Below are 56472 nucleotides of genomic sequence, written 5' to 3'. Positions count from 1 at the left end.
GGACTGGTGGGCGGCCTGCGCCATTGGGACGACGAGGGCACGCAAGGCACGCTGGCGCGCATCATCGTACTGGACCAGTTCACCCGCAACGTCTATCGCGGCACGCCGAAGGCCTTCGCCGGCGACGAGCTGGCGCTGGAGGCGGCCAAAGCCCTGGACGATTCGGGCGCCAACCAGACCTTGCCCCCAGCGCAGCGCGCCTTCTCGTATATGCCGCTTGAGCATTCGGAAAACTTGTCGATGCAGATGCGCTGCGTGGACCTGTTCGAAATGCTGGCGGCGGATGCGCCGGGCTATGCCGGCATGCTCGATTTCGCGAAGAAGCATTTCGAGGTGATCCGCCGGTTCGGGCGTTTCCCGCACCGGAACGCCATCCTGGGCCGGGAATCGACGCCGGAAGAAGTTGAATTCCTCAAGCAGCCGGGGTCGAGTTTCTGATGCTGAAGCTTTCCGTCGTTGGCGGCGGCCAGGTGGGCCGCGTGCTCGGGCGCCTGTTCTCGCGTGCCGGCGTGTTCGCCGTTCAGGACGTCGTGGCCCGTTCCATGGACAGCGCAGTGCAAGCGCAGGCCTTCATCGGCGCTGGTACGCCTGCAGTCGCCGGAGGCGCCTTGCGCCGGGCCGACGTCTACATGCTCACCGTCTCCGATGACCAGATCGTGCCGGCTGGCGAGGCATTGGCGGCGGCCGTCCCCTTGCAAGGCGCCGTGATATTCCATTGCAGCGGCGCGCTGGCTTCGGACAAGTTGGCAGCAGCGCGCGCAGCCGGCGCGCATGTCGCCAGCCTGCACCCTATCCGCAGCTTTGCCGACACGGAGGCCGTGGCGGCCGGCTTTGCGGGTACTTTCTGTGGGGTGGAAGGCGACCAGCAGGCGCTCGATGTGCTCCTGCCTGCACTGGCGGCAATCGGAGGCCGGGCCGTGCAGATCGATCCATCCGCCAAGACCGTGTACCACGCCGCGGCCGTCTTCGCGAGCAATTACCTGGTGACCGTGATCGACGCGGCGCTGCGGGCGTACCAGGCGGCGGGCGTTCCGGAAGCCGTGGCGCGCGAACTGGCGCGTCCCCTGGCGCTGGAATCGATGGAAAACGCCTTCCGCCTTGGCGCCGCGCCGGCACTCACCGGGCCGGTGGCGCGCGGCGATATGGCAACCGTGCAGCGTCAACATGGAGCAGTGGCAAAATGGGATGAGGCCACCGGCAAGCTGTACGAGGCCCTGGTTCCGCCTACCGTAGCGCTGGCTGCGCGCAAACGTGCTGGGCTGCCCTGATAACAGGCCTTGCAATCGAGCAGTGTAAAAGTATAGTTGAAAGGCAGGACGTGCTTTTTGCTCTCTCTTGTGTTGTGGTAGAGCAAAAAGATGGCCCCGGCGGGTGACAAAATTGGCCGTTCGCAATAAGCTGGTTTACTTCGGAAAAGCCACACACAGTTCTAGGGGAAAGCCATGTTATTTTTGAAATCCACGTCGGTCACCAAGGCGCCTGGCATCTATGAAGTTGATATTGCCGCCAAACCGCCTGGCAAGACTTTCGGGGTCTACATGGCAACCGACCCGGACAATCCACCGACCTCCGTACTGGAAGCCCTGGCTGCCGGCGGCTTCAAGCAGGTGCACAGCTCCGGCTACACCCACAAAGACCGTGGCAAGGTGCTGGACCTGCATTTCCAGAAAGATGGCACCGACCTCTTCAATGGCTGGAAGGCGGACGAAGCCGAAGTCAATATGGCCATCATCAACAAGATTTTCGGTGACATCGGCGTCGCCATCGCTCCGCGCGTGATGTCGCTGGCCGAAGCTTACGCCTGAACCTCGATGTGATAGAGGGCCCAAGGGCAGGTGGTGAAGCGCTCGCCCACTGGCCTGCCTGCCATTTCGGGCACGCGGTCCGCATCGTAAATTGCCCATAAAGGCCCCAGGCCGCCCAGCGCCATCGGCGCGCCATCCATATGCGTAGCAACGATGAAGCGCTGCGCCCTGGCGCGCGCCAGCGCTACCGCCACCGCATAGCCATCCACCGCACGCAGCACCAGGTTGCTGTTGTCGCCGGTTTTCGCGCCGGCAGCTTTCAGCACGTCCACCAGCAATGGGCCGGACAGGGTGTGCACCCTGCTATCGTATTCCAGTGTCGGACTGATGGTGACAGCCGGCAGCGCCGCCAGGGCTGCAAAATCGAAGGTGAACGCCTTCTCGAAGCTCAGCCGTTGGCGATGCATCATCTGGTCGGCGACGCGGTCGAAGCCGCCGCGGTTCGCTTTGGCAATCGCGCCGGTTACGGTCAGCAAGGTTGGGCCGCGCTCGGCTTTGGGAGCAGCGGTGCCCAGGGACGGGAGGGCGCCGGCCGCTGCCACGGCGCCAAGGAATTGACGTTTCTTCATTGCTATATCATACCCTCTATGGACCAGTTTTCCGCCGAAGCCGAGTTATTACCCATCCCGATCGACGACGGCGAGCTGTATTTCATGCAGCAGTTGCCGCTCGCTGTGGATAACGCGCAAGTTATGCAGGGGTTGCTGGACGGCACGGCCTGGAAAGCGGAAACCATTTTCCTGTTCGGCCGCGAAGTGGCGCAGCCGCGGCTGAGCGCCTGGTATGGGGAGAAGAGCTACACGTATTCGGGCCGCACCTTCAATCCCCTGCCATTCACGCCGCTGCAGCTGGAAATCAAGCGGGCGGTCGAGGCTGCCACCGGCAAGCGCTTCAATAGCGTCCTGCTGAACTATTACCGCAACGAACAGGACAGCATGGGTTTCCACAGCGATGATGAGGTCGAACTGGGACCGGAACCGACCATCGCTTCGGTCAGCTTCGGCGCTACCCGCACCTTCATCTTGAAGCACAAGAAGCTGCCGAAAACCGTGAAAATCGACCTGACGGATGGCAGCTTGCTGCTCATGGCAGGCAAACTCCAGCATGGTTGGCGGCATGGCATCAACAAGGAGCGAAAACCCTGTGGTGCCCGCGTAAATCTCACATTTCGGCTCATCTGATGCCAAGTTCGGCTATCTTGGGCTGAACATTGGTAATTCAAGGTCACTTACAAAATCACACAATTCTTACCAGTTCGTCTCCCCCTTGAACTTTTGGCAGTGTTATCGTGCTTTCCATCGCACTTCCAGAGACGAAGAGCGATCCCAAGCAAGCCCAATCAATTTTGCTGAAAGATCACGAACATGAAAAAAATCGCACTCGCCCTCATTACTTCCGCCGTTGCCCTGGGCGCGGCATCCGTCCAGGCCCAAGAGCTGAAACCTTATGTCGGCGCTGGGGTCGTGGGCACCAGCAACAAGTACAACCTGCCTAACGACACCAGCGGCGGCGACACCAAGAGCACCGAATACGGTGGCAAGATCTTCGGTGGCGTGCAGATCGACAAGACCTGGGGTGTGGAAGCCGGTTATGTCGACTTCGGCAAACAGTCTTACGACTACACCACTAACGCCGGCACTGGCAGCATCGAGAGCAAATCCAAGTCCTATTACCTGGCAGGCAAGGGCACCTTCCCGATCAACCAGCAGTTCGCGGTGACCGGCAAGCTGGGTGTGGCCCACAACACCAACAAGGTGAATGCCACCGGCCTGGCCTTGGCGTACGACAGCGATAACAGCCGTAACGCGCTGTACGCTTCGGTTGGCGCCGAATACGCCTTCACCGACAAGCTGTCGGGCGTGCTGGAGTACGAACACTTCGGCAAGAACGAAGTCGACCAGGGCCGTCGCAAAGGCGCGATCAACCTGGGCGTCAAGGCTAGCTTCTGAGTCGAGGGGGAGGGCAGTTCAGCTGCTTCCCCCCGCAAAGTACCGATCGAGGCCGGGTACGACAATGGCAGCTTTGCGCTGTCATTGTCCTTGTGCCCGCCTCACCCTCCAGTCGGACATTGCGTCCGCTGCATAGGGTAATCGAAAGCTTTTTCCTTGCCTTTCGATATGCCTTCAATTCGCGCTTTCAGGCCGTCCTGGCCGTCGCGCTTGTATATGATCCGCTGCGGGAAGTCATGCTGCGGGTTTTCAAACAGCACTTCTCCATCGCCGATCGACTTGACCGGGAAGGCCGCTTCAGGCTGTCCGCCTGGCTTGGCCACGTAGGACCAGATGCCTGGCGCGGTTTCGCGGATCATGGTGTGTTCCCATTCCACGGTTTTGCCGTTCTTGACCGTGCGGGCGATGCCGAGCATGGTGCCGCCGGCAGGGAGGGTCCACATTTCGACCGAACCTGCGTCGGCCCCGGTTTGCGACCAGCAGCCGGCCAGCCAGGAGAGCTTTTCGAGAGGGGCTTCGTGCGCGATGGCGCCGGCGCTGGCTAACAGCAGGCCGCATAGGAATTGTTTGCGCATTTTGAAGTCGCTTCTAAACCCGGTAAACCGGTGTCAGACCCAAGGGTCAGACACCGAATGATCTTATGGCCAGCGGCTCAGGCATACCTGGGTCAGACCCTTGGGTCTGACCCAGCCCTACCGGGTTTAGCCGTGCAGCGGCTTGTAACGAATACGCTTCGGCTTGGCGCCTTCCTCACCCAGACGTTTCTTCTTGTCCGCTTCGTATTCCTGGTAGTTACCAGCGAAGAAGGTCACCTGGGAATCGCCTTCGAAGGCCAGGATGTGGGTCGCAATACGGTCCAGGAACCAGCGGTCGTGGGAAATCACCATCACCGAGCCGGCGAATTCCAGCAGCGCATCTTCCAGCGCGCGCAAGGTTTCCACGTCCAGGTCGTTGGACGGTTCGTCCAGCAGCAGCACGTTGCCGCCCATCAGCAGGGTCTTGGCCAGGTGCAGTCGGCCACGCTCACCACCGGACAGGTTGCCAACGATCTTCTGCTGGTCCGAGCCCTTGAAGTTGAAGCGGCCAACATAGGCGCGCGACGGCATCTCGAAACGGCCCACGTTGAGGATGTCGGCGCCGCCGGACACCGCTTCGAACACGGTTTTCTCGTTGTCCAGCTTGTCGCGGCTCTGGTCTACCAAAGAAATCTTGGCGGTCTTACCGATTGCCACTTCGCCGCTGTCCGGCTGCTCGATACCGGCGATCATCTTGAACAGGGTCGACTTACCGGCGCCGTTCGGGCCGATGATGCCGACGATTGCGCCCGGCGGGATGATGAAGGACAGGTTGTCGATCAGCAGGCGGTCGCCAAAGGATTTGGAGACGTTCTTGAACTCGATCACATCGTTACCGAGGCGTTCGGCCACAGGGATGAAGATCTCCTGGGTCTCGTTGCGCTTCTGGTATTCGTATTCGCTCAGCTCATTGAAGCGTGCCATACGGGCCTTGGATTTGGCCTGGCGCGCCTTCGGATTCTGGCGCGACCATTCCAATTCCTTCTGCAGCGCTTTCTGGCGCGCGGATTCGGTAGCTTCTTCCTGCTTCAGGCGGGCCTGCTTCTGGTCCAGCCAGGAAGAGTAGTTGCCTTTCCACGGGATGCCGTGGCCGCGGTCCAGTTCCAGGATCCATTCGGCGGCATTGTCGAGGAAGTAGCGGTCGTGGGTAATGCCGACCACGGTGCCAGGGAAGCGCACCAGGAATTGTTCCAGCCATTCCACCGATTCAGCATCCAGGTGGTTGGTCGGTTCGTCGAGCAGCAGCATGTCCGGCTTGGACAGCAGCAGTTTGCACAGTGCCACGCGGCGCTTTTCACCGCCGGACAGCACGCCGATCTTCTGGTCCCAAGGCGGCAGGCGCAGCGCGTCGGCGGCCATTTCCAGCTGCAGGTTCAGGTTGCCGCCGTCGGCAGCGGCGATGATGGACTCCAGCCGCTCCTGCTCCTTGGCCAGCGCGTCGAAGTCGGCATCCGGTTCGGCATAAGCTGCGTACACGGCTTCCAGCAGGGCTTGCGCGTTGAAGGCTTCGCCCAGGCCGGATTCCACTTCCTGGCGCACGGTTTTTTCAGGGTCCAATTGCGGTTCCTGCGGCAGGTAGCCGATGTTCAGGCCCGGCATCGGGCGCGCTTCGCCCTGGATGTCGGTATCGATGCCTGCCATGATTTTCAGCAGGGAGGATTTGCCGGAGCCGTTCAGTCCCAGCACGCCGATCTTGGCGCCCGGGAAGAAGGACAGCGAAATGTCCTTCAGAATCTGACGTTTCGGTGGGACGATTTTGCCCACGCGGTTCATGGTATAGACGTAATTGGCCACGGTATGTGTTCTTGTCGGTTCGTAAAGGCGCTAGTTTAGCGCATTTGGAGGGACGAAAAAAAACCCGGCGATGCCGGGTTTCTTGAAATGCGGTGCGCTGCCTGTTCAGGCTTGGCGGCGGCGCATGGTGGCCAGTGCAGCCAGGCCCAGGCCGGTCAGCAGCAGGCTGGTTGGCACGGGAATCTGGGCGTCGGCCGGCGGAATCGGCAGGTCGACGGCCAGCAGGTGCAGGCGCATGCTGTCGATGTTGAACTGGCCATTGCTGCTCCAGATCGACAGGCTGAGGATGCCGTCGGCAATCAGGTCGCTCAGTGCTTTGTTGTCCAGGTTCAGGGTGACGCTCAGGTCGCCGCTGAAGGAACCGTTGTTCAGGGTATTCGCGGTCTGGTAAGTGGTGCGGCCGAAACGATCGCTGCCCGATTGGCTGTCCAGGGTAGTCCAATTGGAAGCGCTCTGCTGCCATTCGGAAGTATCGCTGCCGGTGCTATCGCCCACCTTGACCTTCATCGTGTCGGTGACAAAGTCATAGCCGTAGCTGCTGTGGTTACGGGTGTAGGTGTAATCGGTCACGTTGCAGTTGCCATGGTTGCAGGCGCCGGCATTGTAATGGGTCGAAGTGGTCAGCGTGTAGCCGCTGTAAGAGTCACCGGTCACGTTGTACGCAGCGTCCGAATGGCCGAAGACGGTCAGTTGGCCGAAGGAAATCGCATTGCTGCCCAGGCTATTGCTGGCCAGCAGGTCGTTGATGTTGATTGCGTACGATTTTGCGGCGCCGAAGCCCAAGTGGTCGCCTGCCGTGACATTCGCGGTCAGCGAGACCGGAAGGGCTTGCGCGCTAGCGGCGCAGATCAATGCAGCGATACCTGCCAGAAACTTATTGCGTACCATTAATGCTCTCCTGTGGTGGAACCGACAATAAAGCAAGCTTTATGCCTGGTCCACCAAGCTGCATCTTAGGTTATTGATTCATATGAGGAAATTTTTCTTGAACTGAAGGAAACGATTTGGCCCGCCGGTAACAATGTAAAGTTTTCCGACACTCAACTCGTCTTTCTGCTGACCAACCATCCTTCCAGCATATAAATGGCCAGCGCGCTCCAGATGAAGAGGAAGCCCACCAGGCGGGCCGAGGAAAATGCCTCATGAAAGACCCACACGCCCAACAGCATCTGCAAGGAAGGCGACATGTATTGCAGCATTCCCAGCACCGACATCGGGATGCGCCGCGCCCCGGCAGCAAACAGCAGCAGCGGGATGGCCGTGGTCGGGCCGGCCGCAGCCAGCAGCCAGCGCGTATTGTCCGACTCGGCATTCAGGAAGACGCTTTGGCCGTGGTAGACCAGCCAGCCGAGGTAGGCGACTGCCAGCGGGAACAGGATCAGGGTTTCGAACGACAGCCCCTCGAGCGCCGCCAGCGCCGCCGTTTTGCGCAGCAGGCCATAGGCGCCAAAGCTGACGGCCAGCACCAGCGCGATATACGGGATCTGGCCGCCCTGCCATGTCAGCCAGGCCACGCCGGTCGCGGCCACGCCTATGGCAATCCATTGGCCGCGGCGCAGTTTCTCCTTCAGCACCAGCATGCCAAGCAAGACATTGACCAGGGGATTGATGAAATAACCCAGGCTGGCATCGACCACATGGCCGTTATTCACCGCCCAGATATACACAAACCAGTTTGCGCTCAGCAGGAAAGCGCTGGCCAGGAAACTGCCCACGATTTTGGGCTGGCGTAACACTTGGGGCAGCCATTTCCACTGCCGGCGTACCGCCAGTACCACCGTTAAGAAGATGAGGGACCAGGCCATGCGGTGGGCCAGGATTTCGGACGCCGGTACGTCCTTAATTGCGTGAAAATAGAGTGGGAACAGGCCCCAGGACAGGAAAGCGCCTGCGGCGTACAGCATGCCGGTATTCATGAGAGCGGTGATTTTCTTTTCGTAAAGGTGGAAAATAGCACATCCGCCACTTTTTCACCGGCGCTCTAAAAAACTTGCAAAAGGCTTATAGTTGGCCTATTGTGCGATGCACCAAAACCAATTTTGGGTGAAATCTTGTCACAACATAAGAAAAGCAGCGTTGCCGCGCTGACGCTGGCCGCCGTAGGCATTGTTTACGGCGATATCGGTACCAGCCCCCTCTACACTCTCAAAACCATCTTCGACCCGGCCCACGGGCTTCCGCTGAACCAGGAAAACCTCCTGGGTATCGTCTCCCTGATCTTCTGGGGCCTGACGATGATTGTCACCGTCAAATATGTCACCTTGATGCTACGCGCCGATAACCGCGGCGAAGGCGGCATCATGGCCTTGATGGCCCTGGCCCTGAATTCCGTGCACAAAGCGGCGCCGAAGTGGCATTTCCCACTGCTGCTGATCGGTACCTTTGGCGCCACCATGTTCTATGGCGACAGCGTGATTACCCCAGCAATCTCGGTGCTGTCGGCGATTGAAGGTCTTGAGGTCGCAGCCCCCGGCCTGGAAAAATTCATCGTTCCACTCACCATTGTCGTGCTGGTGAGCCTGTACGCCGTGCAGCGCCACGGCACCGCTGGCATTGGCCGCTTCTTCGGTCCGATCATGGTGCTGTGGTTCGCCGCCCTGGCGGCAATGGGCGTCATCAACATCGCCAAGGAAACGGCGATCCTGCATGCGCTCAACCCGGCACACGCCTTTACCTTCCTGTTCTCGCATGGCATGGTGGCCTTCGTGGCGCTGGGCGCCGTGGTGCTGGCGTTTACCGGCGCCGAGGCCCTGTATGCCGACATGGGCCACTTCGGCAAGAAACCGATCCGCATCGCATGGTTCTTCATCTGCTTTCCTGCGCTGGCGCTGAACTACCTGGGCCAGGGCGCGCTGCTGATCCAGAACCCAGCTGCGCTGGCCAACCCTTTCTTCAACCAGCTCGGTAGCTGGAGCGTGATCCCGCTGGTGATCCTGTCGACCGCGGCCACTGTGATCGCGTCGCAAGCCACGATTTCCGGCACCTTCTCGATGACCAAGCAGGCCATCGCGCTGGGCATGCTGCCACGCATGCGCATCCAGCACACCTCGGAAAGTGAGATCGGCCAGATTTACATCCCGGTCGTGAACTGGATGCAGCTGAGCGTGGTGCTGATCGCCGTGATTGGCTTCCAGTCGTCGGATGCGCTGGCCGGCGCCTACGGCATCGCCGTGACCGCAACGATGCTGGCGACCACCATCCTGACCTTCTTCGTCACCCGCTACCGCTGGCACATGCCGCTGATCATGTGCTTCGGCGCGACCGGCTTCTTCATCATCATCGACATCACGCTGTTCTCGGCGACGTCGCTGAAGCTGTTCCATGGCGGCTGGTTCCCGCTGCTGCTCGGTACCGCGCTGTTTACTACCATGCTGACCTGGCGCACGGGCCGCGAACTGGTGTTCAAGAACCTGGAAAAGCATGCGATTCCGCTGGAGGATTTCCTGAACTCCCTGTTCATGGCGCCGCCAACCCGCGTGCCGGGTACTGCGGTGTTCCTGCGCGGCGAGAGCGATGGCGTGCCGCATGCGCTGCTGCATAACCTGTCGCACAACAAGGTGCTGCATGAACGCGTGGTGTTCTTCACCGTGCACATCGTGGAAGAACCGTACGTTCCGCCTTCGGAACAGGTGCGCGTCACCGCGCTCGGCCACGAGTGCTACCAGCTGAACATCCATTACGGCTTCAAGGACGAACCGGACGTGCCGGCCATCATGGCTCTGTGCGAACAATGCGGCCTGAAGTTCGAAATGATGGAGACCTCCTTCTTCATCGCCCGCCAGACCGTGATTTCCACCCCCGGCGAAGGCATGGCGCCTTGGCGCGAGCACCTGTTTGTGGCCATGTCGCGCAATGCGCGTGCCGCGGCGGACTATTACCAGATCCCGCCAAACCGCGTCATCGAACTGGGCACGCAGGTAGAGATTTAATTTGTAACGGAAGTCATCGCAAGTGGAGACAGGGTTAACGGTCTGCTAAACTGCTGCACCGTACCCCTGACTCATTTGACGAATAGGCAAGACTGAAATGAAGAACACGATGTTCAAGGTAATCGCCTCCCTGGCTTGCGCCGTGGTCCTGGCGGCTTGCGGTGGCGGCGCCAAGACCGACACCACTACCCCGCTGCCGCCGCAGCCTACCTTCACCAAGAGTGATGTCCAGGCAGGCACGGGCGATAAAACCGTCGCCGTCGGTGACCTGGTGGCCGTTCACTTTACAGGCTACCTCTACGACGAGACCAAGGCCGACAAGAAGGGGGCGCAGTTTGCTACCACCCGCACCACTGCTGACACGGCGCCGAGTATTTTTACCGTTGGCGTTGGCAACCTGATCGCCGGCCTCGACCAGGGTATCGTTGGCATGAAAGTGGGCGGCGTACGCAATTTGCTGATCCCGTCCAGCATGGCCTGGGGCCCTTATGACCATGCGGACGTTACTGGCAAAGTACTGGTGCCTGCCAATACCGCCGTGGTGTATGACGTCGAAGTGTTCACCATCACCACCTTGCCATTGGCCCTGTTCAGCAAAACTGATACCACGGTTGGAAGCGGCACCGAGGCGGCAGCCAACAACCTGGTGACGGTGAACTACACTGGCTATATCTACGACGCTTCCAAGGCCGACAAGAAAGGTGCGCAGTTCGACACCGGCTCTTCGTTCACCTTCCTGCTTGGCGTGAATAGCCGCATTGGCGGCTGGGAGCTGGGCATTCCTGGAATGAAGACCGGCGGTAAGCGTACCCTCTACGTCCCTAGCGGCCTGGCATATGCCCAGTGGGGACGTAAGGATAGCGCTGGCAATTACGTGGTGCCGCAGAATACCGCGGTGGTCTACGACATCGAGCTGACGGCCGTGAATACGACGCCGCCGGCTTCCACCGTACAGCCTGACTTCAAGAAGGTCGATGACCAGGTCGGTACTGGCGCCGCTGCTGTCACGGGCAATACCTTGCTGGTGCAATACACCGGCTACCTGTACAACGACAGCGTGACCGATAAGAAGGGCCTGCGATTCGACACCTCCCGCATCACCGGCACGCCTTTCAGCGTGAAGCTGGGCGAAGGCAAGGTAATCAAGGGTTGGGAAGACGGCCTGCTTGGCATGCAAGCAGGCGGCCGCCGGACCCTGTATATTCCGGCTAACCTGGCTTACGGGTCGAACGCCCAGACCAATATTCCAGCGAACTCCGCCCTGATCTTTGAAGTGGAAGTGATTTCCATCACCCCGTGATCGGGTAGTTGTTTTCCCCCAAAAAAAACGGCCTTTCGGGCCGTTTTTTTATTAACGCAGCATTTCCAGGTGGGGAATGCCGTCTTCGTCGTAGGGGTCGCCGACCGCCTTGAAGCCAAAGCTTCCGTAGAATTTTTCCAGGTGTGCCTGGGCGCCGATGCGGATGCGCTGGCCGGGATGCAGGGCTTCGGCGCAGCGGATGCCCTCGGCAATCAGCTGGCGCCCCGCGCCGCTGCCGCGCGCAGCCTGGGTGGTCAGTACCCGCCCCAGCGACATTTCAGGATATTTGATGCCGGGCGCGATACAGCGCAAGTAAGCGGCGAGCGTGCGCTTGCCGCCAATCTGCTGCCAGCCGAGCAGGTGGTAGGCGTCCTGGTCGCAACCGTCCAGGTCGGAGTAAAAACACTGCTGTTCAATCACGAAGACCTCTTGCCGCTGCCGCAGCATTTCATAGAGATCTGCGTTGGGAATGCTGTTGAAGTCCAGCCACTGCCATTCAATCATTGGTCGCCTCGCAGGATGGGAGGCGACCATTGTATGCCAGCTTATTGTTCAGTGCGGATCTCGCCGTTTTTGATGGCTAAAGCCAGCTCAGCCTTCACTTCAGCGCGCGTTTTGCCGCGCATTGGGGAGGCGAAGTCCAGTGGATACAGCTCGCCGGTGAGCAGCTCACCGCGGCGCAGCGCGGCAATGGTTTCGGCACGCACTTCGGCACGGGTTTTGGTCGAGACGAAGGTAGTGTCGGGTTGCGAGCCGTCGTAGGCTTCGCCCGATGGCGACGTGCGCGTGGTCGGTGGCGCTGCCTGGGCTGCGGTGGAGAGGGCCAGGACGCTGCCTGCGATGAGGATTGCGAATGCTTTCATGATATTTCTCCTTGAAGGTGGGCACGGCCGCCATGGCCGCCGCGCCCTTTCTTGCTTATACGATAGTCAGGGTGACGTCGATATTGCCGCGTGTCGCGTTCGAGTACGGGCACACGATGTGGGCGGCGTTCACCAGCTTTTCTGCGGTTTCACGGTCCAGGCCAGGCAGCGAAATCTTCAATTCCACTTCGATGCCGAAGCCGGTTTCGATCGGGCCAATGCCGACGGTGGCGTTGATCGAAGCATCTGCCGGAACCGCGATCTTGTCGCGGCCGCCAACGAACTTCATGGCGCCGATAAAGCAGGCCGAGTAGCCGGCTGCGAACAACTGCTCAGGATTGGTGCCGAAAGCGCCATTGCCGCCCAGTTCTTTTGGAGTGGTCAGCTTGACGTCCAGTGCGCCGTCGCTGGAGACGGATTTGCCTTCGCGGCCGCCGGTGGAAGTTGCGTTTGCGCGGTACAGGATGTTTGCGATCTTAGCCATGATGGGTTTCCTTTTCGTGAGTAGTGAGCGATTAACTAGCGTGCTATTTGTTTCCAGTTTCAGGGGCGATATCTGCTGCCCATGTGCACACTATAGATAGTGTGCGATTTAATTGCAAGCTATTTTTGAAGAATTTTTCGCTCATGAGGAAACTCACTCGGTTTGTGCCAGCAATTGCTGGATCCGCGCTTCGGTTTGCTCGTACTGGCCTTCACCAAAGTGTGTGTACACTACCTGGCCTTTTTTGTTGATTAAATAGAAAGCTGGCCAGTAGCGGTTGTTGTACGCATTCCAGGTGTCGTAGCGGTTGTCCTGGGCGACTGGATAGCGTATGTCAAATCGTTTCAGGGCGGCGCGCACATTCTCTGTCTTGCGCTCAAATGCATATTCCGGCGTGTGGACGCCGATCACGACCAGTCCCTTGTCTTTATAGGTGTCGTGCCACTTCACGACGTGGGACAGGGTGTTGATACAGTTTATGCAGTCATAGGTCCAGAAATCAACCAGAACAACTTTGCCGCGCAGCTGCTTCATGCTCAGCGGCTCGCTGTTCAGCCATTGGTTGATGCCCGTGAAGTCAGGCGCCGCGGCCGGTGCGGCGGCGCTGGCGCCGGCTGATGCGCCGAGCAGGGTCGCAGCAGCGGCCAGGAATTTCAGGGTCTTCATCATGATTACAGTCCTTTCAGGGTTGGGAAGTGTTGGGCGGCCCAGGAATAGGCCAGGGTGTCGTATTGCAGGTAAATCGCGACGGCGGTGGCAACCACCAGCACGCCGAATACTTGTTGCAGGCGCTGGGCATGGCGCGCCACGGTGCGCACGCGCTGGGTGGCGTACTGGCCGCCGTAAATAATGCCGAGCATGGGCACCGCGGCGCCGATGGCGTACAAGGTAAGCAGCAGGGCTGACCAGGCCGGATCCTGCGCCTTCACCACCAGCACCAGGATCGAAGCCAGCACCGGACCGGCGCATGGCGTCCACACGGCGCCGAGCGAAACGCCCAGCAGGAAGGCGCCGCCATTGCTGCCGTCATCGGCGCGCGGCGCGCCGCTGTGGCCGGGCAGGCGCGCCAGCAGCCATTCATAAGGCGCCGGCCAGACGCGGAACAGGCCGGAAAGACCAAGCAGGGCGATGGCCGTATTGCGCAGCACATCCTGCGCCACTTCGATGGCGCTGGACACGGCGCCCAGCAGCATGGCGACACTGGCAAAGCTCAGGATGAAGCCGGCCACGATGAACAGCGGGCGGCGGCGGTTGCGCTGGTTGACGCCGGAGCCCAGCAGGATAGGCAGCATGGGCAGTACGCAGGGTGAGGCGACGGTCAATAGGCCGGCCAGGAAAGCCAGCGGAGTATCGAGCGGGTTGGTCATGGTCAGCTCCGTGTTGTGGAATGGCTCCATTGGACCGCCCCCAGGTATCCGCCATATTTCGCGGCACCCCCATCTGTGCAATGTTTTGTGTCCTCGCGACGCCCGTACACACTGGGATACAAATCTCCCCGCCGCATTGGGTATGATGGCTCCATGGAAAACCAAGACCACATCCTGATCGTTGACGACGACCGCGATATCCGCGAGTTGATCGGCGCCTATTTGCAGAAAAACGGCCTGCGCGTCTCGCTCGCCGCAAACGGACGCCAGATGCGCGCCGTAGTGGAAGAGGACACCCCGGACCTGATCGTGCTGGACCTCATGCTGCCCGGCGAAGACGGCCTCACGCTGTGCCGCGACCTGCGGGCCGGCAAACACAAGGCCATCCCGGTGTTGATGCTCACTGCGCGCAATGACGAAACCGACCGCATCATCGGCCTCGAAATGGGCGCCGACGATTACCTGCCCAAGCCCTTCGCGGTGCGCGAACTGCTGGCGCGCATCAACGCCGTGCTGCGCCGCACGCGCATGCTGCCACCGAATATGCAGGTCAATGAAGCGGTGCCGATGCTGGCCTTCGGCGACTGGCGCCTGGACACCGTGGCGCGCCACCTGCTCGATGCCGACGGCACCCAGGTTGCGCTGAGCGGCGCCGAATACCGCCTGCTGCGCGTCTTCCTCGACCACCCGCAGCGCGTGCTGACGCGCGACCAGCTGCTCAACCTGACCCAGGGCCGCAACGCGGACCAGTTCGACCGCTCGATCGACTTGCTGGTGAGCCGTGTGCGCCAACGCCTGCGCGACACGGCGCGCGAACCGCGCTATATCAAGACGCTGCGCAGCGAAGGCTATGTATTCTCGGCAGCCGTGACGCTGGCGGCAGGCGAGCCATGATGCGCCTGCACTGGCCGCGCACGCTGTTCGCGCGCCTTGGTTTGCTGCTGTGCTTTGGCGTGGCGGTGGCGCAGGGCTTGTCGTTCTGGCTCACCGTGCGCGAACGCAACGAAGCCACCACCAATATGATGATGGGCTATATCGAGCGCGAGGTCACCACGTCGGTGGCCCTGCTTGATGCCTTGCCTGCCGCGGAGCGCGCCGCCTGGCTGCCGCGCCTGGCGCGCCGCAGCTACGAGTTCAGGCTGGAGGAGTGCGACGAATCGCTGCCGCACCTGGAAGTGCTGGAAGCAAATGCCGTGCGTTCGTTTGAAGAGGGCGTCGGCAAGCAATACAAACTGACGGTGCACCAGATCATCGGCGAGCATGAACGCTACCAGGTGCACCTGCGACTGAGCGACGGCATGCCGCTGACCATTGATTTCCGTCCGATGCGCAGCGTCCCGATGTCGCCCTGGTTCGGCGCCTTGATGGCAGCGCAGCTGGCCGTCTTCGCCCTGTGCTGCTGGCTGGCGGTGCGCCTGGCGACGCGGCCGCTTGAGCAGCTGGCGCTGGCTGCCGATGCGCTGGGGCCCGACATGCAGGGCGCGCACCTGCCGGAGAGCGGTCCGTCCGAAGTGGCGCGCGCCGCACGGGCCTTCAACGCCATGCAGCAGCGCATTGCAGGCTATATGGGGGAACGCATCCAGATCCTGGCTTCGATCTCCCACGACTTGCAGACCCCGATCACGCGCATGCGCTTGCGGGTCGACATGATGGATGACGAGACGCAGCAGGCCAAGCTGCGCCAGGATTTGCAGGCAATGGAACAGCTGGTGAAGGAAGGCGTGGCGTATGCGCGCACTCTGCATGGCACCAGCGAAGCGCCGACCCGCATCGATCCCGACGCGCTGCTCGACAGCATGGTGCACGACTACACCGACGCCGGCCAGCAAGTCACGCTGCATGGCACAGTCGGACATCCGATGGAGATGCGGCCGCAGGCACTGCGCCGCGTCCTGGGCAACCTGATCGACAACGCGCTTAAATTCGGCGGCAGCGCCGAGGTGCACGTCGCGCCGGACCAGCGTGCGCCAGATACCGGCGGCGGCATCGTGGTGCGCGTGCTTGATCGCGGCCCCGGCATCCCTGAGGAGTCGCTGCAAGCCGTGTTCGAGCCATTCGTGCGGCTCGAATCTTCACGCAGCCGCGAGACCGGCGGCACGGGATTGGGGCTGGCGATTGCGCGCCAGCTGGCGACGGCGATGGGCGGCACCCTGACGCTGCACCAGCGCGAAGGCGGCGGCCTGGAAGCGCGGCTGGCGCTGCCCGGCTAAGCTAGTCCACTGCGCAGTCGAAGCCTTCGAGCACGTTCACGATATTGGTGCCCAGCTCGCGCAGCGGGCTGCCGCCTTCCAGCACGAAGGCGGTGGGGAAGCCAAGCCAGGCCAGGCGCTCGCCAGCGCGCAGGAAGTCGGCGGCCTGCAGGCCAAAGCCGCCATGCGCTTCGCCTGCGAAAACATTCCCGCCCAGCGCGACCACCAGCGCCTCCGGGCGGAACATGTTCAAGCGCAGGCAGGCCGTTTCCAGCGCAGCGAACCAATCGGCGGAACCGGCGCCTGGCGCCAGCGGCAGGTTGATGTTGCAGCCAACTCCCGCGCCGCCGCCCGTTTCATCGGCATGGCCCGAGAACCAGGGCGAGGCGTGGCGTGGATCGGCATGGATAGAGACGCACAGCACGTCGGAACGCTGGTAGAAGATACCCTGCGCACCATTGCCATGGTGGTAGTCCAGGTCGAGGATGGCGACGCGCGACAGGCCGTCATCCAGCAGGTGCTGGGCCGCCAGCGCCGCGTTATTCAGGTAGCACCCGCCGCCGCAAAAGTCGGCGCCCGCGAGGTGGCCCGGCGGCTGCGTCAGCGCGAAGGTAGCGCGCTCGCCCACGCGCAGCGCATGGGCGGCGTTGACGGCGCAATCGGCGCCCGTCTTGGCCGCCGTCCAGGTGCCGGCCGTGATGGGCGTGGCGCTGTCCATCGAATACAAGCCGAGGCGCGCGGCGAACTGTTCGGGTTCAATATCGGTGCGGAATGTGCGCACCGGCCATTGCGTGGCAATGGCGGGAAGGGAAGCGTTGCCCGGTGCGGCGGCCGACCATTCGGCCCAGGCGGTGCGCAGGAAATGCAGGTAGCGCGGCGCATGCGTGCGCTCCAGTGCCATCAGCGGCACGCCATGCGGCGTAACGATCCGGCCCAGACCGCGCCGGCCCAGCTCGGACAGCACGCTTTCAACGCGCTGGGTGTGACCGGCGTGCTGTGCGTGCTGTTCGTTGAAGAAGGTGAGCAAGGGTCAGGTGCAGTGGTTCGGGCACAGGTTGCTGGCACGGTAGGCTTTGACGTAATCGTCGAAGCTGCCGGTCTGGCTGCGCTCCATCGCTTCCTGCTCGGCGATGGAGACGCGCGCCATTTCAGTGAAGCGCGCCACGTCTTCCGCGCTTGGCGGATGGCTGCGGAAAAACGCTGCATGCTTCTCGCTCTGGTGCAGTCCAAAAGCGGAGAACGACTTGCCGTTCTCGCGCAGCGCCTGCAGCACGCGTGCCGATGGCGTCGTCTCAGGATCGTGCAGCTTGGCTGCCTGCGCTTCGAGCGCCGCCATATGTTCGCGGCCGCCGTGTTCGCGGTCCAGCAACTCCGCCACAGGCTTGAAGCGCTCCAGTAAATCCAGGCCCCACTGCTTCAGCGTGACTTCCTCGCCGGCGCGGGTCAAGGTCAAGCCAGGACGGCGGCCTTCCTTCACCGTGCGTGCGAAATTACGCGCCAGCAGTTCGCCATGTTCCGGCGTGATCAGCGGGCTTTCCTCCAGGGCGCTGAACAGCAGGAACACATCGAGGAAGCGCCCGGTCTGCACATTGATGCCGACAGGTTCGAACGGATCGACGTCCATGCAGCGCACCTCGATGTACTGCACGCCGCGGTTGCACAGCGCCTGGATTGGGCGTTCGCCGGTGTTGATCACGCGCTTCGGGCGGATGGTGGAGTAATACTCGTTCTCGATCTGGATCACATTGGTCGACAGCTGCACCCACTCGCCATTCACCTTGGTGCCGATCTTTGCGTACGGCTCGTAAGGCTGGTTGACCGCCTTGGTCAGCGTAGCGACGTAGGAGTCCAGGCTGTTCTCATGCGGGTGCAGGCCGGACTGCGCCTCGTTCTGGTAACCCAGGTCGCTCATGCGCAGGCTGGTCGCATAGGGCAGGTAGAGCGTATCGCCCGACAGCTTTTCCAGCTTGTGCGGACGGCCGCGCAGGAAGCCTTCCGCCAGCGCAGGCGAAGCGCCGAACAAATACATCAGCAGCCAGCTGTAGCGGCGGAAGTTGCGGATCGTCGCCAGGTAGGCTTCCGACTGGTAGGCCTTGGGCGAGACGTGGGTCGCGCCTTCGTTCTCGGCCAGGATGCGCCACAGGCGCTCGTCCAGCGAATAGTTGTAGTGGATGCCGGCGATGCACTGCATTGCCTTGCCATAACGCAGGGCCAGGCCGCGGCGGTACACGTGTTTCAGCATGCCCAGGTTGGACTTGCCGTACCATGCGATCTCGATGTCTTCTTCGGGCGGCAGCTCGCAAGGCATGGACTGGCTCCAGATCAGTTCATTGCCCAGCTTCGTGTAGCTGAAGCGATGGATCGCATCCAGCTTTTCCAGCGTGGTGGCGATATCGCGCTCCGCCGGCGTGATGAACTCCAGCAGCGTCTCGGCGTAATCGGTGGTGATTTGCGGATGCGTCAGGGCCGAGCCCAGCGCCAGGGGATGGGGCGTACGCGCCAGGTGGCCATCCGGCTGCACCCGCAGGGTTTCTCGCTCAATGCCGCGCAGGCCGCCACCCAGCACCGCACGGTGCTTATCGTCGGCCAGCAAGGCCAGGCGGCGAGTCAATAGATTGGACAATTTGCTTCCTTTCCGATGCAGCAAATCAAATTGGTGCGAGATTAACCGAAAACCGAAAAGCGCGTACGATGCCCCCCAAAAACGGCCGGGAAGCGGCATGTTGCCGTATTTTACCCGGGTCAGGAGGCCGGACGCCTGCCGCCGCTGACCCGCTCGATGCCGGCCAGATCCTGCCAGCTTTGCACCTCAGTGTAACCGGCGGCGGACAAGAGGCCGCGCACGGCGTCCGCCTGGTCGTAACCATGTTCCATCAGCAGCCAGCTGCCTGGCGCCAGCCTGGAAGGGGCGCCGCCGATGATGGTGCGCAGGGCGCTCAGGCCATCCGCGAAATCGGTCAGCGCACCGCTCGGTTCATAGCGCAAATCGCCCTCGGACAGATGGCGGTCGCCGTCGGCGATATATGGAGGATTGGAGACGATCAGGTCAAATTGTTCGGACTCCACAGCGCCATACCAGTCGCTATGCAGGAAGCGCACCTTGGCCTTGTTACGCAGCGCATTGCGCGCGGCCACAGCCAGCGCCTCCTGGCTGACATCCAGCGCGGTCACGCTGGCATCGGGACGGTTATGTGCAATCGCGACGGCGATGGCGCCGCTGCCGGTGCCCATGTCCAGCACCCGGCCACGCGGCGGCAAGCGCACCAGCGCCAGTTCCACCAGCAATTCGGTATCGGGGCGTGGAATCAGCACTGCCGGCGTCGTCTCGAAATCGAGTCCGAAGAACTCGCGCTGGCCAATGATGTAAGCCACGGGCTCGCCGTCATGCCGGCGCTGCAGCAGCGTCGCCACGCGCTCCGCTTCGTCCGCGTTCAGGGCACGGTCGGATTGTGTAATCAACGCTGTGCGGCTGATCCCCAAGGCGTGACAGACCAGGATGCGCTGGTCGACCGGATCGAGCAGCGGCTTGCGCTGCAAGACGCCAAGCGTCATCCCGGCCGTGACCTGGTTTTTCATGCGCGTTTGCGCAGCACCAGCCAGGCCGTGCCGATGGCCAGGATCCCGAACCAGATGAAGGACCAGACAGGAATCTGCAGGCCCATGAATTTTTCAGTGGCGTCCTGGCACAGGCCTTCCGCATAGAACAGCCAAGGCAGGAATTCAGCGGTCGGAATCTTGTTCAGCGCCGTTTCCATAGGATCGATGCCGCAGGACAGGCCAGGGTGAGCCAGGATCCACAACTGCTTGCCCGCCACACCCAAACCGCCCAGTGCCGCCAACAGGCCGATGCCGGCCGCCAGCTTGGGCTTGGAAGTAAAGGCGCCAAGCAGCGCCGCCAGGCCGACAGCGATGAACAGGTAGCGCTGGATCACGCACAGCGGGCAAGGCATCAGGAACAGCACGTGCTGCAAGTACATCGCAGCGCCGATCATGGCAAAGCTCACAAAGGCGATCGCCAGCAGAACGTTACGGTTGCTCATCGTCATCATATTATCAAGGTTGAAAATCCGGCCAATTCTCGCATAAAGCGCTGAAGGCTACCTTAAGCTAAGTCGGGGCCAGGCGGAAAAAGGGGACGTACCCCTTTTTCCGCCTCCCAATCAATCGCCGAGGGCGGCGAGCTGTTCGGCCTGGTGCTCGGTGGTCAGGGCTGTGGTCAGCTCACCAAGGTCGCCGTCCATGATCATGTCCAGCTTGTACAAGGTCAGGTTGATGCGGTGGTCGGTCATGCGGCCTTGCGGGAAGTTGTAGGTGCGAATGCGTTCGCTGCGGTCGCCCGAGCCGATCAGGCTCTTGCGGGTAGCCGCTTCCTTCGATTGCTGCTCGCGCAGCTGCACGTCCTTGATGCGCGCGGCCAGCACCTTCATGGCGGAGGCTTTGTTCTTGTGCTGCGAGCGGTCGTCCTGGCATTCCACCACGATGCCCGATGGGATGTGCGTGATGCGCACCGCGGAATCGGTCTTGTTGATGTGCTGTCCGCCGGCGCCGGAAGCGCGGAAGGTGTCGATGCGCAGGTCTGCCGGGTTGATGTGGACGTCTTCCACTTCGTCCGCTTCCGGCATCACTGCCACAGTGCAGGCGGAGGTGTGGATACGGCCCTGGGTCTCGGTGGCCGGCACACGCTGCACGCGGTGGCCGCCCGATTCGAATTTCAGCTTGGAGTAGGCGCCATTGCCGATAATGCGCGCGATGACTTCGCGGTAGCCGCCAAGGTCGCTTTCAGAGGCCGACACAATTTCCACCTGCCAGCGCGAACGCTCGGCGAACCGGGTGTACATGCGCAGCAGGTCGCCCGCGAACAGCGCCGACTCGTCGCCGCCGGTGCCGGCGCGGATTTCGAGGAAGATATTGCGCTCGTCGTTTTCGTCTTTCGGCAGCAGCATTTTCTGCAGGTCCAGTTCCAGCCCGGCCAGGCGCGCCTTGCCGCCTTCGATTTCTTCCTGCGCGAATTCCTTCATGTCCGGATCGGACAGCATGGCCTGCGCCTCGTCGATATCGCTCAGCGTCTGCTGGTAATCCTTGTACAGCGCCACCAATGGCTGCAGCTCGCTATGCTCGCGCGTCATCTTGCGGTAGCTGTCCATATTTGACGTGGCGCCTTCGGACATGAGCAGTTCGTCCAGTTCGACAAGGCGGTTTGCCAGTTGGTCCAGCTTGGCCAGCATTGATGGTTTCATACGTTCCTGTATTCGAGGGGATAGCACGGGTTGCCGCGCGGGGCGGCAGGAGGAGGTGTGGCGCCGCTAACGGCGGCCGCGGAACAATTGTGGCAGCAGTTCGGCCAGCTGGGCGCGCTCGTCGCCCTGTGCACGGTGCAGCGCCTGCTGCGGGCCGTGCATGAATTTGGCGGTCAGGCCTTTGGACAGTGCTTCCAGCACCGCATCGACAGGCTCGCCCTTGGCCAGCAGCTTGCGGGCGCGCTCCAGTTCCAGCAGGCGAATCACTTCGCCGTTTTCCTGCAGGCCCTGGATGACCGGCACCACGGCGCGGTCGTCGATCCAGTGCATGAAGGACTGCACGCGGGTTTCGATGATCGCTTCCGCCTGCGCCACGGCGGCCTGGCGGTTTTCCATGCCGGTCTGCACCACCTTGCCCAGGTCGTCCACGGTGTACAGGAAGACGTCGTTCAGGCGGCCCACTTCCGGTTCGATATCGCGCGGCACAGCCAGGTCGACCATGAACATTGGCTTGTGGCGGCGCGCCTTGATGGCGCGTTCCACCATGCCCAGGCCAATCAGCGGCAAAGAGGAGGCGGTGCAGGAAATGACGATGTCGTATTGCTGCAGCTGGGTACCCAGTTCGGCCAGGCGCATGGCCTTGCCGTTGAAGCGGTGCGCCAGCGCCTCGCCCCGTTCCATGGTGCGGTTGGCTACCGTGATCGATTTCGGGTTCTGCGCCGCGAAGTGCGTGGCGCACAGCTCGATCATCTCGCCGGCGCCGATGAACAGCACGTTCTGCTCGGAGATCTTATCGAAGATGCGCTGCGACAGGCGCACCGCGGCCGCCGCCATCGATACGCTGTGCGCGCCGATTTCGGTGGTGCTGCGCACTTCCTTGGCGACGGAGAAGCTGCGCTGGAACAGCTGGTGCAGGTAGGTGCCCAGGCCGCCCGCTTCGTCGGCGGTGCGGATCGCATCCTTGATCTGGCCCAGGATCTGGGTCTCGCCCAGCACCATCGAATCGAGGCCGGAAGCGACGCGGAAGGTGTGGCGCACGGCATCGTGCTGCGGCAGCATGTACAGGTGCGGGCGCAGCTCGGAATAGTTCAGCTTGTGGAAATCAGCCAGGAATTGTGCGCCGGCGTCGAGCGGATTGGCAGCATTGCTGGCTGCGTAAAGCTCGGTGCGGTTGCAAGTGGACAGGATGGCCGCTTCATCGCCGCCCTGCGAATTGGCGCAGGCAAACCAGTTGCGCGCTGCCGTGACTGCCGTTCCCAGCTGCTCAGGCGCAAACGCCAGCCGTTCGCGCAAGGCGACAGGCGCAGTGGTGTGGTTGAGGCCGACGGCGAGCAGTTGCATTTCGGTAGAGGCGGAAGATTCCAGACGCCATTATACCTTGCTGCGGTTTCCCTCTCAGGAACCCAGCTTTTCCAGCCGGTAGCCGTAACTGTACACCGGTACCAGGCGGAAGCCGTTTTCTGGCTTTAATTGCAATTTATTGCGGACGCGGGAAACGTGGGTGTCCATCGTGCGCGATGGCACTTCGGTTTCGCGGATCCACACCGCCTCGTGAATGTAGGCGCGCGACAGCGGGCGGCCGATGTTGCGGAAAAACAGCAAGGCCAGGTAGAACTCTTTGTGGGTGACGTCCAGGACTTGCCCATCCATCAGCAGGCGGCCAGGGCGGGTTTCGAACACGTATTGCCCGAATTGCAGCTGCTCGGCGCCATTCTGGCTCGGATAGGCCAGCCGCAATTGCGACTGGACGCGGGCCACCAGCTCGGAGCGGCGCAAGGGTTTGACCAGGTAATCTTCGGCCCCGACCGTCAGGCCGGCCACGATATCGTCTTCGCCGGAACTGGTGGTGAGGAAAATCACCGGGCCATTTTCCGGCAATTTCTCGCGGGCCTTGCGGATGACTTCGGCCGGGTCCATATCAATGACCTGCCAGTCGAGGATCAGCATATCGACGCTGTCCTTGCGCATATTGGCAAGCAAGTCCTTGGCCGTCTGGAAGCCGTGGCAGGCGTGGCCGGCGGAAGTCAGGACCTGGCAGATCAGGTCCGCCTGGCTTCGGTCAGCATCAAGGACAACGATTCTCATGTTCTTTACAGCAAAATGTTAAGAAGCAGTCACACGAATATAACAGAGATTTACAAGAAATAGTTACCAATTTGATCAAATATTGCCAAATAGTACTAATTTCCGTGTTCCGCGCGATGCTGTTCTTTAATCACAAGGTACACTGCTTGTGGGGCTAGCACAATGGAACAGATGGTGACCGGTGGCCAGTTTGGAGAGTGAAAACATGGGAAATGAGTGGACTGTATTGCCCTCGAATGAGGCCGATATCGATGTGGTCCGCGAGCGCTGCCGTCGCTTGGTACGGCGCCGCGCGGCAGTATCGGCAGGTGTTGCAGCGGTGCCAATTCCGGGCGTGGATGTGCTGTCGGACTTGCGCCTTTTCACCCAGCTGATCGATGAGGTGAACCAGGAATTCGGCTTGTCGCCGGCGCAGATAGAGCGCATGCAGCCGAAGTTGAAGCTGATTGCTTACGAGGCTGTGGTCAGCCTGGGCGGGATGCTGGTGGGGAAGGTCGTGACGCGCGAACTGGTGGCGGCTGTGCTGAAGCGCAGCGCGGGGAAGATTGCGGCCAAGCAGGCGGGCAAACTGGTCCCAATTGCCGGTCAAATTGCCTCAGCTACTATTGGTTTCTTTGCCTTCCGGCAGATTGGGTATCAGCATGTGGAGGCTTGCGCGAAGGTGGCGCGGCATGTGCTGGCTGGCGCTGAAAACCGGTAAATCGGTGTCAGACCCATTGGGTCTGACAACGGGTTACCGGTTTTAGGCGTCCGGCAACACCACATTAACGTCAAGTACCTCCAGATTCCCCTGGCGATCCAGCGAAATCTTGATATCGTCCGCCGACACCTTGGTGTACTTCGAAATCACATCAATCAGCTCTTTATGCAGCGCCGGCAGGAAATCCGGCCCCGCACGTCCATTGCGTTCGCGCGCAATGATGATCTGTAAGCGCTCCTTCGCCGCACTTGCCGTCTTTGGCTTGTTCTGGAACAGGAAAGAAAGCAGGGCCATTATTTAGCTCCAAAGATACGCTTCAGGAAACCAGGCTTTTCATAGTCGGTAAACTTCAGCTCAACTTCTTCGCCCAGGAAGCGCGACACCACGTCGGTATAGGCTTCGGCCACGTCAGTGCCTTTGAAGTGGATTGCCGGGTTACCCTGGTTGGAAGCATGCAGGACTTGCTCCGACTCAGGGATGATGCCGATCAAAGGAATGCGCAGGATTTCCTGCACGTCTTCAAACGACAGCATCTCGCCCGCTTCTACGCGCTTCGGCGAGTAACGGGTGATCAACAGGTGCTCCTTGACCGCTTCGCCGCCGGACAGGGCGCGGCGCGACTTGGCCTGGATGATGCCCAGGATGCGGTCGGAGTCACGCACCGACGACACTTCCGGGTTGGTCACGATCAGGGCTTCGTCGGCGAAGGTCAGGGCCATCAGGGCGCCATGTTCGATACCAGCCGGCGAGTCGCAGATGATGTATTCGAAGTCCATCTTGATCAGCTCGGCCAGCACGGCTTCCACGCCGTCTTCGGTCAGCGCATCCTTGTCCCGGGTCTGGGACGCCGGCAGGATGTACAGGTTTTCGCAGTGTTTATCCTTGATCAGGGCCTGGTTCAGGGTGGCTTCTTTATGCACCACGTTGATCAGGTCATACACAACGCGTCGTTCGCAACCCATGATCAGGTCCAGGTTGCGCAGGCCGACGTCAAAGTCGATGACGACGGTTTTGTGGCCGCGCATGGCGAGGCCGGTGGAGAAGCTGGCGCTGGAAGTCGTTTTGCCGACACCGCCCTTGCCGGACGTAACTACAATAATTCGTGCCACAAAGAATCCTTTACTGAACTGTTATTTTGCGGAATTGACAGATTGTATATCCAGACTGTCGCCATTTAAGCGGATTTGTACCGGCTTGCGTGCGTTTTCGGTCGGGAAACCATCTTCAAAAGTACGATAAACACCTGCGATCGAGACCAGTTCCGGGCTCATCGACATAGCGAAAATACGGGCCGAGGCATCGCCGGAGGCGCCCGCCAGGGCACGGCCGTTCAAAGTGTTGTAAACGTGAATACTGCCATCCGCGATGATCTCGGCGCCGTTGTTGACGACGGCCATCACGATCAGGTCGCCGCCGCGCGCGTAAATGCGCTGGCCGGCCCGGACCGGGGTGTCGATGATCATGGTACCGCTGAAAGCTGGTGCCGCCGGCGCTGCCGCTGGGGCAGGAGCCGGGGCCGGCGCGGGTGCCGGAGCAGGCGCTGGCTTGGCGGCGGCCGGCGCTTCTTCGCGCTTGCCGCTGTCCAGTTGCAGGCCGTGTTGCTGGATTTCTTCCACCATGTCCGGCTTGGCGTTGCGCACAGCGACCGGGTTCAGGCGGTATTTTTTCAGGAGGGCGATGGTTGCCGCCCAGTCAATGCGTTCGCAGCCCGGCGCCAGGTCGCCGACGTCGATGACTGCCAGGTCCCCCTCGAAGAAATCGGAAACGCCGCCGGTCATCTCATGCATGGCGGCGTCGAGGGCGACGAGGTCGCTGGTGTACATGATGGCGGACACAGCGACGACGGTGGAAATCTTGATTTCAATAGGCTTTTGGAACGTGCTCTTCGGCATAACAATCGCAAAGTAACGGGCATGGCCCAGGCTGGGTGCATTGTACTTTGCTTAAGCTTGCTTGGGGAGGGTGAGCTCCAGTGTTTATGCGGGCTGCGGGCGGGTGTGCCATGTTAATATTTGCAAAAACGTTAACTAGAAAGTAAGGCATGGAACCTGGCAGCAACCCGTACACCCCACCTTCGGCCGACTTGGACGAGGTTTCACCGAAGCAGGCCACGAAAGTCGAGCGCACGACCTCGATTACCGTGATCTGCGTCATTGGTTTCTTGGGAGCTTTGGCAATGGTGCCGATGTTGCTCACTCTCCCATCCGATCCCATCAGCAACTGGTTCCGGCCTTACCTGATCGCGTCGAGCCTGGTTGGGTTGTTCAGCTTTATCGCCATGTGGCGCATGAAAAAGATTGGCGTGTACGTCTACGCCGGGTTCTTCGTCCTTGGCCAGGTCTTCTTTCTCGCAAAAGGAATGTGGACGCTGTCATCGCTCCTGATCCCAGGCGTAGTCACGCTGGTTGCCCTGAAAAACGTATCTAAGATGAGCTAATGCGATGCCAAGAACACTGATCGACTCAACACTGTTTGCCCCGATTGGTCCTTACAGCCACGCAGTCAAGGCCGGCGGCCAGGTATTCATTTCGGGTACGCCTGGCGTGGATCCTGCGACGGGGCAACTTGCGGGTCCGGATGCTTTTACGCAAACGCGGCAGACGCTGAAGAATATCGAGGCCATGCTGGCTGCGGCCGATGCGAGTCTCGATGACGTTGTGCACATCCAGGTCAACCTGGCGGACGTGGCTGAATTTGCGGAAATGAACCGGGCATATGCCGAGATGTTTTCGGAGCCGTATCCGGCGCGTACGGTCATTGGCGTTGCAGCGCTACCGAAACCGGGCGCCCGGCTCACGATGAATGTGATTGCGGTGCTGAAGGACTGATCCTGGCCTCAGGCGTCGTCATGCCCCATGCCCGGTATCGGACTGGTGCAGCTCCACTTCTGCGCGAAGCTTGCGCGCAGCGGCGACCATGTTTTGCAGCGCGGCGGAGGTTTCCGGCCAGGCGCGGGTCTTCAGGCCGCAGTCGGGGTTGACCCACAGCTGTGCAGGCGGCACCACGCGGGCAGCTTTGCGCAACAGCTCGGCCATTTCGTCGCTGCCGGGCACGCGCGGGGAATGGATGTCGTACACGCCGGGGCCAATCTCGTTCGGGTAACGGAAGCTGGCGAAGCCGCCCAGCAGCTCCATCGCCGAGCGGCTCGATTCAATGGTGATCACGTCGGCATCCAGCGCGGCAATCGCCGGCAGGATGTCATTGAATTCGGCGTAGCACATATGGGTGTGGATCTGTGTCGCATCGCCGGCAACGGCGGCACTGGTGCGGAAGGCTTTCGTGGACCAGCCGAGATACGCATCCCATCGGCTGCGGCGCAGCGGCAGGCCTTCACGCAGCGCAGGCTCGTCGATCTGGATAATGACGATGCCCGCGCTCTCCAGATCGCGCACCTCATCGCGGATCGCAGCCGCGATTTGCTGGGCCGTGTCGGCGCGTGGCTGGTCGTCGCGCACGAAAGACCATTGCAGGATCGTGACCGGCCCAGTCAACATGCCTTTGACTGGCCTGGTGGTCAGGCTTTGCGCATATTCAGCCCATTGCACAGTCATCGGCTGCGGACGCTGCACATCGCCGTAAATGATCGGCGGCTTCACGCAGCGTGAGCCATAGGACTGCACCCAGCCATTGGCCGTGAACGCGAAACCGTCGAGCTGTTCTCCGAAGTATTCGACCATGTCGTTACGTTCTGCTTCGCCATGCACCAGCACGTCCAGGCCGAGTTCTTCCTGGCGGCGGATGGCGTGTTCAATTTCCTCGCGCATCGCCTGCTGGTACTCTGCTGCAGGCAATTCGCCGCGCTTGAGGGCGGCGCGCGCAGTGCGGATTGTCTGGGTTTGCGGGAAGGAGCCGATGGTCGTGGTGGGGAATGCAGGCAATTGCAGGCGCTCGCGCTGCACCTTTTGGCGCTGCACGAAAGGCGAGCCGCGGCGTGATGCGCGCTCGTCGGAAGCCAATGATGCGAGGCGCTTGGCGACGGCAGCAGAATGAACGCGGGCGCTGGCGCGGCGATTCGCAAGCGCCGAGCGCGCTTCGGCAAAGCCTCGCGCCACTTGGCCCGAAACGCGCTCATCGGCAGACAGGGCCGCCTTGAGCAGTGCCAGTTCAGCCAGCTTTTCTTCGGCGAAGGCGAGCCACGGGCGCACCTCCTCGTCCAGCGATGCTTCGGAATCCAGGCTGTACGGGACATGCAGCAAGGAACATGAGGTCGAGAGCCAGACTGGGCCGCTGCGCTTGGCAAGCACCGGCAACAATGTCGCAAGCGTCGCATCCAGGTCCGTCCGCCAGATATTGCGGCCGTCGACCACGCCGATCGACAACACCTTATGCGCTGGCATCCAGTCCGCAACGCTGGTCAGCTCGCTGACGGCGCGCACTGCGTCAACATGCAGGCCCGCGACCGGCAGGCGGCAAGCCAGGCTGACGTTTTCTTCCAGCGGCGAAAAATAGGTAGCCACCAATAGTTGCGCGCCAGCCTGGTTGAGCAGCCAGTAGGCTGGCTCGAAGGCGTTGCGCCATGCGTTCGGCAAGTCAAGACCGAGAATCGGCTCATCCAGCTGCACCCATTCGGCGCCGGCAGCGCGCAACTGCATCAGGAGGCGGCTGTATTGCGGCAGCAGATGCTCAAGCAAGCCGAGGCGGTTGAAGCCTGGCGCCGCGTCGCGCTCCTTGCCAAGCCAGAGGAAGGTGAGGGGGCCAAGCAGGACAACTTTGGCCGGGTGGCCGGCAGCGCGCGCTTCAGCGACCTCATCCAACAAGCGCTGGCTGTTCAGCTCGAACGTTGTCGACTCGCTGAATTCCGGCACGAGGTAATGGTAGTTGGTGTCGAACCACTTGGTCATCTCGAGCGCCGCACCATTGTGGACGCAGTTGCACGATTCATGGGCGTGGCCGCCGCGCGCCATGGCGAAGTAGCGCGACGCAGCGGATTCCTCGCCCGTGAACGCAAAGCGCGCCGGCTCGCAGCCAAACAGCTGGATATGGTTCGCCACATGGTCGTACAGGGCGAAATCACCCACCGTGACGAAGTCCAGGCCGTGCTGGCGCTGGATCGCCCAATGCCGGGCACGGAGATTGCTGGCTATCTCTTGCAGCGCCGCTTCGGACGATTCGCCGCGCCAAAAGCGTTCCAATGCGAATTTCAGTTCGCGCGCCGCGCCGATGCGTGGAAAGCCAGGAATATGGGTTTGAATGAGTTTCATTTTTGTCATGCGTGAGAAATATTGATGAAGTAGAGTTTGCTGCATGACGGCATATAATAAAAACGAAACTTTTTATGCATCCACTTGAAAACTTTTCATACATGCTTGAGATTCGTCACCTGCGCACGCTGTCTGCGCTTCGCTCCTCCGGTAGCCTGGTCAAGGCAGCACAACTGCTGAACCTGACCCAGTCGGCCCTATCACATCAAATCAAATTACTGGAAGATCGCTACGGAACCCCTCTGTTTGAGCGAAAATCGATACCGATCGGATTTACCGCAACTGGCGAACGGCTGCTCAAGCTGGCTGACACCCTGTTGCCCGAAGTGGAACGGGCCGAGCGCGACGTATTGCGCCTGTCCCAAGGCGACACCGGCCAGCTGCGCGTGGCGCTTGAATGCCATACATGCTTCGACTGGCTGATGCCGGTGATGGATGCATTCCGTACCCGCTGGCCGGATGTGGAGATTGACTTGGTTTCCGGCTTCCACAGCGAACCGGCCGACCTGTTGCGCAACGGAGCAGCCGACCTGGTGATCGGCTCGGATTACAGCGCCGATTATTCGACCTTCCCGCTGTTCCGTTTTGAGATCCTGACCGTGATGGCGCAAAAGCACCGGCTGGCCGCGCAGCGGCGCCTGTCGGCCCAGGATTTTGAAGGTGAAACCCTGATCACCTATCCGGTCCCCGAACAGCGTATCGACCTGATCCGCGAAGTGCTGCGTCCCGCCGGCGTCGAATTCCAGCGCCGCACCGCCGAACTCACGGTCGCCATTCTGCAATTAGTTGCAAGCCGCCGCGGCTTGGCGGCCCTGCCGAACTGGGCGATCAAGAATTATGTGGACTATGACTACGTGATTGCACGCCCGATTGGCGAGACCGGCCTGTGGAGCGACCTGTTTGTTTCGGTGCCTCCCGCCTTGCAGCACAAGGCGTACGTAGCCGACTTCGTCAACGTGATACGCGAGCAGTGCGCAGCCACACTGGACGGTATCAAGTTATTGTCGTGACATCGCATAGGGATTTATGCAAAATGAAAGCAGCACTTGATGTTTATCAAACATTTATCAGGAATCGCGCACTAACATGAGAAGTCTTGCGGTATCTCAGCCATCAATATGAAGGAAGGAGCATGGGCATGTACGCGTTCAACGATGAATTTTCCCGCGCCGCACAGGCGGCTTTCGACGCGCAACTCGCCAGCTTCGCCAGCATTTGCGATTGGCACCGTGATACCGCGTTGGCTTCTCTCGCTGCCATGACCGCAGCCTCCAATGAATTCCTGGCCATCCAGCATCCACAAGACCTGCTGCAAATGGCAACCGACCAAGGCAGGCACGCTATTGACCGAGCGCAAGCTTTTGGCCGTGAGGCAACTGATGTGGCTTTGAATAAGCCACTGTTCCGGTAGGCCATTGCTGGCCGCAGGCATGGCACTTAGCTAGAATGCATTGAAAGATTTTCATACCACTTCCGGAGAAGCAGAATGGATGACGTAGTAATCGTTGCAGCAGGCCGTACCGCCGTTGGCAAGTTTGGCGGTTCCCTGGCCAAGACCCCGGCAGCAGAGCTGGGCGCCCACGTAATCAAGGGCCTGCTGGCCCAAACGGGCATCGACCCTAACCTGGTTAGCGAAGTCATCATGGGCCAGGTGCTCACCGCTGGCGTCGGCCAGAACCCTGCACGCCAGGCCGTGATCAAGTCGGGCCTGCCAAATGCCATCCCTGGCTACACCATCAACAAAGTATGCGGCAGCGGCCTCAAAGCCACTCACCTGGCGGCACAAGCGATCAAATGCGGCGACGCCGGCATCATCATCGCCGGCGGCCAGGAAAACATGAGCGCTTCGCCGCACGTGCTGAATGGCTCGCGCGACGGTTTCCGCATGGGCGACGTCAAGATGACCGACACCATGATCGTGGACGGCCTGTGGGACGTGTACAACCAGTACCACATGGGCATCACCGCCGAGAACGTCGCCAAGAAATACGATATCTCGCGCGCCCAGCAAGATGAATTCGCCCTGCAGTCGCAGCTGAAAGCTGAAGCGGCGCAGAAAGCCGGCAAATTCAAGGACGAGATCTTCCCACTGGAAATCGTGCAGAAGAAAGGCAGCATCGTCTTCGACCAGGACGAATACGTGAAGCCAGGTTCGACGCTGGAAGCACTGTCCAGCCTGCGCCCAGCCTTCGACAAGGCAGGTTCCGTCACCGCAGGTAACGCATCCGGCATCAACGATGGCGCAGCTGCCGTGATGATGATGTCCGCCAAGCAGGCCAAGGAACTGGGCCTGAAGCCGCTGGCGCGCATCAAGGCGTATGCATCGTCCGGCCTGGATCCAGCCTACATGGGCATGGGTCCGGTACCGGCCTCGCAGCTGTGCCTGAAGAAGGCAGGCTGGTCGCCGCAAGACCTGGACCTGCTGGAAATCAACGAAGCCTTCGCCGCGCAAGCCTGCGCCGTGAACAAGGAAATGGGCTGGGACACCAGCAAGATCAACGTCAACGGCGGTGCGATTGCCATCGGCCACCCGATCGGCGCTTCCGGCGCGCGCATCCTGGTGACCCTGCTGCACGAAATGGTTCGTCGTGACGCCAAGAAAGGCCTGGCCTCGCTGTGCATCGGCGGCGGCATGGGCGTAGCACTGGCAGTAGAGCGGGAATAAGAAATCGTTTAAATCAATAGGGGAACATAAATGGCACGAGTTGCATTAGTAACGGGCGGCATGGGTGGTCTGGGTGAAGCGATTTGCATCAAGATGGTCGCACTGGGCTACAAAGTGGTAACCACGTATTCCCCGAGCAATAAGACGCATGAGTCGTGGCTGGCCACGATGAAAGACCAGGGCTACAACTTCAAGGCCTATCCTTGCGACGTGTCGGACTACGAGTCGGCGCAGGAGTGCATCAAGGCCGTCGAACGCGATATCGGCCCGGTGGACGTGCTGGTGAATAATGCCGGTATCACCCGCGACATGACCTTCAAGAAGATGGACAAGGTCAATTGGGATGCTGTGATGAAGACCAATCTGGACTCCGTGTTCAACATGACCAAGCCGGTAGCGGATGGCATGGTGGACCGTGGCTGGGGCCGCATCATCAACATCTCCTCGGTGAACGGCCAGAAGGGCGCTTTCGGCCAGACCAACTACTCCGCGGCCAAGGCCGGCGTGCACGGCTTCACCAAGGCGCTGGCGCTGGAAGTGGCGCGCAAGGGCGTGACCGTCAACACCATCTCGCCAGGCTACATCGGCACCAAGATGGTGATGGAGATCCCGAAAGACGTACTGGATTCGAAGATCATCCCGCAGATCCCGATGGCCCGCCTGGGCAAGCCGGAAGAAGTGGCAGGCCTGGTGGCCTACCTGGCTTCCGACGAAGCGGCGTTCCTGACCGGTGCCAACATCGCCATTAACGGCGGCCAGCACATGTCCTGATCGCAGTAAAGAGCAACGCAACACCCAAACGCCGTCTGGCCCTCGTGCCGGCCGGCGTTTGTTCTATTGGAGGCGCCATGAAGAAATTGCTTCCCCTGCTGTTGCTGGCCGCGTGCAGCCGCGACATCCCACAAGACAAGCTGCTCGATATCCTCAACCAGCGTGCGCCGCTGGTGGCGCATATCGGCCCCGTCATCAAGGTTGAAGTGCTCAGCACGGCCAAAGCCACCGCCGCCAGCGACAACGAACGCCGCAGCTGCGAAGTACGCTTGATGCACGTCACCGGCAAGAAAGGCTCCACCTATGTGAGCTTCCTGCGCCGCGAAGTATCGGGCGCCACCGAATCCGCACTGACCTGGGCCGACGACCGCAGCGCCGCCAGCCGCAAGATGGGCGAAATGCTTTCCGAGCATTGCAAGCAGTGATATCGTTCCTCCTCAACAATAAAACCTGGGGAGACAACAATGCAGTTGTGGGAGATGAACTACTGGGCAGTTCTATTGGCGGCGGTTTCCAGCTTTATGCTGGGCGGTCTGTGGTACTCGCCGGTCCTGTTCGGAAAAATGTGGAACGATGAGAACGGCGGCGTCAAACAAGACAGCCATCCCGCCAAGGTCTTTGGCGTCGCTTTCCTGTTTTCGCTGCTGGCTGCAGTCGTCTTCGCGCGCTGGCTTGGACCGGCGCCAGAACTGGACTTCGCCATCAAGCACGGCGTCATGGCCGGTCTCGGCATGGTGGCCGCCTGCTTCGGGATCAATTACCAGTTCGCGCAGCGCAGCCTCAAGCTTTGGCTGATCGACGGCGGCTATCACACCGCGCAATTCGTCATTTTCGGCCTTATTCTCGGCTTGTGGCATTAGGCTCATGAGTAATTTTCAATGAATATCCCGCTCGACGAATTCGCCGCGCGGGTTCTGAAAGTCAATCACTCAGGCGAGAATGGGGCCGTGAACATTTATGCCGGTCAGATATTTCTCGCCCGCCTTACTGCGCCAGGCATCGTTGCGCAGCTCACTGAATTCAAGTCTCACGAAGAGCGGCACAGAGCGATATTCTGGGCCGAGCTTCAACGTCGCGAGCGCCCTCGCTGCCGTAGCTATTGGCTTTGCGGTATCGGCGGTTTCATGCTTGGGTTGGTGACAGCGATTTTTGGCCAAAGAGCCATCGCAGCAACAACCGTAGCAGTGGAGCGCGTGGTTCTTCATCATCTTGAGCAACAGCTCAAAGTATTGAGCGATAAAGACGAAGAGGCCGCAAAAGCTGTCGGGTCGATCGTGATGGAAGAGCGCCTGCACCATGATCAGTCGGTGTCTCTTGCTGCTGATGATGGATTTTGGTCGCGCGTCCTGTTGCCGGTTGTCTCAGCCTCTACCGAGGCGGTCATTTGGATCGGAATGCGAGGATGATGAGTGTTTGCAATAGCTCCGTTGACCTCGTCGGCGGCATGCCCCATTGAGCACTTTGGACCCGCCGCCAACTTTGGAGCAACTTTACCTTGACGGGTACATTGCGCAAATGGCCGTAGCCAATCCGATCGGCACGCGGTCAGGCTCTGGTCTGATCGCTGGTGAGGTCTACTCCCCTGATCCCAATTCCGATGCTGGTCGGGCCGTCGCCTTTGCTCGCACGTTGAAGGCATTGGCTCTGTCAACAGCACAACACTGAAGGCTTCCACCTCATCTTGAAGGCCGGTCGCCGACCTTTCATCTGATTGACTTCTTAATAAGTCATGTATACGCTGTATACATGACTGCCACCACCCAAGAAAAGATCGTCGCCGCCGCCCGCCAACTCTTCGAAACCGAAGGGGCGGGCGCAGTCTCAATGCGCCGCGTTGCTGACGCGGTGGGCATCACGCCGATGGCGATCTACCGCCACTTCACCAATCGTGAAGAACTGCTCAAGCACATTTCGGACATCGCTTTCGAGGAAGTCGCACAGGAATGGGCGGCGCGTGCCCAGCATCCCGACTTGATGCATGGGCTGCTGCATTCGATGGAGAACTACCTCGATTACGCCCTGCAGCATCCACACCTGTTTGACTACAGCTTCTCGGTGGCGCGTGACGATGCGCGGCGCTTTCCGGAGGATTTTCGCGCGCGAAAGTCGCCGACTTTGAATGTGGTGGCTGACATGCTGGAGGAAGGCGTCCGGCGCGGCCTGTTGCGTGAATGTGATCCGTGGGACCTGGCGATGGTGTTGTGGGGCCAGGCTCACGGCTTGATCGCCCTTTACCGCGCTGGGCGTTTCAGCTACGACGAGGCGCAGTTCCGCGCCTTCTACCTTCAATCTCTTGGAGTGCTGTTCGATGGGATCAAGCGTTAAGCTGGCTGTCGCCGGGGCCGCGTTGTCCGGCGCAGGGTGGTGGTTTGGCACCGGGCTCGCGCCGATCGCTTGGCTGGCGTGGCTTGCGCCGCTGCCGGTCCTACTAACCGCGCCTCGCTTGCGCTGGCGTTGGGTCTTACTGGCGGCGCTTGCTGCCGGCGCCTGCAGGGGATTGAATCTGTGGCACTACCTGCAGGATGTCATTCGCTTGCCGCTGCTCGTCGCATTGCAGATTGCAGCAATGTCGTCTATAACATTTGCGTTGGCGGTCATGGCGCATCGCGGCTTTCTGCTTCGCGCGCGCCCGGTGGCGGCAACGCTGGCGTATCCGGCGCTGGTGGTAGCATTCGAATATCTCGGTTCGCTTGTTTCCCCGCACGGCACTTTTGGCAGCCTGGCATACAGCCAGCTTGATCTCCTGCCAGTGATTCAGCTTGCCAGCGTGACCGGCAACTGGGGAGTCAGCTTCGTCGTCGCGCTTTTCCCGGCCACAGTTGCGTCCGTGCTGGCGCCATATGCCAACGCGGGCGCGTCTGCCACCGAGAGTGGAACTACGCCATTGCGCTGGCGAGCGTTGGCCGGAATGGGCAGCTTGGCCGTCGTCGTTGGAACGCTGGCATTTGGCGCGGCACGGCTCCAGCAAAAACCTCATGAGACGGTGCGTGTTGGACTCGTCTCGCTGCAGGGCCCTGTGCGTCCCGCAGTCGAATCCACGGAAGGCCAGACGGTGCTGAAGCGCTACCTCGCCGTCATCGACGCGCTGGCAGCCCAGGGCGCACGCATCGTGGTGCTGCCGGAGACCGCATTGACTCTCGACGGCGCCGCGTTGCCCGGATTGGCCGAACGCGCGGCACGCCACGACATGACGATCGCCGCTGGCATCGCATTGAAGCAACCTGCGGGAAAAGAGCGCAATGCGGCATTGGCCTTCCACCGCGGCGCTGCTACGCCGACTGCCTATGCAAAACGCCACCTGATTCCAGGGTTTGAAGACCAGTACAAACCTGGCAGCGATTACGTCATGCTGCCAGGTGCGGCCACAGGGCTCGCCGTATGCAAGGATATGGATTTCCACGACACCGGCCGTGCATACTCTCAGCGCGGCGCCAACCTGCTGTTGGTGCCGGCATGGGACTTCGGGCTGGATGGCCGCCTGCACAGCCGCATGGCCGTCCTGAGGGGCGTTGAAGGCGGGTTTGCCATTGCGCGTGCGGCCCGGCGTGGCAGCCTGACGCTGTCCGACGACCGTGGCCGCATCATTGCTGAAACCACGGATGAGAAAGGCGATGCGCAACTGGTGGGCGACCTTCCCCTGTACCAGTCGCACAGACTGTACGGGCAATGGGGTGACTGGTTCGCCTGGTGCGACCTGGTGCTGCTACTATGGCTGTTACCGCTCCTTTTCGCAAAACGACGCCATGCTTTCCCTGCCCGAACTTGACGAACAAATCCTGCAACCCGGCGTAAAAGGCCTGCCTATTGTTGAGCCGCTGCGCCAGCACATGATCGGTGCTCAGCACTGGAACGTGCTGGCGGCAGATACCAGCCTTCCGGTGGCCGTGCTGAAGGCGTCGGCCCTGCAGCACAATCTGGCCTGGATGCGCGCTTTCTGCGAGCGCCACAGCGTGTTGCTGGCGCCGCACGGCAAGACCACCATGAGCCCCCACCTGTTTGCGGCGCAGATCGAGAACGGCGCCTGGGGCATCACGCTGGCCACTATTCCGCAAGTGCAGGTTGCAGCGCGCTTTGGCGTGCGGCGCGTGATCCTGGCCAATGAGCTGGTGGCGCCAGCCGATACCCGCGCGGTTCTGCACTTGATGCGGGAAGACGCCAATTTCGAATTCTTTGCCCTGGTCGATTCGCTGCAAGGCGTTGAGCGCTTGTCCCGCGAAGTCCAGGCATTTGGCCTTGATCGTCCATTGCCGCTGCTGGTGGAGCTGGGCATGAAGGGCAAGCGTGCCGGTTGCCGCGATCCGGAGGAGGTGATGGCCGTGGCGCGTGCAGTAGCCGCTGCGCCAGGCTTGCAGCTGGCGGGCATCGAAGGCTATGAAGGCTTGGTCGTTACCGATAACCGTGCGGCTGATGTGGTAGTCGTGAACGGCTTCCTGCAACGCATGGGCGAAATGCTGAAAGCGGCTGCGGCGGAAGGCTTGTTTGGCGCCGAGCAGGTAATCATCTCCGCAGGCGGCTCGGCTTATTTCGACCGCGTTGCGCGCGAGTTCGCAGGACTGGCGGTGCAGGGCAAGAAGGTGCTGCCGATCCTGCGCAGCGGTTGCTACGTAACCAACGACCATGGCTACTACGGCGGCTTGACCAGTGAGCTGGCGCGCCGCGAGGGCAAGGCTGCCGGGGAGGGCTTGCGCCCGGCGCTGGAGATCTGGACCACGGTGCTGTCGCGGCCAGAGCCCAACCTGGCGATCCTCGCCATGGGCAAGCGCGATGCATCGCACGACCTCGGGCTACCGATGGCGATTGCGGCGCATCGGCCAGGTGAGGGGCCGCTGCAGCTGCCAAAGGGCGCCGTGATCGACAAGATGAACGACCAGCATGCCTACCTGCGCTGGCCGGATGGCGTCAAGGCGGACCTGCAGGTGGGCGACCTGGTGGGCTGTGGCATCTCCCACCCTTGCACGACCTTCGACAAATGGCCGGTGATGCTGCTTGTGGATGACACGTACAACGTCATACAAGCGATCAACACCTTCTTCTGAGCGGTTACAATCTTGGCTTCACGCACAGAGGAAAACCATGCCTGACGCCCTGCCACACCTGTTCCCGCCTATCCAGCCCCGCAATAGCGGCATGCTGGCGGTCGATGACATCCATACAATTTACTGGGAAGAGGTGGGCAACCCGAACGGGATTCCGGTGGTCTTCCTGCATGGGGGCCCGGGCGCCGGCATGTCGCCGCAGCACCGCCGCTTCTTCAACCCGGACCACTACCGGGTCATCCTGTTCGACCAGCGCGGCGCCGGCAAATCGACCCCGCTGGGCGAGGTGCGCAACAACACCACCCAGTTGCTGATCGCAGACATCGAACGCCTGCGCGAGCTGTTCGGCATTGACAAATGGCTGGTCTTCGGCGGCTCCTGGGGCTCCACGCTGGCGCTGGCATACGGCCAGGCGCACCCGGAGCACTGCCTGGGCTTTGTCCTGCGCGGCATCTTCCTCTGTACCCAGAAGGAAATCGACTGGTTCCTGCAAGGTTCCGAATGGTTCCACCCCGAGGTGTATGACGAATTCGTCGCCCATATCCCGAGCGAGGAACGCGGCAACCTGCTGCAAGCCTACGTCAAGCGCATCATGGACCCGAACCCGGAAGTGCACTGGCCCGCCGTGCGCGCCTGGAGCAAGTTCGAAGGCCGCCGCGTCTTCCTGCTGCCGCAGCCGGACGAACCGCCATCGGACACACTGGACCTGGGCGTAGGCCGCATGGAATCGCACTACATGGCCAACCTCGGCTTCTTCACCGACGGCCAGCTGCTGGCCAATACTTCGCGCATCGCCCATCTGCCGGCCGTGATCGTGCAGGGCCGCTATGACGTGATCTGCCCGCCGGTATCGGCGCAGCGCCTGCAGCAGGCCTGGGGCGCCAACGCCGTGATGAAGATGATCCCGGACGCCGGCCACGGTGCGATGGAGGTCGGCATCAGCCGCGCCCTGGTCAACGCCACCGAACAATTCCGCCAGCAAGGACGCTTCGCATGAACATGAATATCCAGCTTGGCGACATCGGCCACATCATCCAGCTGGCGATTGCGCCGGTGTTCATGCTGTCCACCGTCTGCACCAACCTGCTGGTGCTGCTGAACCGCCTGGCGCGCATCATCGACCGCTCGCGCGTGCTGGAAGAGCGCCTGGACGTCGCCTACAACGATACCTACATGAACGAGCTGGACGTCCTGTACCGCCGTTCGCACCTGATCAACGTTGCGATCGCGCTGGCCACGGCCTGCGGCCTCTTCGTCTGCCTGGTGGTAGCCTTGCTGTTCGTCGGCGACGCCGCCAACGTCACGCTGGATAAAGCCATCGCAGGCCTGTTCATTGCCGCCATGGTTTGCCTGATCGGCAATTTCGGCTACCTGCTGCGCGAAATCTTCATCGCCTCGACATTCATGCGTGCCCACCGCCATATGCGGCACATCGAAAGAACCCCGAACTAAGAATCATCATGCACGATTACAAACGCCCACCTACGCTGCACCGCTACGGCCCGCGCAGTGAACTCGAACAAGCCCTGAAGGAGGGCCAGTTCGTGCTGCGCCCTGCGGGCAGCTTCCTGACCCTGAGCTTCTCGCAGGCCTGGAGCCGCGACCTGTTCGAACACTTCGGCGCCGACAGTTGCCTGGTGATCCACAACACCGAGGAATTCGGTGAGCGCATCCACCGTGCCGTGCAGCGCACCTTGCCGAATTGGGCGGGCATCGACGGCGCCGTGGAATATGGCGGCCGTGCAGCCCTGGGCGCCGCCTTCACCAAGACGCGTGAGGATTCAATGGAAAAAGAATGGCAATTTGCCTGGCGCTCCATGCAGACCGCTTCCACCATGAATCCGGTGGTGATCCGTATCGGCAGCCTGGAAAACTTTGCGGAAGTTCGCGACCGCGACCACTACACGGCCTGAACCGCGCAGGGCCTGATCATGGGACGCTGGGCACTCCGCCCAGCCCGCGCGCAAGCTCGGACTGTTTCGGCAGGGCCGGCTGACGCTCGAGATGAGCCAGCACGGCGTTCATCATGCGCTGGATATCGCCGCGGATGATATTGGTGCCCAGCAGGCCGGGCACGTAGAAGTTCGGCATCAGGCGTCCGCTGTAGACCACGCGGGTGCCGCCGGTTTCCGGTATGGGAATCAGTTCCCAACGCGCTTCGTAATGTTTCATATCGCCCGAGACCAGGGCAATGTCGATCGACGACATCGGCTGCTCCGTGGCGCGCACCACCAGGTGGATGGAGCGCGACATGAACAGGAATCGGGCCGTACCAAATTGCTCAATAATGACTTCATTGCCATTGCGCGAGAGCACCCGGCACGAGGCCAGGTCGGGCACGAATTCCTCCATGGTGTCGTAGGAGGTGAGCGTACGCCACACTGTTGGCAACGATGCATGTACCGTGCCGCTGGCGTTCACTTCATACAGCTGCTGCGCGTCTGTCGTCACCCGGTTGACGGTCACTTCCAGCTTTGGAATTTCCAATCGGGCCGCTTGCCCCGCCCCGAATGCTGGCGCGGTAAAACCGAGGAACAATACTAATAACAGTCGCTTCATCCCCCCAGCGTAAGGTAACTGGTGGCAGAATACAAGCGCCGCGCGCTTCCATCGTTAGACAGCGCACTGAACTCCCGCCTGACCGCTATGACCACCAATTTCCCGCATCTCCTTTCGCCCCTCGACCTGGGTTTCACCACCCTACGCAACCGCGTCATCATGGGCTCCATGCATACCGGGCTGGAAGACCGCTTCTTCAACTATGACAAGCTGGCGGCCTTCTACCGCGAACGTGCGAAGGGTGGGGTGGGGATGATCGTCACCGGCGGCATCTCGCCGAACCGCCAGGGTTGGCTGCTGCCCTTCGGCGGCACCATGAACTTCATCGGCGACGTGTTCAACCACCGCAAGCTGACGCGCGCCGTGCACGAGGAGGGCGGCAAGATCCTGATGCAGATCCTGCACGCGGGACGCTATGGCTACCAGCCTTTCGCCGTATCGGCCTCGGACAAGAAATCGCCGATCTCGCCGTTCAAGCCGAAGGCGCTGACCGAAGGCGGCATCGAGTCGACCATCAAGGCCTATGTGCGTGCCGCCAGGCTAGCGCAGAAGGCCGACTACGACGGGGTGGAAGTCATGGGCAGCGAAGGTTACCTGCTGAACCAGTTCCTGTGCGCCCGCACCAACCTGCGCACCGACCGCTGGGGCGGCAGCATCGAAAACCGCATGCGACTGCCGGTGGAGATCGTGCGCCGCATGCGCGAAGCCGTGGGCCGCGACTTCATCATCATGTACCGCCACTCGCTGCTGGACCTGGTCGACGGCGGCAATACCTGGGAGGAGGTGGTGACCGTTGCCAAGGCCTTGCAGCAGGCCGGCGCCACCATCCTGAACACCGGTATCGGCTGGCACGAAGCCCGCGTGCCGACTATCGTCACTTCCGTGCCGCGCGCCGCCTTTGCCGAAGTAGCGGGGCGCCTGCGCAAGGAGGTGACCATTCCGGTAGTGGCCTCCAACCGCATCAATATGCCGGCGGAAGCGGAAGACATCCTGCGCCGCGGCGATGCCGATATGGTCTCAATGGCGCGCCCCTTCCTGGCCGACGCGGAATTCGTGAACAAGGCCGCCGCAAATCGCGAAGATGAAATCAATACATGCATTGGATGCAACCAGGCCTGCCTGGACCACACTTTCCAGAACAAGCGCGCCAGCTGCCTGGTGAATCCGCGCGCCTGCCATGAGACGGAGCTGGTGTATCGCAAGGCAACGGCGCGCCGCAAAGTGGCCGTGGTGGGCGCAGGTCCCGCCGGCTTGTCGGCAGCGACGGTCGCAGCGGAATGCGGCCACGACGTTACCCTGTTCGATGCGAGCGACCGCATTGGCGGCCAGTTCAACATCGCCAGGCAGATCCCGGGCAAGGAAGAATTCAACGAAACCCTGCGCTACTTTGGCCGCAAGATCGAGCTGACCGGCGTCAAGCTGCAACTGAACCACCGCGTGACGCGCGAGGAATTGCTGGCAGGCGGTTATGACGACGTGATTGTCGCCACCGGCATCCGTGTGCGCAAGCCGAGGATCGACGGCATCGACCACCCGAAAGTGCTGTCCTACCTCGATGTCCTGCGCGATAAGAAGCCTGTTGGCAAACGCGTGGCGATCATCGGTGCGGGCGGGATCGGCTTTGACGTGGGCGAGTACCTGCTGCACAACCCGGAGCACTCGCTGCCGCTGGCCAAGGAGCACTGGACCGCTGAATGGGGCGTCGACCTGCACGCCAAGACAGGCGGCGGCCTGGTTCCCGCCAAGACCCCCGAACCGGTGCGCCAGCTTTACCTGCTGCAGCGCAAAACCAGCAAACTGGGAGCAGGCCTGGGCAAGACCTCAGGCTGGGTGCACCGCGCGGTGCTGGCCCGCAATGGCGTCGTGATGATTCCCGGCGTGCAGTACAAGCGGATCGACGATCAAGGCTTGCACATCCAGGTCGGCGAAGAAGAGCGCCTGCTGGCAGTGGATAACGTGGTGATTTGCGCCGGCCAGGAAAGCCTGACCGAGTTGATGCCGCCGGAAGGCGAAAGCGCCGCAGCGGGCGCCCCGCGCTTCCACAAGATCGGCGGCGCCGCGCTGGCAGCCGAACTGGATGCCAAGCGCGCCATCAAGGAAGGCGCCGAACTGGCTGCCAGCCTTTAAGAACGAAAGCCGGGGCCAGAAAAAGGGGACGTAACACATTTTCGGCGCAGCCGAAAATGTGTTACGTCCCCTTTTTCTGGCCCGACTTTTAACTTAAGCTTTGCGGACGACGACGGAGCCGATCGAGTAGCCGGCGCCGAAGCTGCAGATCACGCCATACGCGCCGGACGGCAGGTCGTCCTGGTGCTTGTGGAAGGCGATGATGGAGCCGGCCGACGAGGTATTGGCGTAGGTGTCCAGGATCACCGGCGCTTCCATTGGCTCGGCGTCGCGGCCGAGGATGGTGCGCGAGATCAGCTGGTTCATGCTCAGGTTGGCCTGATGCAGCCAGAAGCGGCTCATCTGCTCAACCTTCAGGCCGGCGCGGTCGATCGAATCCTTGATCATCTGCGCCGCCATCGGGCACACGTCCTTGAACACCTTGCGGCCTTGCTGCTTGAACAGCTTGTCGGGCGCGCCGATGCCGCTTTCGTCGAAGCGGTTCATGAAGCCGAAGTTGTTGCGGATGTTGTTGGAGAAGCTGGTCTTCAGCTTGGTGTCCAGGATGTCCCATTGGTGCTTGGATACTGCGCCTTCCTTGCCTTCCACGATGATCGCGGTGCAGGCGTCGCCGAAGATGAAGTGGCTGTCGCGGTCGCGGTAGTCCAGGTGGCCGGAAGTGATTTCCGGGTTCAGGATCAGTACGGCGCGCGCCTGGCCGCTCTGCACTGCGCCGACGGCAGTCTGGATGCCGAAGGTGGCCGAGGAGCAGGCCACGTTCATGTCGAAGCCGAAGCCATCGATGCCCAGTGCCTGCTGTACTTCCACCGCCATGGCAGGATAGGCGCGCTGCATGTTCGAGCAGGCCACCAGCACCATGTCGATGTCGGCCGGGGTGCGGCCGGCGCGGTCCAGCGCCTGGCGTGCGGCGGCCACGCAGATCTCGGCCTGCAGCGAGAGCTCTTCGTTGCTGCGCTCTGGAATGCGCGGGGTCATGCGCTTCGGATCAAGGATGCCGGTTTTTTCCATCACATAGCGCGACTTGATGCCGGACGCCTTTTCGATGAAGGCTGCGCTGGATGGCTCGAGCGCGGTCACGGTGCCTGCTGCGATGGCGGCGGCATTTTCCGCATTGAACAGCTCGACGTAGGCGTTGAACGCGGTGACCAGCTCTTCGTTGCTGATCGAGTTCGGTGGGGTATAGAGGCCGGTTCCGCTGATGACGGCTTGTTTCATGATCAATCTTTCTTTCTTCGAATGGGTCAGGCGACCGGTAAGTTGGCCGATTTTACCGCATCTGCATGCAAAAACGGCGCCCCAGGGGGCGCCGTCTTGATTTTTGCCACGTTATTTCTTGGCTGGAGGGTCCAGTCTGACCAGTTTGGATTCGGCCTTGGCCATCTGTACCGGCATGCCCTGCAGGTGGTTCAGGGCCTGTTTCAGCTGGAAGTCGTCGCCGCTGCCGTATTCGAGGGGCTTGCGCTTCTTTTCCGCTGCCAGGATGCGCATCTGCTCTTCCAGTTCGTCGCGCTGGCCCTTGCTGGCTTCCTGTTCGCGGTCGTTGGTGAGGTGCTTGGCCAGGTCGGCTTCGCGCATGCGCAGGCTGTTCATGCCGTCACCATCCTCGTTCTCATCCACCGCCAGGTCGGGTGAAATGCCCTTGGCCTGGATCGAGCGGCCGTGCGGGGTGTAGTAGCGCGCCGTGGTCAGCTTCACCGCCGTATCGGCGGTCAGCTGGCGGATGGTCTGCACCGAGCCCTTGCCGAAAGTCTGTGAGCCGATAATGGTGGCGCGCTTGTAATCCTGCAGGGCGCCGGCCACGATTTCCGAGGCGGAGGCGGAACCGGTGTTGACCAGCACAGCCATCGGCACATGCTTGACCGCTTCCGGCAGCTTGGCCAGCGGATCGCCGTCGGCGCGCAGCGAGTAGTATTCGGCGCGGCCGTAGAAGATCTGTTTCGAGTCAGGCAACTGGCCGTTGGTCGAGACGATCGGTGTGTCTTTCGGCAGGAAGGCTGCCGCTACGCCGATGGCGCCTTGCAGCACGCCGCCCGGGTCGTTGCGCAGGTCCAGCACCAGGCCTTTCAGGTTCGGGTCCTGGCGGTAGAGTTCGGTGATCTTGGCGGCCAGGTCATCCACCGTCGGTTCCTGGAATTGCGAGATGCGCAGCCAGGCATAGCCCGGCGAGACCATCTTGGCCTTGACGCTCTTCTGGTGGATTTCTTCGCGGTTCAGGGTGAACTGCAGCGGTTGCGGCTCATCCTTGCGCATGATGGTCAGCTCGACCTTGGTGCCCGGCTCGCCGCGCATTTTCTTGACCGACTCGTCCAGGCTCAGGCCTTTCAGCGAGGTGGTGTCGAGGCGGGTGATCATGTCGCCCGGCTTGATGCCGGCGCGGTAGGCTGGCGAATCCTCGATCGGCGCCACGATCTTGATATAGCCCTCGTCGCTCTGGGCGATTTCAATGCCCAGCCCGACGAATTTGCCCTGCGAGCCTTCGCGCAGCTCGGCGTAGGCTTTCTTGTCCAGGTAGGCGGAGTGCGGGTCGAGCGAAGCGACCATGCCGGAGATGGCTTCGGTCAGCAGCTTCTTGTCATCGACTGACTCGACATAATCAGACTTGATCAGGCCATACACATCGGCCAGCTGCTTGAGCTCCTCGAGCGGCAAGCCCGGGTCGGCCTGCTTTTGCGCCATCGCGGAAAACTGAAGGGATACTGCGACCCCCGCGACTACGCCGAGCCCGATCAGGCCGGCGTTTTTGAGTTTCTTGCCCATGTGTCACCTGTTCCAAATACAGCGGTTAACTCGTCCGCCATTGGAATTCAGTATAAACCTGATTCCCAGCAATCGTAGCTGCCATATGGAATAAAAAGCGTTTGAAAGCCACGATTAATTCACAACTTTGTACTTGTTTGCCAATGTATTTACCTGAGTAAGTATTTGTAAGAAAGGCAGAATTGACAGCCTCCGCGGCCTACACTGGTCCTCGCTATTTCTCTCTACCCTAAAGTAGCTTCATGCCTGCGGCACCCACCGCGGGCATCTTTTTTTCCGGAGCAAGAATATGAAGATTATCCGCACCGCCCGTGCCGCCTGGCTCTTGCTGGCCATGGCCGTCGCCCCGGCTTTCGCCGTGCCCGTCATGGACATGCGCGCCGAAGACCTGGTGCCGATGGCCTCCGAATTCCGCAAGTCCTTGAACCTGAACAGCAACCAGCAAACCCTGTGGGCCAAGGTGGAAAGCCAGAGCAAGGCATTATTGCGTGAGCGCAAGGCCCGCCGCGACCGCCTGCAGGAAGCCACCCGCAGCAGCCTGGAAGCCCAGAATGTCGAGCTGCGCGACCTGCAGGCGGGCCTGGAAGCGGAGCAGGCGGCCACCGCGGCGGAAGACCGCCAGCTGCGCGAATGGTGGCTGGGCATCAATGACGCCCTGGACGACGGCCAGCGCCAGGCGGCTGCAAAATTCCTGCTCGACCAGCTGATCCGCATGGAAGACGGACCCGGCGCCAGCCATGCCGAACGGCCGGCCGGCGAAGGTGCACATCACAGCGGCCGCGGAGGTCGTGGCGGCGCTGGCGGCATGGGCGGTACGGGTGGACCAGGCGGCCGCGGCATGTAAGTATCGTTAAGTAACAAAGGCTGCGGCGATGCGCCGCCAGCCGGGGCGGCGTTTACAATGCCCCACCTATGAAGAAGTTGATCCCTTTCGCCATGGCAACATTGGGAGTTGCCGCCAGCGCCGCCGCCCAGCAAGAGCCGAGCAAGTCGGCCGATAAGGTTGTCCCGCAAGTCACCATCAGCGGCGGCCGCCAGGACGATATGGTCGAGCGCCGCAATTCCACGGCGGGCAAGCAGGTCTACGGCCGCGAGGAGCTGGACCGTAATGGCGACAGCAATATTGGCGATGTGCTCAAACGCCTGCCGGGCGTGACCATCGGCGGACGCGCTGGGCGTGGCGGCGAAGTGCGCATGCGCGGGCTGGGCAGCGGCTATACCCAGGTGCTGGTCAATGGCGAACGCCCACCGGCCGGCTTCTCGATGGAGTCGCTATCGCCCGACCAGGTCGAGCGTATCGAGGTCATGCGCGGCCCCGTGGCCGAGCACAGCACGCGCGCAATCGCGGGCACCATCAATATCGTGCTGCGCGATGGCTACCAGATGCACGGCATCCAGGTGAAGGCAGGCGACCGCATCGAACAGGGCCGCCACTCGCCCGAGCTGTCGGTGACGGCGCCGGGTAAGGTGGGCGCCCTGAGCTATACCTTGTCGGCCTCATTCAACTACAACCGCCAGCATGACAGTACGCTGACCCGCAACACGGAAACCGATGTAGCGGGCGACCTGCTCAAGGAACAATTCCTCGATAGCGAAAGCGCGGGCAACACCAAGGGCCTGCACTTGACGCCGCGTCTCTCGTACAAGTTCAGCAATGGCGACACGCTGAATTTCCAGACCTTCCTGATGCACCAGCAAATGCGCAGCAATGCGCACACCAACCTGGCGCAACCGGTGGGCAGCGTGCCGCCGGAATACAACTTCGCACAACAAAGCAATGAAGGCGACGTGACTTTCCTGCGCGGCTTCGGCAACTGGCTGCACCGCCTGCAGGGCGCCAGCAAGCTCGATGTGAAATTCGGCGTTGGATTGGGCAAGCGCAGCAACGACTCGCTGCGCTACCAGTACGACGCCCAGGGCGCGCTGCTGGACCGCTTCACCGATACCGACGACACGCGCGACAAGAGCGTCAACACTGGCGGCAAATACAGCTCGCCGTTGGGCGCCGGCCATCTGTTGGCGGCAGGCTGGGAACTGGAAGCGAGCCACCGCGAGGAAGTGCGCGTTTCGCTGAACAAGAATGGGGTCGCGCAGTTTGCCGATTCCGGCGACAACCTCACTGCCGATACGCGCCGCGCCGCCTTGTACGCGCAGGACGAATGGGAAATCACGCCGCAATGGTCGGCCTATGCCGGCGCCCGCTGGGAAGGCATCCGCACCACTTCCGACCGCAGCGAAGGCGCCGTCAGCAACACCAGCAAGGTATTCAGCCCGCTGCTGCACGCGGTATGGAAGATCCCCGGCCACGAAAAAGACCAGCTGCGCGTCAGCCTGACCAAGAGCTATAAATCGCCCAATGTGCAGGACCTCATCGCCGCGCCTTTCCTGTCGCGCCTTAACAGCGCCACCAGCCCTGACCGCACCGGCAACCCGAACCTGAAGCCGGAACTGGCGACAGGCCTCGACCTGGCGTATGAGCACTACCTGGGCCGCAACGGGATCATCAGCGTCAGCGGTTTCGTGCGCGATATCGACAACCTGATTCGCCGCGAACTCACGCAGCAGCAGACCGACCTCGGGCTGCGCTGGGTGTCCTCGCCCGCCAACGTTGGCCATGCGCGCACCAAAGGCATCGAACTGGAGGCGAAGTTCTCATTGGCCGAGTTGATGAACAACGCGCCGCAAATCGACTTCCGCAGCAACTACAGCCGCTTCTGGTCGCGGGTCGACGGCATCCCCGGCCCCGACAACCGGCTTGACCAGCAGCCGAAGCAGACGGCCAACCTGGGCATGGACTACCGCCTGAAAGACATTCCACTCACGCTGGGCGCTGGCTACAACTGGACGCCTGCCATCCGCACCCAGACCAGCGACAAGCAAGTGGTGGAGACCAGCCGCAAACGCGTGCTGGACATGTATGCGCTGTGGCGTTTCGACAGCCGCACGCAACTCCGTATCAGCGCCAACAATGTGCTGGCGGAAGACGCCGCCGGGAACAACCTGGTGTACGCTAATGGCCTTGCTGTACAAGCGGCCTCGCTGAACCCCACATATACCCAGTGGAGTGTTCGACTTGAAACTAAATTCTAGAGGGACAACGAGAGTGAAACGACACATCCTGAGCACCATCACCCTGAGCCTGATGGCGGCATTCGCCCACGCCGGCGGTCACGAAGGCCACGAGCACGCGTCGACCATGGCGTCCGGCGTCGACAAGCAATACATCGACAACAGCGTACGTGTGCAGGATGATTTCTTCCAGCACCTGAACGGCGAATGGCTGCGCACCACGGAAATCCCGGCCGACAAATCGAGCTGGGGTTCCTTTGCCAAGCTGCGCGACGACACCCTGTTCCAACTGCGCGACTTGATCCAGGGCTTGCAGGGCCAGAAAGGCCTGAAAGGCGACGACGCCAAGATCGCCACCCTGTACGCTTCCTACATGGACGAAGCCAAGCTGGAAAAGCTGGGCGCCAAGCCGCTGGCCGGCGAGCTGTCCGCCATCCGCGGCCTGAAAGACAAGAAGGGCATCCCTGGCCTGATCGCCCACTTCAACAAGACTGGCGTGCCGGCGCCGTTCGGCGTGTTCGTCAGCCAGGATGCGCGCGACTCGACCCAGTACGCTGCCCACATGGGCCAGTCCGGCCTGGGCCTGCCTGACCGCGATTACTACCTGAAGAAGGAAGACGAAAAGACCGCCGCCATCCTGGCCAAGTACGAGCAGCACGTGGCCAAGATCCTTGGCCTGGCCGGTAACACGGACGGCGCTGAAAAGGCCAAAGCCATCGTTGCGCTGGAAACCGAGCTGGCGAAAGTGCAGTGGTCGCGTGTCGACAACCGTGACCCGGTCAAACGCTACAACAAGATGGAAATCAGCAAGCTGGCCGACATCGCGCCAGGTTTCGACTGGAACGCTGCGCTGGGCGCCACTGGCATCGCCGCCAAGACCAAGACTGTGATCGTGTCCCAGCCAAGCTACATGACCGAGTTCGCCAAACTGGTTCAGAGCACCCCGCTGGAAACCTGGAAGGCTTACTTCGAATGGCAGCTGCTGCGCGATGCGTCGCCTTACCTGTCGAAAGACTTTGACGACGCCAACTTCGCCTTCTACGGCACGGTGCTGACCGGTGTGACCGAGCAGCAGCCACGCTGGAAGCGCGGCGTGGGCGTGGTGGAAGGCGCCATCGGCGAAGGCATGGGCAAGCTGTACGTGGCCAAGTACTTCCCGGCCGAGCGCAAGGCGCGCATGGAAGAACTGGTGAAGAACCTGCTGGTGGCCTATAAACAGAGCATCGACAGCATCGATTGGATGGGCCCGGAGACCAAGAAACAGGCGCAGGAAAAGCTGGCCAAGTTCACTCCGAAAATCGGCTACCCGAACAAATGGCGCGATTACAGCAAGCTGTCGTTCAAGGAGGGTGACCTGATCGGCAACCTGGGCCGCGCTACCGAGTTCGCCTACAACCGCAACCTGGACAAGCTGGGCAAACCGATCGACAAGGATGAATGGGGCATGACCCCGCAGACGATCAATGCCTACTATCGTCCAACCGCCAATGAGATCGTGTTCCCGGCCGCCATCCTGCAGCCGCCGTTCTTCGACATGAACGCGGATGATGCCGTCAACTACGGCGCGATCGGCGCCGTGATCGGCCATGAGATCTCGCACGGTTTCGACGACTCCGGCTCGCAGTACGACGGCGACGGCAACCTGCGCGACTGGTGGACCAAGGAAGACCGCGAAAAGTTCAAGGTCAAGGCGGACGCCATGGTCAAGCAATACAGTTCCTACGAGCCGGTGCCTGGCTATAACATCAACGGCAAGCTGACGCTGGGCGAAAACATCGCCGACAACTCGGGCTTGGCGATTGCGTACAAGGCGTACAAGATTTCCCTGGGCGGCAAGGCTTCCCCGGTAATCGATGGCTTGACCGGCGAGCAGCGCGTGTTCATGGGCTTCGGCCAGGTGTGGCGCACCAAGATGCGCGACCAGCAGGCGATTGTGCAGATCAAGACCGACCCGCACTCGGCCGGCCGCTTCCGCGCCAACGGCACGGTGGTTAACCAGCCAGCCTTCTACGAAGCGTTTGACGTGAAAGAAGGCGACAAGATGTACGTCAAACCGGAAGACCGCATCATCATTTGGTAAATCCGGTAATTCAGGGTCTGACGGGACGGCCATCCGGCTTGGCTCAGACCCAGGTTTACCGGGTTTTGGAAAAAAGCCACGCCCGAGTGTGGCTTTTCTTTTAACCTCTCCCCGCAACGTGCTAGAGTCGCGCGGTACCGTCACACCTACCTAGGAGGGTAACCTTGAAACGCAAGATCCTGAGCGCCGTTATCGTCGGCCTCTTCGCCACCAGCGCTGCCATCGCAGCCGGCAACAAAGCACCCCAGAAATCCGGCATCGAAACCGCCACCATGGACAACGCCGTCCGTGCCCAGGACGATTTCTACATGCACCAGAACGGCACCTGGATGAAGAATACCGAAATCCCGGCCGACCGCTCGAGCTGGGGCACCTTCGTCCAGCTGTCCGAAACCGTCCAGCCGCAGCTGCGCGCCCTGATCGAAGAAGCTGCCGCCAAGGGCGGTAACGCCGACGCCAAGCGCGTCGGCGACATGTTCGCTTCCATGATGGACGAAGCCCGCGCCGAGCAGCTGGGCATCACCCCGCTGAATGCCGAGCGCGCCCGCATCGCCGCCATCACCGACAAGAAACAGCTGGCCGCCCAGTTCGCGCACTTCTCGCGCATCGGCGTGAGCAGCCCGTTCGACGTCGGCGTCCACCAGGACAACAAGGATTCGACCCGCTACGTGGCCGACCTGGGCCAGTCCGGCCTGTCGATGCCTGACCGCGACTACTACCTGAAAAAAGACGACGCCAAACTGGCCGACACCCTCGCCAAGTTCGAAACCCACGTCGCCAAGCTGATGGCGCTGGCCGGCGACACCAATTCCGCCGCCACCGCAAAAGCCGTGGTGAACGTCGAAACCCGCCTGGCGCAAATCCAGTGGACCAAGGTCGAGCTGCGCGACCCGGTCAAGGCCTACAATAAATACGACCTGGCCAGGCTGAAAGAGCTGATGCCAAGCTTCGACGTCGACAGCTGGCTGGAAGGCGTGCTCCTGACCGGCAAGGTGAAGGACGTGAACGTCGGCCAGCCGACCTACTTCCAGGCGCTCGACAAAGTGCTGGCGGATGTCCCGCTGGAAGACTGGAAGGCGTACATGAACTACCGCCTGCTGGCCACCTTCGCACCGGAACTGTCCAAAGCCTACGTGGACGAGAACTTCTCCTTCTACGGCACCACCCTGAGCGGCGCCACCGAACAGCGCCCTCGCTGGAAGCGCGCCGTGTCGCTGACCGAAGGCACCATGGGCGAAGCAGTCGGCAAACTGTACGTGGCCAAGTACTTCTCGCCGGAAGCCAAGGCACGCATGGAGCAGCTGGTGAAGAACCTGCTGCAAGCCTTCAACCAGAGCATCGACCACCTGGAGTGGATGAGCCCTGCGACCCGCAAGGAAGCCCACGCCAAGCTGGCCAAGTTCACCACCAAGATCGGCTACCCGAACAAGTGGCGCGACTACAGCGCGCTGGAAGTGAAGCGCGACGACCTGGTGGGCAACGTGATGCGTGCCAGCGATTTCGAACATCACCGCAATATCAACAAACTGGGCAAGCCGATCGACCGCGACGAATGGCTGATGCCGCCGCAGGCGATCAACGCCTACTACAATCCGGAAATGAACGAGATCGTGTTCCCGGCCGCCATCCTGCAGCCACCGTTCTTCGACATGAAGGCTGACGACGCGGTCAACTACGGCGGCATCGGCGCCGTGATCGGCCACGAAATCTCGCACGGCTTCGACGACCAGGGTTCGCAGTACGACGGCGACGGCAACCTGCGCAACTGGTGGACCGAGGAAGACGGCAAGCGCTTCAAGGAGCGCACCTCGATCCTGGTGAAGCAGTACGGCGAATTCGAAGCCCTGCCAGGCTACAAGGTCAACGGTGAGCTGACCCTGGGCGAGAACATCGGCGACAACTCCGGCCTGGCCGTGGCGTACAAGGCCTACAAACTGTCGTTGAAGGGCAAGAAGGCGCCAGTGATCGACGGCTTCACCGGCGACCAGCGCTTCTACATGGGCTGGGCCCAGGTATGGCGTACCAAGTTCCGCGACGCCGCCCTGATCGCACGCGTGAAGACCGACCCGCACTCGCCGGGCCCATTCCGCGCCAACGGCACGCTGCGTAACCAGCCCGGTTTCTACGAAGCCTTCAACGTGAAAGAAGGCGACAAGCTGTACCTGTCGCCGAAAGAGCGCGCGATTATCTGGTAAACCGGTGTCCGACCCGCAGGGTCAGACACCTCCCGCCCGCGACCGCCGCGTATCGGTGCCTGACCCTGCGGGTCAGGCACCGGTTTACCGGTTCTAAAGGATCCCCCATGAAAAAACACCTCATCGCCGCCGCCGCCGCGCTGCTGGCCACCATGGCCACCGCCGCCGAAAAGTCCGGCATTGAACTCCAATATGTCGACCCCGCAGTCCGCGCCCAGGACGACTTCTTCAAGCACCTGAACGGCAAGTGGCTGGCCACCGCCGAAATCCCTGCCGAAATGTCCAGCTGGGGCGTCTTCGAAAAATTGTTCGAAGACATCCAGCCGCAGCTGCGCACGATCATTGAAGATTCCGCTAAGAGCGCAGATAGCGCCGACAAGAAGCGCATCGGCGACTTCTACGCCTCGTTCATGGACGAAGCCCGCCTGGAGCAACTGGGCACCGCCCCAATCCAGCCGGAACTGGCCCGCATCGCCGCCCTGAGCGACAAAAAGCAGCTGCCAGCCCTGTTCGCATACCAGAACCGCCACAACTTCGCGGCGCCGATGGACATGGGCATCCACCAGGACAACAAGGACTCCACCAAGTACGTGATCGACTTCGTGCAGTCCGGCCTGGGCATGCCCGACCGTGACTATTACCTGAAAAAAGACGACGCCAAGATGGCCGAAACGCTGGCCAAATACCAGGCCACCGTTGAAAAAATGCTGGCGCTGGCCGGAGACGGCAACGCCGCCGCCAACGCCAAAGCCGTTGTCGCTTTCGAAACCAAAATCGCGCAGCTGCACTGGACCAAGGTCGAACTGCGCGACCCCGTCAAGGCCTACAACAAGGTGCCGGTCGCCAAGCTCGGCGACCTGATGCCGGGATTTGACTGGAACGCCTACCTGGCTGGCCTGGGCGTCGCCGGCAAGGTCGATTACGTGATCGTCAGCCAGCCAAGCTACCTGAAAGCCCTGGACAAGCTGCTGGCGGAAACGCCGCTGGAAACCCTCAAGCCATACTTCACCTGGAGCGTGGTGCGCGCCAACGCCCCGTTCCTGGGCAAGGACTTCGTGGCCGCCAACTTCGAGTTCTACGGCAAGCAACTGGGTGGCGCGACTGAAATGCGTCCACGCTGGAAGCGCGGCGTTTCCGCCACCGAGAACGCGCTGGGCGAAAGCATCGGCAAGGTCTATGTGGAGCAGTACTTCCCGGCCGCGAATAAAGCACGCATGGAAGACCTGGTGAAAAACCTGTTGGCCGCCTATAAGGACAGCATCGACAAGCTGCCCTGGATGAGCGCCCAGACCAAGAAGGAAGCGCAAGCCAAGCTGGCCAAGTTCACGCCGAAAATCGGCTACCCGAACAAATGGCGCGATTACAGCAAGCTGTCCATCGACCGCAATGACCTGGTGGGCAACGTAGCGCGCGCCACCGAGTTCGCAGTGCAGAAGGAACTGGACAAGCTGGGCAAGCCGATCGACCGTGACGAATGGGGCATGACGCCGCAAACCGTCAACGCGTACTACAACCCAGAGCTGAACGAGATCGTGTTCCCTGCCGCCATCCTGCAGCCGCCGTTCTTCGACGCGAATGCGGATGACGCGGTCAACTACGGCGCCATCGGCGCGGTGATCGGCCACGAGATTTCTCACGGCTTCGACGACCAGGGCGCGCAATATGACGGCGACGGCAACCTGCGTGACTGGTGGAGCAAGCGTGACCACGCCAACTTCAAGGCCAAGACGCAGATGCTGGTCAAGCAATATGGCGCCTTCAGCCCGGTCAAGGGCTACAAGGTCAATGGTGAGCTGACGCTGGGCGAGAACATTGCCGACAACTCCGGCTTGGCGATAGCGTACAAAGCCTACAAGCTGTCGCTGGGCGGCAAGCCAGCGCCGGTAATTGACGGCTTTACCGGCGAGCAGCGCTTCTACCAGGGCTGGGCGCAGGCATGGCGCGCCAAGTCGCGTGACGCGGCGCTGATTCGCCAGGTGACGACCGACCCGCATTCGCCGGAAGAGTTCCGCGCCAATGGTTCGCTGCGCAACCAGCCGGGTTTCTATGATGCGTTTGGCGTGAAGAAGGGCGACAAGATGTACCTGGCGCCGAAGGACCGCGTGATCATCTGGTAAGAAACCCGGTAAGGCGGGGTCCGACCCAAGGGTCAGACCCCCAACGGTTTTACAGCCGCAGGTTTGGGGTATGCGCCTTTGCCCTTCTCAAAACGTCAAAAGCCTTGGAACCAACACCAATAGCCCCGCTACAGACGGGGTCTGACCTTTGGGTCAGACCCAGGTTTACCGGGTTCAAAAAGGCAAAAAAAACCGCTCATCCGAGCGGTTTTTTTATCAGCAACCCAAGCAATCAGCCCTTGGCCGGCTCCGCAGCAGGCGCCTCAGCAGCCGGTGCAGCCTGCTTCACTTCAGGCTCCTTGAACTTGGCGCCAGCCTTGTTCGCCATGTACACCACAGCGCGTGCCACTTCCACATCATCCAGGTCAGGATTGCCGCCCTTGGCAGGCATAGCGCGCAGGCCTTCCAGCGCATGTTTCACAACCGTGTCCTGGCCTTGAGCGATACGAGCACCCCAGGCGCCGGCATCACCGAACTTAGGAGCACCAGCCGCGCCGGTACCGTGGCAAGCCGCGCAAGTAGCAGTGTAGACAGCTTCGCCGGTCTGCAGCACTTTAGGAGCGTTCACATCTTTCAGGGTAAAACCATTATCCGCAACAGGCTTCAGGCGGGCAGCCACGGCTTCCGCGCTTTGGCTTTCGGAACCAGCGCCAGTCAGTTTTTCCTGGGTCACAAACTGCACCAGCAAAACGATGCCGATGATAGTGACAGCGAAGAAACCTACAACGGCAGCGACCAGCTGCTTAGGCGTTCTGATAGCGGATTCGTGGCTCATGATTTCCTTAGGACAGTTTTTCGAAGCTGTTGAAGGGTTATGTTTTTGGCATTTTTAACGCCGAACCCTCGTCAAACCTGCGATTATAGACGGAAAGCCCTAGCTATGGAATGGATTTCCGGCTATCCTTCGTGTCTCTTCAGTATCACCTGCGGCTGTAGCTCAGTGGATAGAGTATCGGCCTCCGAAGCCGAGGGTCGTGGGTTCGATCCCCGCCAGCCGCGCCACGTTTTTCTATATAAATCAATTAGTTGAGTGATGCGATATTTAGCAGTATTTCGCATTGTTCCGCACTTTTTGGCACACTGACTGTGCCAAAAATGTGCCATCTTCCTCTGCGAGATGCGGCGAAGTTGGCACATTCGGTCACACCGCGCATCCTAGTCAATCAGCATCAAGTTCCTCGTCAGCTAGTTCCTTCTCGATGAAGTCATCGGAAAGCACTTCGATAGCACAGCAATAATGTGCGCGGTGAATGTTCTTTTTGTTCAGAAATGCACTGGCCTTCAGTACAGAGATCACCTGGTAAGATGAGTCGGTGTCGTCAATCTTGACAATTCCGGTCCTTCGAAACCCATTCTTGGTTACCCATTTATTGGGCAATTTTCCTTCTGCAATCACGCAGAGAATTCCTCGTATGTTCGTGTTTTCGACGATTGCAGCCAATCGTCGTAGGTCTTCATGAATCTTTCCTATGGGCGCCGTTGCTCTCTTGATGTTGATTTGCACCGAAAATTGACCCACTTTGCCGCATAATTTGCATCAGAATCTGACCCACGTTTAAGACACAATCCTGCTCATGACATTGAGTGGGGAATTGGAGTGATCGACGTGGCATTACTA

Annotated in this window: 57 protein-coding genes and 1 tRNA gene (1 of these 58 only partly in view); 32 read left to right on the top strand and 26 right to left on the bottom strand. The window is 61.1% G+C overall.

All coding sequences use genetic code 11. From position 1 onward, the window contains the following. The 3 genes from GM658_RS14740 to GM658_RS14730 form a co-directional block, all read left to right on the top strand. Nucleotides 1–438: the 3' portion of a DUF924 family protein gene (locus GM658_RS14740; protein WP_155454813.1), read on the top strand. Its footprint begins 147 nt before the window's first position; the window shows 438 of its 585 coding nt (coding positions 148–585); its start codon lies off the left edge, out of view; the stop codon is at nucleotides 436–438. Next, on the top strand, nucleotides 438–1268 hold the full coding sequence (locus tag GM658_RS14735; RefSeq protein ID WP_155454812.1) for a Rossmann-like and DUF2520 domain-containing protein: 831 nt from the start codon (nucleotides 438–440) through the stop codon (nucleotides 1266–1268). The genes GM658_RS14740 and GM658_RS14735 overlap by 1 nt, the downstream gene beginning before the upstream one ends. Nucleotides 1269–1442: 174 nt before the next feature. After that, complete coding sequence (locus tag GM658_RS14730; RefSeq protein WP_155454811.1) at nucleotides 1443–1805, top strand: hypothetical protein; 363 nt, start codon at nucleotides 1443–1445, stop codon at nucleotides 1803–1805. Here GM658_RS14730 and GM658_RS14725 read toward each other — a convergent pair. After that, complete coding sequence (locus tag GM658_RS14725; RefSeq protein ID WP_155454810.1) at nucleotides 1796–2374, bottom strand: putative pterin-binding protein; 579 nt, start codon at nucleotides 2372–2374, stop codon at nucleotides 1796–1798. The genes GM658_RS14730 and GM658_RS14725 overlap by 10 nt on opposite strands. An 18-nt stretch (nucleotides 2375–2392) precedes the next feature. Here GM658_RS14725 and GM658_RS14720 point away from each other — a divergent pair, with 18 nt between their 5' ends. After that, the gene (locus GM658_RS14720) at nucleotides 2393–2986 is read left to right on the top strand and encodes an alpha-ketoglutarate-dependent dioxygenase AlkB family protein (protein ID WP_155454809.1); all 594 of its coding nucleotides are present in this window, start codon (nucleotides 2393–2395) and stop codon (nucleotides 2984–2986) included. 183 nt (nucleotides 2987–3169) lie between these two features. Then, nucleotides 3170–3754, top strand: a complete 585-nt coding sequence (locus tag GM658_RS14715) for a porin family protein (protein ID WP_155454808.1) — start codon at nucleotides 3170–3172, stop codon at nucleotides 3752–3754. A gap of 101 nt (nucleotides 3755–3855) precedes the next feature. Here the strand turns inward: GM658_RS14715 and GM658_RS14710 are convergent, their stop codons facing one another. The 4 genes from GM658_RS14710 to rarD form a co-directional block, all read right to left on the bottom strand. Further along, nucleotides 3856–4329, bottom strand: a complete 474-nt coding sequence (locus GM658_RS14710; protein ID WP_155454807.1) for a DUF6265 family protein — start codon at nucleotides 4327–4329, stop codon at nucleotides 3856–3858. 126 nt (nucleotides 4330–4455) lie between these two features. Next, nucleotides 4456–6123 (bottom strand): energy-dependent translational throttle protein EttA, encoded by a 1668-nt coding sequence (gene ettA / locus GM658_RS14705; protein ID WP_170298814.1) that lies wholly within the window; start codon nucleotides 6121–6123, stop codon nucleotides 4456–4458. Between the two features lie 105 nt (nucleotides 6124–6228). Next, complete coding sequence (locus tag GM658_RS14700) at nucleotides 6229–7011, bottom strand: PEP-CTERM sorting domain-containing protein (RefSeq protein WP_155454806.1); 783 nt, start codon at nucleotides 7009–7011, stop codon at nucleotides 6229–6231. A gap of 152 nt (nucleotides 7012–7163) precedes the next feature. After that, complete coding sequence (gene rarD, locus GM658_RS14695) at nucleotides 7164–8039, bottom strand: EamA family transporter RarD (protein WP_155454805.1); 876 nt, start codon at nucleotides 8037–8039, stop codon at nucleotides 7164–7166. Nucleotides 8040–8171: 132 nt separating this feature from the next. On the opposite strand from rarD, the gene GM658_RS14690 reads away from it, so the two are divergent. After that, nucleotides 8172–10052, top strand: coding sequence for a potassium transporter Kup (locus GM658_RS14690; RefSeq protein WP_170298824.1), 1881 nt, complete (start codon nucleotides 8172–8174; stop codon nucleotides 10050–10052). Between the two features lie 97 nt (nucleotides 10053–10149). Further along, nucleotides 10150–11352: an FKBP-type peptidyl-prolyl cis-trans isomerase gene (locus tag GM658_RS14685; protein ID WP_155454803.1), complete on the top strand. Its 1203-nt coding sequence runs from the start codon at nucleotides 10150–10152 to the stop codon at nucleotides 11350–11352. A gap of 51 nt (nucleotides 11353–11403) precedes the next feature. On the opposite strand, the gene GM658_RS14680 is transcribed toward GM658_RS14685, so the two are convergent. The 5 genes from GM658_RS14680 to GM658_RS14660 all read right to left on the bottom strand — a co-directional run bounded on the left by GM658_RS14680 (nucleotide 11404) and on the right by GM658_RS14660 (nucleotide 14066). Beyond that, nucleotides 11404–11856 (bottom strand): GNAT family N-acetyltransferase, encoded by a 453-nt coding sequence (locus GM658_RS14680; RefSeq protein ID WP_155454802.1) that lies wholly within the window; start codon nucleotides 11854–11856, stop codon nucleotides 11404–11406. A gap of 41 nt (nucleotides 11857–11897) precedes the next feature. Beyond that, the gene (locus tag GM658_RS14675) at nucleotides 11898–12215 is read right to left on the bottom strand and encodes a DUF4148 domain-containing protein (RefSeq protein WP_155454801.1); all 318 of its coding nucleotides are present in this window, start codon (nucleotides 12213–12215) and stop codon (nucleotides 11898–11900) included. 55 nt (nucleotides 12216–12270) lie between these two features. Continuing rightward, the gene (locus GM658_RS14670) at nucleotides 12271–12699 is read right to left on the bottom strand and encodes an organic hydroperoxide resistance protein (RefSeq protein ID WP_155454800.1); all 429 of its coding nucleotides are present in this window, start codon (nucleotides 12697–12699) and stop codon (nucleotides 12271–12273) included. 153 nt (nucleotides 12700–12852) lie between these two features. After that, on the bottom strand, nucleotides 12853–13368 hold the full coding sequence (locus tag GM658_RS14665; RefSeq protein ID WP_155454799.1) for a thioredoxin family protein: 516 nt from the start codon (nucleotides 13366–13368) through the stop codon (nucleotides 12853–12855). 2 nt (nucleotides 13369–13370) lie between these two features. Beyond that, complete coding sequence (locus tag GM658_RS14660) at nucleotides 13371–14066, bottom strand: cytochrome c biogenesis CcdA family protein (protein WP_155454938.1); 696 nt, start codon at nucleotides 14064–14066, stop codon at nucleotides 13371–13373. Nucleotides 14067–14219: 153 nt separating this feature from the next. Between GM658_RS14660 and GM658_RS14655 the strand changes: the two genes are divergently transcribed. Then, complete coding sequence (locus tag GM658_RS14655) at nucleotides 14220–14960, top strand: response regulator (RefSeq protein WP_155454798.1); 741 nt, start codon at nucleotides 14220–14222, stop codon at nucleotides 14958–14960. Beyond that, the gene (locus tag GM658_RS14650; protein ID WP_155454797.1) at nucleotides 14957–16276 is read left to right on the top strand and encodes an ATP-binding protein; all 1320 of its coding nucleotides are present in this window, start codon (nucleotides 14957–14959) and stop codon (nucleotides 16274–16276) included. Before GM658_RS14655 ends, GM658_RS14650 begins: the two co-directional genes overlap by 4 nt. Nucleotide 16277: 1 nt before the next feature. Here GM658_RS14650 and GM658_RS14645 read toward each other — a convergent pair whose 3' ends face one another. The 7 genes from GM658_RS14645 to GM658_RS14615 all read right to left on the bottom strand — a co-directional run bounded on the left by GM658_RS14645 (nucleotide 16278) and on the right by GM658_RS14615 (nucleotide 23577). Continuing rightward, nucleotides 16278–17282 carry a histone deacetylase family protein gene (locus tag GM658_RS14645; protein WP_155454796.1) on the bottom strand — a complete coding sequence of 335 codons (1005 nt, stop codon included), beginning with the start codon at nucleotides 17280–17282 and terminating at the stop codon, nucleotides 16278–16280. 3 nt (nucleotides 17283–17285) lie between these two features. After that, a complete protein-coding gene (gshA, locus tag GM658_RS14640) occupies nucleotides 17286–18878 on the bottom strand; it encodes a glutamate--cysteine ligase (RefSeq protein WP_155454795.1) in 1593 nt (530 codons plus the stop codon). Nucleotides 18879–18997: 119 nt separating this feature from the next. Next, nucleotides 18998–19831, bottom strand: a complete 834-nt coding sequence (gene prmC / locus GM658_RS14635; protein WP_155454794.1) for a peptide chain release factor N(5)-glutamine methyltransferase — start codon at nucleotides 19829–19831, stop codon at nucleotides 18998–19000. Next, the gene (locus GM658_RS14630) at nucleotides 19828–20295 is read right to left on the bottom strand and encodes a disulfide bond formation protein B (RefSeq protein WP_229416911.1); all 468 of its coding nucleotides are present in this window, start codon (nucleotides 20293–20295) and stop codon (nucleotides 19828–19830) included. The genes prmC and GM658_RS14630 overlap by 4 nt, the downstream gene beginning before the upstream one ends. A gap of 120 nt (nucleotides 20296–20415) precedes the next feature. Continuing rightward, the gene (gene prfA / locus GM658_RS14625; RefSeq protein ID WP_155454793.1) at nucleotides 20416–21492 is read right to left on the bottom strand and encodes a peptide chain release factor 1; all 1077 of its coding nucleotides are present in this window, start codon (nucleotides 21490–21492) and stop codon (nucleotides 20416–20418) included. Nucleotides 21493–21558: 66 nt separating this feature from the next. Next, the gene (hemA, locus tag GM658_RS14620) at nucleotides 21559–22833 is read right to left on the bottom strand and encodes a glutamyl-tRNA reductase (protein WP_155454792.1); all 1275 of its coding nucleotides are present in this window, start codon (nucleotides 22831–22833) and stop codon (nucleotides 21559–21561) included. A gap of 54 nt (nucleotides 22834–22887) precedes the next feature. Then, a complete protein-coding gene (locus tag GM658_RS14615) occupies nucleotides 22888–23577 on the bottom strand; it encodes a response regulator transcription factor (protein ID WP_155454791.1) in 690 nt (229 codons plus the stop codon). 190 nt (nucleotides 23578–23767) lie between these two features. Here GM658_RS14615 and GM658_RS14610 point away from each other — a divergent pair, with 190 nt between their 5' ends. Continuing rightward, nucleotides 23768–24277, top strand: a complete 510-nt coding sequence (locus tag GM658_RS14610; RefSeq protein WP_308612975.1) for a hypothetical protein — start codon at nucleotides 23768–23770, stop codon at nucleotides 24275–24277. Nucleotides 24278–24319: 42 nt separating this feature from the next. Here GM658_RS14610 and minE read toward each other — a convergent pair whose 3' ends face one another. From minE to minC, 3 genes are read right to left on the bottom strand one after another with little or no spacing between them, the layout of a single operon-like run. Then, a complete protein-coding gene (gene minE, locus GM658_RS14605; protein ID WP_155454789.1) occupies nucleotides 24320–24571 on the bottom strand; it encodes a cell division topological specificity factor MinE in 252 nt (83 codons plus the stop codon). Continuing rightward, entirely contained in the window at nucleotides 24571–25386 is an 816-nt protein-coding gene (gene minD / locus GM658_RS14600; protein WP_170298813.1) for a septum site-determining protein MinD, read from the bottom strand. Before minD ends, minE begins: the two co-directional genes overlap by 1 nt. Before the next feature lie 21 nt (nucleotides 25387–25407). Continuing rightward, nucleotides 25408–26169, bottom strand: coding sequence for a septum site-determining protein MinC (gene minC, locus GM658_RS14595; protein WP_155454788.1), 762 nt, complete (start codon nucleotides 26167–26169; stop codon nucleotides 25408–25410). A 149-nt stretch (nucleotides 26170–26318) separates the two neighbouring features. On the opposite strand from minC, the gene GM658_RS14590 reads away from it, so the two are divergent. Both GM658_RS14590 and GM658_RS14585 read left to right on the top strand, forming a co-directional pair. Then, entirely contained in the window at nucleotides 26319–26714 is a 396-nt protein-coding gene (locus GM658_RS14590) for a hypothetical protein (protein WP_155454787.1), read from the top strand. Nucleotides 26715–26718: 4 nt separating this feature from the next. Then, the gene (locus GM658_RS14585; RefSeq protein WP_155454786.1) at nucleotides 26719–27105 is read left to right on the top strand and encodes a RidA family protein; all 387 of its coding nucleotides are present in this window, start codon (nucleotides 26719–26721) and stop codon (nucleotides 27103–27105) included. Nucleotides 27106–27123: 18 nt separating this feature from the next. Here the strand turns inward: GM658_RS14585 and metE are convergent, their stop codons facing one another. After that, nucleotides 27124–29478, bottom strand: a complete 2355-nt coding sequence (metE, locus tag GM658_RS14580; protein WP_155454785.1) for a 5-methyltetrahydropteroyltriglutamate--homocysteine S-methyltransferase — start codon at nucleotides 29476–29478, stop codon at nucleotides 27124–27126. Nucleotides 29479–29579: 101 nt separating this feature from the next. On the opposite strand from metE, the gene GM658_RS14575 reads away from it, so the two are divergent. From GM658_RS14575 to GM658_RS14515, 13 genes are all read left to right on the top strand, one after another. Beyond that, nucleotides 29580–30488: a LysR family transcriptional regulator gene (locus GM658_RS14575; protein ID WP_155454784.1), complete on the top strand. Its 909-nt coding sequence runs from the start codon at nucleotides 29580–29582 to the stop codon at nucleotides 30486–30488. Nucleotides 30489–30616: 128 nt separating this feature from the next. Then, on the top strand, nucleotides 30617–30889 hold the full coding sequence (locus GM658_RS14570) for a hypothetical protein (RefSeq protein WP_155454783.1): 273 nt from the start codon (nucleotides 30617–30619) through the stop codon (nucleotides 30887–30889). A 75-nt stretch (nucleotides 30890–30964) separates the two neighbouring features. Further along, nucleotides 30965–32143 (top strand): acetyl-CoA C-acetyltransferase, encoded by a 1179-nt coding sequence (locus GM658_RS14565; protein WP_155454782.1) that lies wholly within the window; start codon nucleotides 30965–30967, stop codon nucleotides 32141–32143. A gap of 30 nt (nucleotides 32144–32173) precedes the next feature. Next, nucleotides 32174–32914, top strand: coding sequence for an acetoacetyl-CoA reductase (gene phbB, locus GM658_RS14560; RefSeq protein WP_155454781.1), 741 nt, complete (start codon nucleotides 32174–32176; stop codon nucleotides 32912–32914). Nucleotides 32915–32991: 77 nt separating this feature from the next. Further along, on the top strand, nucleotides 32992–33339 hold the full coding sequence (locus GM658_RS14555; RefSeq protein ID WP_155454780.1) for a hypothetical protein: 348 nt from the start codon (nucleotides 32992–32994) through the stop codon (nucleotides 33337–33339). 39 nt (nucleotides 33340–33378) lie between these two features. Then, nucleotides 33379–33774, top strand: a complete 396-nt coding sequence (locus tag GM658_RS14550; protein ID WP_155454779.1) for a DUF1761 domain-containing protein — start codon at nucleotides 33379–33381, stop codon at nucleotides 33772–33774. Between the two features lie 18 nt (nucleotides 33775–33792). Next, nucleotides 33793–34320, top strand: coding sequence for a demethoxyubiquinone hydroxylase family protein (locus GM658_RS14545; RefSeq protein ID WP_155454778.1), 528 nt, complete (start codon nucleotides 33793–33795; stop codon nucleotides 34318–34320). Nucleotides 34321–34660: 340 nt separating this feature from the next. Then, nucleotides 34661–35239, top strand: coding sequence for a TetR/AcrR family transcriptional regulator (locus GM658_RS14540; protein ID WP_155454777.1), 579 nt, complete (start codon nucleotides 34661–34663; stop codon nucleotides 35237–35239). Then, nucleotides 35223–36680: a nitrilase-related carbon-nitrogen hydrolase gene (locus GM658_RS14535; RefSeq protein WP_155454776.1), complete on the top strand. Its 1458-nt coding sequence runs from the start codon at nucleotides 35223–35225 to the stop codon at nucleotides 36678–36680. Before GM658_RS14540 ends, GM658_RS14535 begins: the two co-directional genes overlap by 17 nt. Beyond that, entirely contained in the window at nucleotides 36658–37950 is a 1293-nt protein-coding gene (locus tag GM658_RS14530) for an amino acid deaminase (protein ID WP_155454775.1), read from the top strand. The genes GM658_RS14535 and GM658_RS14530 overlap by 23 nt, the downstream gene beginning before the upstream one ends. Before the next feature lie 37 nt (nucleotides 37951–37987). After that, nucleotides 37988–38947: a prolyl aminopeptidase gene (gene pip / locus GM658_RS14525; RefSeq protein WP_155454774.1), complete on the top strand. Its 960-nt coding sequence runs from the start codon at nucleotides 37988–37990 to the stop codon at nucleotides 38945–38947. Nucleotides 38948–38949: 2 nt separating this feature from the next. Then, nucleotides 38950–39402 carry a DUF2721 domain-containing protein gene (locus tag GM658_RS14520; RefSeq protein ID WP_155454936.1) on the top strand — a complete coding sequence of 151 codons (453 nt, stop codon included), beginning with the start codon at nucleotides 38950–38952 and terminating at the stop codon, nucleotides 39400–39402. A gap of 8 nt (nucleotides 39403–39410) precedes the next feature. Further along, nucleotides 39411–39863: a hypothetical protein gene (locus GM658_RS14515; RefSeq protein WP_155454773.1), complete on the top strand. Its 453-nt coding sequence runs from the start codon at nucleotides 39411–39413 to the stop codon at nucleotides 39861–39863. A gap of 16 nt (nucleotides 39864–39879) precedes the next feature. On the opposite strand, the gene GM658_RS14510 is transcribed toward GM658_RS14515, so the two are convergent. Beyond that, nucleotides 39880–40437 (bottom strand): SRPBCC family protein, encoded by a 558-nt coding sequence (locus GM658_RS14510; protein WP_229416910.1) that lies wholly within the window; start codon nucleotides 40435–40437, stop codon nucleotides 39880–39882. 159 nt (nucleotides 40438–40596) lie between these two features. On the opposite strand from GM658_RS14510, the gene GM658_RS14505 reads away from it, so the two are divergent. Then, the gene (locus tag GM658_RS14505) at nucleotides 40597–42636 is read left to right on the top strand and encodes an NADPH-dependent 2,4-dienoyl-CoA reductase (protein WP_155454771.1); all 2040 of its coding nucleotides are present in this window, start codon (nucleotides 40597–40599) and stop codon (nucleotides 42634–42636) included. Between the two features lie 93 nt (nucleotides 42637–42729). Here the strand turns inward: GM658_RS14505 and GM658_RS14500 are convergent, their stop codons facing one another. After that, entirely contained in the window at nucleotides 42730–43851 is a 1122-nt protein-coding gene (locus GM658_RS14500; RefSeq protein WP_155454770.1) for a beta-ketoacyl-ACP synthase III, read from the bottom strand. A 111-nt stretch (nucleotides 43852–43962) separates the two neighbouring features. Then, nucleotides 43963–45393 (bottom strand): S41 family peptidase, encoded by a 1431-nt coding sequence (locus tag GM658_RS14495; RefSeq protein WP_155454769.1) that lies wholly within the window; start codon nucleotides 45391–45393, stop codon nucleotides 43963–43965. 289 nt (nucleotides 45394–45682) lie between these two features. On the opposite strand from GM658_RS14495, the gene GM658_RS29540 reads away from it, so the two are divergent. The 5 genes from GM658_RS29540 to GM658_RS14470 all read left to right on the top strand — a co-directional run bounded on the left by GM658_RS29540 (nucleotide 45683) and on the right by GM658_RS14470 (nucleotide 54854). Beyond that, nucleotides 45683–46237 carry a hypothetical protein gene (locus GM658_RS29540; RefSeq protein WP_155454768.1) on the top strand — a complete coding sequence of 185 codons (555 nt, stop codon included), beginning with the start codon at nucleotides 45683–45685 and terminating at the stop codon, nucleotides 46235–46237. A gap of 68 nt (nucleotides 46238–46305) precedes the next feature. After that, nucleotides 46306–48483, top strand: coding sequence for a TonB-dependent receptor plug domain-containing protein (locus tag GM658_RS14485; RefSeq protein WP_155454767.1), 2178 nt, complete (start codon nucleotides 46306–46308; stop codon nucleotides 48481–48483). Between the two features lie 52 nt (nucleotides 48484–48535). After that, complete coding sequence (locus GM658_RS14480) at nucleotides 48536–50542, top strand: M13 family metallopeptidase (RefSeq protein ID WP_155454935.1); 2007 nt, start codon at nucleotides 48536–48538, stop codon at nucleotides 50540–50542. Nucleotides 50543–50706: 164 nt separating this feature from the next. Then, entirely contained in the window at nucleotides 50707–52737 is a 2031-nt protein-coding gene (locus GM658_RS14475) for a M13 family metallopeptidase (protein WP_155454766.1), read from the top strand. Nucleotides 52738–52844: 107 nt separating this feature from the next. Further along, entirely contained in the window at nucleotides 52845–54854 is a 2010-nt protein-coding gene (locus GM658_RS14470) for a M13 family metallopeptidase (protein ID WP_155454765.1), read from the top strand. Between the two features lie 232 nt (nucleotides 54855–55086). Here GM658_RS14470 and GM658_RS14465 read toward each other — a convergent pair whose 3' ends face one another. Then, nucleotides 55087–55629 (bottom strand): c-type cytochrome, encoded by a 543-nt coding sequence (locus GM658_RS14465; protein WP_155454764.1) that lies wholly within the window; start codon nucleotides 55627–55629, stop codon nucleotides 55087–55089. A 151-nt stretch (nucleotides 55630–55780) separates the two neighbouring features. On the opposite strand from GM658_RS14465, the gene GM658_RS14460 reads away from it, so the two are divergent. Continuing rightward, a tRNA-Arg gene (locus GM658_RS14460) sits at nucleotides 55781–55856 on the top strand. Between the two features lie 157 nt (nucleotides 55857–56013). Here GM658_RS14460 and GM658_RS14455 read toward each other — a convergent pair. After that, the gene (locus GM658_RS14455; RefSeq protein ID WP_155454763.1) at nucleotides 56014–56358 is read right to left on the bottom strand and encodes a hypothetical protein; all 345 of its coding nucleotides are present in this window, start codon (nucleotides 56356–56358) and stop codon (nucleotides 56014–56016) included. Nucleotides 56359–56472 lie beyond the last annotated feature (114 nt).

This window comes from Massilia eburnea (assembly GCF_009720745.1).
GTDB lineage: Bacteria > Pseudomonadota > Gammaproteobacteria > Burkholderiales > Burkholderiaceae_D > Rugamonas > Rugamonas eburnea.
The sequence above is the reverse complement of the archived record's forward strand: the minus strand, read 5'-3'. Positions and strand labels throughout refer to the sequence as shown.

Coding starts and splice junctions, on each gene's coding strand:
- hemA (WP_155454792.1), bottom strand. CDS start 22,833: ATGCAACTGCTCGCCGTCGGCCTCAACCACACCACTGCGCCTGTCGCC.
- GM658_RS14575 (WP_155454784.1), top strand. CDS start 29,580: ATGCTTGAGATTCGTCACCTGCGCACGCTGTCTGCGCTTCGCTCCTCC.
- prfA (WP_155454793.1), bottom strand. CDS start 21,492: ATGAAACCATCAATGCTGGCCAAGCTGGACCAACTGGCAAACCGCCTT.
- GM658_RS14515 (WP_155454773.1), top strand. CDS start 39,411: ATGCACGATTACAAACGCCCACCTACGCTGCACCGCTACGGCCCGCGC.
- GM658_RS14715 (WP_155454808.1), top strand. CDS start 3,170: ATGAAAAAAATCGCACTCGCCCTCATTACTTCCGCCGTTGCCCTGGGC.
- GM658_RS14465 (WP_155454764.1), bottom strand. CDS start 55,629: ATGAGCCACGAATCCGCTATCAGAACGCCTAAGCAGCTGGTCGCTGCC.
- GM658_RS14655 (WP_155454798.1), top strand. CDS start 14,220: ATGGAAAACCAAGACCACATCCTGATCGTTGACGACGACCGCGATATC.
- GM658_RS14710 (WP_155454807.1), bottom strand. CDS start 4,329: ATGCGCAAACAATTCCTATGCGGCCTGCTGTTAGCCAGCGCCGGCGCC.
- GM658_RS14520 (WP_155454936.1), top strand. CDS start 38,950: ATGAATATCCAGCTTGGCGACATCGGCCACATCATCCAGCTGGCGATT.
- GM658_RS14565 (WP_155454782.1), top strand. CDS start 30,965: ATGGATGACGTAGTAATCGTTGCAGCAGGCCGTACCGCCGTTGGCAAG.
- GM658_RS14660 (WP_155454938.1), bottom strand. CDS start 14,066: ATGACCAACCCGCTCGATACTCCGCTGGCTTTCCTGGCCGGCCTATTG.
- GM658_RS14540 (WP_155454777.1), top strand. CDS start 34,661: ATGACTGCCACCACCCAAGAAAAGATCGTCGCCGCCGCCCGCCAACTC.
- GM658_RS14495 (WP_155454769.1), bottom strand. CDS start 45,393: ATGGGCAAGAAACTCAAAAACGCCGGCCTGATCGGGCTCGGCGTAGTC.
- GM658_RS14650 (WP_155454797.1), top strand. CDS start 14,957: ATGATGCGCCTGCACTGGCCGCGCACGCTGTTCGCGCGCCTTGGTTTG.
- GM658_RS14570 (WP_155454783.1), top strand. CDS start 30,617: ATGTACGCGTTCAACGATGAATTTTCCCGCGCCGCACAGGCGGCTTTC.
- GM658_RS14675 (WP_155454801.1), bottom strand. CDS start 12,215: ATGAAAGCATTCGCAATCCTCATCGCAGGCAGCGTCCTGGCCCTCTCC.
- phbB (WP_155454781.1), top strand. CDS start 32,174: ATGGCACGAGTTGCATTAGTAACGGGCGGCATGGGTGGTCTGGGTGAA.
- GM658_RS14720 (WP_155454809.1), top strand. CDS start 2,393: ATGGACCAGTTTTCCGCCGAAGCCGAGTTATTACCCATCCCGATCGAC.
- GM658_RS14680 (WP_155454802.1), bottom strand. CDS start 11,856: ATGATTGAATGGCAGTGGCTGGACTTCAACAGCATTCCCAACGCAGAT.
- GM658_RS14585 (WP_155454786.1), top strand. CDS start 26,719: ATGCCAAGAACACTGATCGACTCAACACTGTTTGCCCCGATTGGTCCT.
- minE (WP_155454789.1), bottom strand. CDS start 24,571: ATGGCCCTGCTTTCTTTCCTGTTCCAGAACAAGCCAAAGACGGCAAGT.
- pip (WP_155454774.1), top strand. CDS start 37,988: ATGCCTGACGCCCTGCCACACCTGTTCCCGCCTATCCAGCCCCGCAAT.
- GM658_RS14725 (WP_155454810.1), bottom strand. CDS start 2,374: ATGAAGAAACGTCAATTCCTTGGCGCCGTGGCAGCGGCCGGCGCCCTC.
- GM658_RS14700 (WP_155454806.1), bottom strand. CDS start 7,011: ATGGTACGCAATAAGTTTCTGGCAGGTATCGCTGCATTGATCTGCGCC.
- prmC (WP_155454794.1), bottom strand. CDS start 19,831: ATGAAAAACCAGGTCACGGCCGGGATGACGCTTGGCGTCTTGCAGCGC.
- GM658_RS14535 (WP_155454776.1), top strand. CDS start 35,223: ATGGGATCAAGCGTTAAGCTGGCTGTCGCCGGGGCCGCGTTGTCCGGC.
- rarD (WP_155454805.1), bottom strand. CDS start 8,039: ATGAATACCGGCATGCTGTACGCCGCAGGCGCTTTCCTGTCCTGGGGC.
- GM658_RS14665 (WP_155454799.1), bottom strand. CDS start 13,368: ATGATGAAGACCCTGAAATTCCTGGCCGCTGCTGCGACCCTGCTCGGC.
- GM658_RS14735 (WP_155454812.1), top strand. CDS start 438: ATGCTGAAGCTTTCCGTCGTTGGCGGCGGCCAGGTGGGCCGCGTGCTC.
- GM658_RS14730 (WP_155454811.1), top strand. CDS start 1,443: ATGTTATTTTTGAAATCCACGTCGGTCACCAAGGCGCCTGGCATCTAT.
- GM658_RS14630 (WP_229416911.1), bottom strand. CDS start 20,295: ATGAGCAACCGTAACGTTCTGCTGGCGATCGCCTTTGTGAGCTTTGCC.
- GM658_RS14485 (WP_155454767.1), top strand. CDS start 46,306: ATGAAGAAGTTGATCCCTTTCGCCATGGCAACATTGGGAGTTGCCGCC.
- GM658_RS14505 (WP_155454771.1), top strand. CDS start 40,597: ATGACCACCAATTTCCCGCATCTCCTTTCGCCCCTCGACCTGGGTTTC.
- GM658_RS14500 (WP_155454770.1), bottom strand. CDS start 43,851: ATGAAACAAGCCGTCATCAGCGGAACCGGCCTCTATACCCCACCGAAC.
- GM658_RS14685 (WP_155454803.1), top strand. CDS start 10,150: ATGAAGAACACGATGTTCAAGGTAATCGCCTCCCTGGCTTGCGCCGTG.
- GM658_RS14550 (WP_155454779.1), top strand. CDS start 33,379: ATGCAGTTGTGGGAGATGAACTACTGGGCAGTTCTATTGGCGGCGGTT.
- GM658_RS14590 (WP_155454787.1), top strand. CDS start 26,319: ATGGAACCTGGCAGCAACCCGTACACCCCACCTTCGGCCGACTTGGAC.
- GM658_RS14480 (WP_155454935.1), top strand. CDS start 48,536: ATGGCGGCATTCGCCCACGCCGGCGGTCACGAAGGCCACGAGCACGCG.
- GM658_RS14670 (WP_155454800.1), bottom strand. CDS start 12,699: ATGGCTAAGATCGCAAACATCCTGTACCGCGCAAACGCAACTTCCACC.
- GM658_RS14615 (WP_155454791.1), bottom strand. CDS start 23,577: ATGAGAATCGTTGTCCTTGATGCTGACCGAAGCCAGGCGGACCTGATC.
- minC (WP_155454788.1), bottom strand. CDS start 26,169: ATGCCGAAGAGCACGTTCCAAAAGCCTATTGAAATCAAGATTTCCACC.
- GM658_RS14530 (WP_155454775.1), top strand. CDS start 36,658: ATGCTTTCCCTGCCCGAACTTGACGAACAAATCCTGCAACCCGGCGTA.
- GM658_RS29540 (WP_155454768.1), top strand. CDS start 45,683: ATGAAGATTATCCGCACCGCCCGTGCCGCCTGGCTCTTGCTGGCCATG.
- metE (WP_155454785.1), bottom strand. CDS start 29,478: ATGAAACTCATTCAAACCCATATTCCTGGCTTTCCACGCATCGGCGCG.
- GM658_RS14470 (WP_155454765.1), top strand. CDS start 52,845: ATGAAAAAACACCTCATCGCCGCCGCCGCCGCGCTGCTGGCCACCATG.
- GM658_RS14555 (WP_155454780.1), top strand. CDS start 32,992: ATGAAGAAATTGCTTCCCCTGCTGTTGCTGGCCGCGTGCAGCCGCGAC.
- GM658_RS14545 (WP_155454778.1), top strand. CDS start 33,793: ATGAATATCCCGCTCGACGAATTCGCCGCGCGGGTTCTGAAAGTCAAT.